This window comes from Photobacterium sagamiensis (assembly GCF_050337085.1).
Classification (GTDB): domain Bacteria; phylum Pseudomonadota; class Gammaproteobacteria; order Enterobacterales; family Vibrionaceae; genus Photobacterium; species Photobacterium sagamiensis.
On record NZ_JAKJSP010000016.1, the window covers coordinates 115,344 to 167,973 of the forward strand.

Consider the following 52,630-nt stretch of genomic DNA (forward strand, 5'->3'; position numbering starts at 1 on the left):
GACGCTTTTTGAAGCGGTCGCATTAGCGGTTCTGGGCTCTGACGATTACAACAGGGCATTTGTTGATCTGAATATGGATGTGCTATCTGGCGAGAAGATGGTTGAAGCCTTCACGAAATTCAGAAAAATGCGAGATTATATCGATACTAAAGCCCGTGGACGCCATTGGAACAAAGCAACCTCAATGGTCATTGATGGTGAAGCGGCAATGCAGATCATGGGTGACTGGGCCAAAGGTGAGTTTGCTGAGGCAGGAAAAGTGCCGGGTATCGATTATATCTGTGCCCCCGCACCGGGTACGCTTGATCAGTTCACCTTTAATATCGATAGCTTTGCCTTCTTTAAGCTAAGCGGTGCAACAGAAAATAAGCAAGCTCAGAAAGATCTCGCAAAAACCATTATGACTAAGGAATTCCAGGAGATCTTCAACCTTAATAAAGGGTCGATTCCGGTTCGCTTAGATATGAATATGAATAAATTCGACCAGTGTGCACTGGACTCGATGGCATCATTTAAAGCCACAGCGAAAAGCGGTGATCTGGTGCCGAGCATGTCACAAGGCCTGTCGACAACCAGCTATGTTCAGCGTGCTATCTTCGACGTTGTCAGTAACTTTTTTAATAGAAAATCAGCTGATCCTAAGAGGGCTGTTAAGAAACTGTCTCGTGCGGTGAAAGCGGCGATGTAATGGTGCTGAATGAATACCTCAGCGGTTAGGTAACCAAAATGCAAGGCAAGGGCATGACTGATATTCAGTCATGCCCTTGCCTTGCATTTCGTTCTGGACACGAAACGTGACAATTCGTGTCGTGAAAAGCCATTGATATTCCAATCCTCTCTATCTCTCTCTGGCCATATATCACCTAGGAACAACGACTTTAATTTTTAGTAATGGCATCGCTAAATTCAGCCTTTTTCATCACGGATTTGCCTCATTCTGTGTTAGTGCAAAAGCTCACTTGCAGATTGCGTCCGTAACATTGTCCAAATCTAGCTAATGGATGTTCCTCACTAACATGCTATTTCGGATGTCTTTGACCAACTTAATGGTGTTAGTCTTAGTTACTTTCTTTAACTATGCCTGTCCAAGATACATGTCCAAAGGATGCGTGTTCGGATAACTGTCAGATACAAGAAAGATCGCCATTGGCGACATTTCTGCGATTAGGTTTACGGGCTATGAACGGTTCCTATTAAGTTTTTTGAAAAAAGGCCGCTTGAATCACAATATAGACTTTAACTTTTAGTTTTTATCCATGATCAGAAAATACGCTCTCTTTTCTCAGAAAAACAAAAAAACACATACAAGCATTGTTGTATTTGCGATGTTAATCACCATAGCAAATATGTTCTTGTTGCTATCAGAAGAGAGAATAATATTCTCTCTTGGTTTAGTCATACCAATATTTCCATTAATCATCTTTGCAAAATCTTCTGACTACAAGAAAAAATACCTTCATGACTAGCCTCAAAATTATACTTCCACATCTCTATTTTCTCGGTGTGTTAAGTGCCTGTTACGTTAAATCGGTATCAAACTGACGTAATCGTGTAACGGTTAGCTACAACAAAGATCGCCAATCAATCCAAATTTAGGCAAGAGCATTGGAATACATCTATCTTGTTCGCACAGCTTCAATGTTCTTGCCCCCTCAAAAAAGTGTCCATCCCGTTTTAAGTGTCCTGCTTAACCTCAGTGGAAATTTGTCACAGATCACTACAGTCAATTATGAGCATCTAAGGCTCATAAGTGTGTGTTTGAGTCGATAGTGGCCACATAACTAGTCCATTTTTGCTAGCTTTTTCTCGTCATAAAGTGTTGGTCTGTCTCAAATTTGCCCCAAAATGTCCCAGTAGTCTCCTTTCTATCATCAAAAATTGAACGCTGTACTTTGATGGTGTTGTATGGCGCACTTTATGATCCGTCATAATTCATGAAAAGGGGGCGTAATATAACCCGTCCGTTACGACGGTAAATATACCTATATCGTTACAATCTGTGCTTAAAATGTACGAACATGGGCAAGTTGGTGTTTAAATAAAGTAAAAGCATCAGGGGTAAATAAAGCGTCTATACTTATGGTTTGTCATGGAATGGACGCAAAATAATGATGTCACAGTTAACAGGAAAAACGGTTTTTATTACCGGTTCAAGTCGCGGCATTGGTCGCGAAATTGCGCTGATTTGTGCAGAGCAGGGGGCCAATGTCGTTATTGCGGCCAAGTCTGATCAGCCGCACCCTAAGCTACCGGGTACTATTCATAGTGTTGCTCAAGAAGTTGAAGATGTCGGCGGTAAGGCGTTGGCGATCAAATTGGATATTCGTGACGAAGATGCCGTACAGCTTGCAATGCAACATGCCGCTGAAACGTTTGGCGGTATTGATGTGTTGGTCAATAATGCCAGTGCGATTTCGTTGAGCCGGTTGCAAGATATGGATGTAAAGCGCTTTGATCTGATTCATTCGATTAATGTTCGCGGTACATTGGTGTGTTCAAAGGCGGCTATTCCTTATCTTAAAAATAGCCTGAACGCCCATATTATTACCTTGTCTCCTCCTATTAATCTCTCCTCCCATTGGTTAAAGCCTTATATCCCTTATACGTTGACAAAATACGGTATGACTTTATTAACCCTGGGGTTGGCCGAGGAGCTAAGGGGCGACGGTGTTTCGGCAACCACATTGTGGCCGCAAACTACCATTGCCACCGCTGCGATTGAGTTTGCACTTGATAAAGAGCTACTGAAGCGTTCGAGAACGCCACGCATAATGGCGCTAGCTGCTTTAGAGATTATCAACTCTGAAAATTTACAACTGAGTGGCCAGACACTGATCGATGAATCCTTGCTTAGAGAACGGGGTATCTCTGATTTTGAGCAATTTAAATTTGATCCCCATGCGCAAGATTTGATGCGGGATTTATTTCTCGATGCATGATTAGCCTCATTGGTAAAGAAACCTGCACTTGCAATGCGGTTTCTTTACGAGTCATGTTCTATCTGCCTACATCGGGGAAATTGACTGTCTGCAACCCGTTATTCTGGGGTAGGATGTAGCCATTATTGTCCCTCCGTTTTATTGAAGATCTGTGAATATGAATAAATCCTTGTTGCTCAAGCAAATATTAGCAGCACTTGAGGCTATCCATCAGGGAGCTGTTGATGCTGCCATGCGGGCCTATAATACCGCTACCGATAATGAGAATGTGGCTGAAAACAAATATGATACTTTGGCTCTGGAAGCCGCTTATCTGGCACAGGGACAGGCTCAGCGAGTTGCCGAATGCGAGGCTGATTTAACCGCCTTTGAAAAGCTGGACCTGGCTAATGGTTCCCATCAAGAAGCCGTTGGGTTAGGAAGCCTGGTCTACCTTATCGATGAAGCAGGTTCTGAGAAATATCTGTTTTTAGGCCCGGCAGCCGGTGGGCTTAAGCTGACATTCTGCGACAAAGAAATCATCATTATTACCCCATCGGCCCCGCTTGGGCAGGCCTTGTTAGGGCGTTTTGTTGATGATGACATCGACATAAACATTGGCGGTCAAATTAAGAACTATGAGATTGCGGCTATCTATTAGTTGGGACTATACCCAAACCACCTCAAAATGCGAGGTTCAGAGCTTCCTCTGGGAATTCAATTCGAACGAAATGTATGTAGAAATGGCGATCCCTTTCAATTACATTTTGTGAAGAAGTGATTTTCCAGAGGAGCTCCCAAAGGGCGAGTTTCATTGGCTTTTATTCTGTGTTAGCCATTCTCTAAATAGAACCACTATTGACTCAAATGGCTGCCTTGACTAAAAGCCAATGAATTCTCGCTGAACTCTGTATCTTGAGGTGGTTTGGGTATATAGCAATTTATCTTTGTTTCGGTGTATGGTGAGGGTATCTCAGGCTATCAGAAAAGCAGATCATGACTTATCTCTCTTGCGTTGAAGTAGAACCCAATGTTGAAGCTACTGCGACGGTTATCTGGTTGCATGGCTTAGGCGCCAATGGTCACGATTTCGAAGCAATTCTTCCAGATCTAAAGCTACCAACGAGCGCCCCGGTACGGTTTATATTCCCTCATTCGCCATCGATGCCGGTGACCATCAATGGGGGGATCGTAATGCCTGCATGGTACGACATTCTAGAAATGGGCGCGGGCCGAAAACTCAATACTGATCAGCTGCTACATTCTGCCAATCAAGTTGCGGCACTGATTGAGCGAGAGCTTGAGCGTGGTATTTCCAGTGAGCGTATCGTTATCGTCGGCTTTTCGCAGGGTGGCGCTGTCGCTTACCAGGCAGCTTTAAGCTTTCCGCAAAAATTAGCCGGACTATTAGCGCTTTCGACCTATTTCCCGACATCAGACAGCATTGAATTTGCTGAATGTAATCGTGCATTACCGATTGAAATCATGCATGGCCGTTTTGATCCTGTTGTTCTGTCAACGATGGGGCAGGAGGCTTTAAAAGCGTTGGAGAGCGACGGATTTAAGCCTAACTGGCGTACCTACCCGATGGAACACAACGTCTGTCTGGAGCAGATCCAGGATATTTCAGCCTGGCTAAAGTGTTTACTTGACATGAAGTGAGTAATTATTAAAAAACAGAGGGCGTAACCAGACGTTATGCCATTGTTGCCTATTAATGGCGGAATTATTGGCTTCATTGTCGTTTAAATATACGTTCAAGACTTTAAGGTTATATCATAGCTGTTTTTCATCTAAATAGAGTGTGAGTAAAGGCATACTAAATCCAAGGCTTTTTAAATACAATTCTTCCACCTACTTAATATATCCATCAGGTTAATCATGAGTGTTAACGAATTAAATTTAAATGTTAACAAGAGTTCTCAATTAAATAGTGCGATAGCTTGTACTGTTATTGTTTCAGCGGTTATCTTTGTATCCCAGTTCATTATTGGCAAACAAGAAATCAACATTGGCGTAATAACGCTCCCTATTCTTCCTATGTTATTTGCTGTAATGATAGGAATGGCCCTATCCATAAATCTCACGAAAGAAAAAATAAAGATTTGGGGCAAGGTATTTACAGAAAAAGAAGAATCATTCTGTTCTAAAATGGTCGGATTCAGTCTTCTTATATTAGGTACTCAGTACGCTGGAATGATTATTCCAAACTTGGAAAATATTTATGCTGCTGGTATCCCGTTACTATTCCAAGAGATAGGTAACTTATTGCCTATTTTGATTGCTATTCCGCTGGCCGTTAAGTTTGGCTTTGGCCGAAAAGCGATTGGTGCCTGTTCGTCGATTAGCCGCGAGCCATCAATAGCCGTGATTCAAAGCAAATACGGGACAGGCACACCTGAATATATTGGTGTATTAGCCATTTACCTGTGTGGTTCTGTGATTGGTACGCTGTGGTTTAGTATTTTAGGCAGTATCAGCCCTCTGACCGGCCTTCATCCTTTGGCCCTGGCTGCCGGTTCAGGCGTAGGCAGCGGTTCGATGCTTAGCGCGGCCTCTGGTGCGTTAATCAATGGATTAGATCCAGAAATGGCTAAACAGGTGTTAAGTATTGCTGCAGCATCCAATTTACTATCGTCAGTAGTAGGTGCGTTATCGCTGACATTTTTGGGTATTCCTTTAGCAGAATTTACCTACAAAATTTGTAACAAGGACAAATAAGATGAAAACAATTTTTATTGATATGAAGCTGGTGTTTCTAGCTATTGTATTGGCGATGTTCACCCAGACTTTAACTACAGGAATATCACCAATAGAAATGGTGGATAGTTTTGTAGCCATGTCAATTGTGATATTTCTTGCACTTGTTACTAAACACTTTTTACCATCATCGTTGCCAGCATTCGCCTATGCGACGATTGTTGGTATTGCAATCTGTTTACCAGATACAGTTGTCCGTACATTCTTTCTTGATTCGGTAGGTAAAATCTCTTTCCTTTCATGCTGTGTGCCGCTATTGGCATTTGCCGGTCTTTCGGTTGGCGGACAAATGGAAGAGCTGAAGAAAATGTCATGGAAAGTCATTGTGATATTTTTAATCGTCTCTACATGTTGTTTCTTTGGTGCATCTATGATCGCTCAAATCGGTTTCACAATGAAAGGAATTATTTAATGATGAATGATTTTAAGCTAAATAATAACTTGCTTGAATTGAAAGAGTTTAGTATTTCTGTTCGTCGTGAACTGCATCAAATTCCAGAATTGTCTGGGGAAGAATATAAGACCTCGGCATACTGTAAAAAAATATTGGAGGATGCTGGCTATACACTGAAAACGCATGAAGGTTATACCGGTTTTATTGCCGATTTAGTGGTTAGCGATGCGTTCAGCACGGTTGGCTTCCGTGCGGATATGGACGCGCTGGAAATGCACGATCTTACGGATAATGAATTCAGCTCTAAGCATGAGGGGTGCGCCCATAACTGCGGTCACGACACGCATATGGCAATTGCTCTGACGACTGCCAAATATCTTTCTCTGCATAAACAAGAGCTAAAACACAATGTGCGCTTCTTATTCCAGATGGCGGAAGAAGATATGCGCGTACATGGTGCTGATAAAATGGTCGAGTTAGGCTGCATGGATGGTGTCCATGAGGTTTATGCGCTGCATAACGACGGAGCGACGGAATGTGGCACCGTGCAGATTAACGACGGCATTATGTCTTCATACGGTTCAGCATGGACCTTGAACGTCAAAGGTATCTCTGCGCATGGCTCAACACCACAAAAGGGGTTAGATGCCATACGCGAAGGTGCACGCATTGTGATGGATCTTGATTACATCGTCGCTAAGAAAACCAGCCCCCACAGCCCCGCGGTTTTCGTCTGCGGTATGTTTAACGGTGGAACAGTTCCGAATGCCGTTGCTGACAACGTGCAGGCAAGAGGGACTATTCGGTCGATGGATGATGAAACAGATCAAATCCTTAAAGATAGCTTTAAGTCTATTGTTGAAGAAAGCACGGTCAGGGGTTACAAAACAGATATTGATTACTGCGGCTATCCAGCTGTTGTTAATCACCCTGAAGCCTACCAGCGTGTTATCAGCGCCGCACAAGGTGTCATTTCTAATGAAATTTTGAATGCGAATTGTAAGCCAATGACGGGTAGCGAAGATTTCAGCCTGATGATCAATGCGACAGCAGATAAACGTGGTGCGATGTTCTTCCTGGGCAGTGGGAACAGCAAAAAGGGAATTAATAATTACCTACATTCAAACCCTTACTTTGTTGATGATGATTTTATGTTAGTAGGCGCACAGATTTTTATTAACATCGCAACGATGTAACTAAAATCATAACCAGTAATAAAAAAGCCACAGCTCATTTAAGATGCAGTGGCTTTTTGTTTATTTGCAATATCTTATATTAAACCGCTTAATAGACAGGCAAGGTAAAGTCGGTAAACATTTCTTCAATTTTCGAACGAGTCGTTTGACTCAGCACTTTTTCCATGACTTGCTTGGTTAAGTGCGGGGAGAAAGAAGAAATAAAATCGTACATGTAATTTTGCAAGAGAATGTCTTTGCTAAAGCAAATCCATGCTTTGCTCGGTTCAAAAATATGATCAAGGCCAATGCAGGTTAACTCTGTATTTTCTACATCTTGTGCCGCCAGAGAGGAAATGATGCCAATGCCAAACCCTAATTCGACATAACGCTTAATCACATCAGCGTCCATTACCGTCATAAAATAATTTGGGTTCAGATCTTTTTTCGAGAAGGCATCCTCTTGTGTCGCTCTGCCCGTTGCACCCATTTCATAACTGAGTATAGGGTACTGACAAAGCTGTTCTAAAGTCGGTTTTTCGCCATTGTCCAACGGGTGTCCTTTGGGAACCACTAAAGAGAGTGTCCACAGATAGGCTGGGAGGATGATTAAGTCATTATCATGACTAACATCGTGCGCCACAATAGAAAAATCGGAATATCCTTTACTAATCTTTCCTTTGGTCTGAGGCGGCAGAGTAGGGTGCAAATGAAAAGATATTTTTGGATATTTATTGATAAAATAGGAAACAGTTTTAGGCAGTAAATATCGTGCGATAGTATGTGTTGTGTAAATATTTAAAGATCCTATGCTCGGGTCTAAATACTCGCGGGAAATAGCTTTTATTTTCTCTTCTAAAGACAGCATTTTATCAAGTTCTGTAAATATCTTTTCGCCGACAGGAGTTATACCATGCAAATTCTTACCGCGCCGTTCAAAAATGCGCACGCCTAACTCATTCTCTAATAAGGCGATTTGCTTACTTATGCCAGGCTGAGTTGTGAAGAGCATTTTAGAGGCGGCAGATATATTAAGATTATTATCCTTAACTGACTTTAAATATCTTAGTTGCTGTAATTTCAAAGTATCGCTCCTGCATGTATATTTTGAATATCTGCGATCAATTATATTGATAATAACATTAAATCTTAGTTATCAATATGCTATTAATCCTAACATATTACAAGTCTCTGGTCGGTTTTGATGCGAAATTGACTTATTTCAATCGGTTGAATTTCAACCACTTAACACTATCAAGATAAGGTTCTCATCTCTTGATGGCTCACTATTGGGCGAAGCCATCGCCTACTGATGTGATTTTATTTGGGGTGCTTATTTGGAAGGGGAAAAGCGTCGAGGATGAGTTTTGAGGTTTAGAATTGACGGGGAGCTGATGAAATGAAAATAGAGCGGCGAAGAAAGAGGGCCGAAGCCCTCTTGGAGACAAGGCTTATTTAGCCTAATACAACACCTAAACTCAGCAGAGCCATTACCATTACGGTAAGAATGCCAATTAATGGGCCGATAAACTTGAGCCATGATGAATATGCGACACGACCAATGGCTAACCCGCCCATGACAACACCCGACGTTGGGGTCACAAGGTTTGGCAGGCCAGACGCTGACTGGAATGCGGTGACCACTAGTTCGCGACCGACACCGGCAAAGTCTGCTAATGGCGCAAGTACTGGCATAGAAAGTACGGCCAGACCAGAAGATGAAGGCACCACTAAGCAAAGCACAGCTTCAATCCAATAGATGGCATTGATGAAGGCGACTTCATGTAGTCCGCCTAAAAGACCTTCTGCATAGTTCAGAATCGTGTGGGTAATATTGCCATTATCCATGACAACCACTAAGCCGCGGGCAATGGCGATGATTAATGCTACGCCTAATAAATCTCGCGCGCCGTCAACAAAGCTATCGGTGATTTCGACCTCAGATAATCGACCGACAAAACCAACAATGATACTGGAACCGATGAACAGTGCAGATAGCTCTGCCATCCACCAACCGGCAACAGAAACGCCCCACATCATCACGGCAAAGGTCAGACCGAAAATCGCTAACACGGCTTTTCGGGTGCCGGTAAGCTCTGGCGCTTGTTGTTCTTTGCTGTGAAGGAAGTGATGTTCATTGTCATCTTTCTGGTGGGCCACAATCGATGCTGACGGATCGTGCTTCACCTTATCGGCATAACGCATTACATAGACAACACAGACAATCCAGCCTAACGCGAGAATAATAGCGCGTAAGATGATGCCTTCCATGAAGTTGATTTCAGCTGCGTTAGACGCAATAACTGTTGCAAACGGGTTAATGGTCGACCCTAAACAGCCAATCCCCGCACCAACCATGATGATGGCGACACCCACAATACTGTCATAGCCAGCTGCAATCATGACTGGAATTAACAGGGCATAGAAAGGAATGGTCTCTTCCGCCATGCCATAGACGGTGCCGCCCATCGCAAATAATCCCATTAGAATTGGGATCATCCATTTTTCGCGACCGCCTAAACGTTTCATCGTGCCAGCAATGCCGGCATCAATGGCACCTGTGCGGGTGACTACCGCAAGAAAGCCACCAATGACCAGAACGAACAAGGCGACATCAACGGCGCGAGCTGCGTAGCTTGATGGATCGTAGAAACCTTGAATCGGCGCCATTAACACTTCCACTATCCCTTGTGGGTTAGCTTCGACGGTTTGATACGATCCCACCTGAGGCACCATACGTCCCAGGGTTTCGTTTTTCTCCATTTGGTATTGACCCGCGGGTATCACCCACGTCATTGCTGCCATTAAAACGGTCAATATCATTAAAATTGTGTAGGCAGAGGGAAATTTAATTTTCGTCATTAGGATATCCTCATTAAGCGGGGCAAATTGCCCCACAATTTGGGTGGTATTCCACCTTCTTTTTTATGCTACGAAGTCCATGATTGCTTTAACGGACATACCAGCAAGCCCCATCTTTTCCAGTGTTCGGCCTTCTTTGAAGTAATCAATATCGTTATACGCGTTATCAATGTGCAGGCAGGATGTGACTAATGGTGTTTCTATCCCGGCGAGTTTGCCCAGCTCATAACAGGGCACCAGCAGGTACGCGGCATCTTCTGTGATGTAGCGGTTACTGGCGGAGTTCGGGGCACTGTTTAACTTACCGTGAGTTTCTGAGGTGCGGTTAACGTCATAAACGGTCTCGCATTGCATCGCATAGAGCGCATTCATGGCTTCAAGCTCAGGGATCAGTTCCAGCCCCAGCGCTTTACCGACTGACTGGCGTTCATGTTCCATCACCGCTGCTGCTTTGGCGGTTGATATAGAACAGCAGTCTTTGTAGTAATTAAACTGGCCGTCAAAGTTCTCAAGCAATCCCATGTTGAGGGTGGTTAATAACGGATGGCCACCAAAGTTAATATTCTCCATTCCTGCACTGATCACGTTCGCCAGGCCGCGAAGCGGTAAAGGCATCACGTCCTGAAGCCGTGCAATGGCCCCGCTGGTTTTACTGGCAGGCAAGGCTGAAACGGGCAGGAACTCTTTCATGCCTAAAATGGCAATTTCTGCCGGGCCGACGATACGGGTTGCCCATGGGATCGAGATGGCATCGACAAACGTAATATCGAGATCAGCATAACCTTGCTCTGCTTTAATGCGATTGAGTACCAGTGAGCCGTAGTTACCCGGCATCAGCATGATAACTTGCCCGTCGCGCAGGTGGGGCAGCATCTCGATAAATAAAGGCTCTTGGGCAAAGGAAGGGACGGGTAAAATCAGCAGATCAGAATAGGCTACCGTTTCTGCCAGATCCCGGCTTAGTTTATCAATGGCCTGAAAACCTGAGTAGGTCAGGGGCACGCTGTTAAATTCGGCTAAAGCCGCTATGCCGCCGCGTTGCTCGATATCGGTAAGTGGTTGGTCAAAGCCTTTGGCACCAAACAAGCATACTTGTGCGCCATGAAGCGAAAAATGGTACGCCGCGGTTAACCCCGCATTGCCGGAACCTATGATGGATACTCTAGCGTTCATCGCTCTTCCTTTTGTTATGTTTCCTGGTGAAATCAGACTAAGGAAGAGAGGGCGGTTTTGCCCAATGCAGAACGGCTAAGGTAGTATGCAAAAAAGTTATGGTTGGCGGTGGGCTTCATTTTAATTCATTGTTATTAATCGTTTTTATTTGATTTTTTATAGAGGCCTACTTACCGGTTATCTGTGACTTGGGCCCATATCGTCTTCATCGAGATCGCGCATCGGACCAATTTTAAGATGAATATCCATCTCATCGGCGAGCAACAGAAACTGCTCGATGAACTGTTTGGCATGGCGGTGAACAGGCTTAAGGGCGGGATATAAAATGTCGAACTCAAACGGTAATGAGAATATCAGAGGGCGCATTACAACATCTTTGTGTTCGCTGGCCATGTGGGCGGTAAACGGATCGGTGATCGCAATGCCCACACCTTCCCGAACCAATGCGGCAGCAGTACTGGCAAATGAGACTTCAATGTGTTCAATGGTGGTCAGATCATAACGCCGCAGTAAGGCATCAATGCGCCGCTGGGTGACGTCTTTTTCATGCCGAATCAATAACTGGCCGGCAATATCATAGATATCAATCACGCTTCTTCTTGCCAGCGGTGACTGTGCCGGTAACAAACAGACGCATTCACACTCAACTTTCTGTGCTTTGACTCCGGCAAGATATTCATCCACAAAAGCAAAGCCGATATCGGTGGTCTGGCTCTGAACCCGGCGAATGACATCTTCTGAGCGGTAGGTCTTAAACCCTACCTTCATCCGGGATGAGTCTTTTAAAAATGTTGCCAGGATCCGGGGAAGAAAGGCATTTGACAGTAATGGCATCGCCGCAATATTCAGGCTGCCAAATCGATGTGATCGAATGGAATCTGCGGCATGATCCAATCCGGTGACGGCTTCGAACACTTTGGCCACTTCAAGGTAAAAAGCTTGCCCTTCATCACTTAATACAAGGCGATTTCCTTTTCGAAGAAACAGATCGAATCCCAGTCTCTGTTCCAGACCTGACAACAAGCGGCTGACGGCCGGCTGGCTTAAATTTAATCGTTCTGCTGCTGCTGTAACGGTTTGACATTCAATGACGGCTTTAAAGGCATTGAGTTGTGAGAGCTTCATGTGAGTCGGTTCTTGATTTCAGATAGCTAACGCTAACAGAACTGGATGGTTAATACATTGAGATTGAAGAAGTGCTGTGGGTCAATTCTCACAATATTGCTGTGGTGGCTATTATCTAGACTTTCGGAGAGTTGCGTTTGGAGCAAACTCTTTGGCTGTTATTATGTTGACCTGATGTACTGGCTTGGCGTTTCTCCGGTTTGCTTTCTGAAAAAACTGATAAAGGCACTGTCGCTGGAAAAATCCAGGACAAACGCCACATGCGAAACACTGCGTCCTTCTGCCAGTAACTCAATCGCTTTCATCAAACGCCATTGCTGTCGCCATGCCTGGTACGGCATGCCCGTCTCTTTGCTGAAAATACGGCTGATGGTTTTTTCACTGGCACCGATATTCGCTGCCGTCATATTTAATGGCAGAGGAATAACGCCGCCTTGTTCCAGCTGTTTCAGCCAGCTTTGCAACCGGTAGTCTTGCGGCTTTGGTAAGACCAGTGTCTCTTCCGGGGCTAGGTTGAGTTCTTGCCAGAATAATGCCAGCAACGTTTTCTGGTTTTCGTACGCCATATCCCACGGCCAGAAGGCCATTCTCTCAATTAATTCTCTTAGCAGGTTATTAACGCCGACGACCATCAGTTTTTGGGGCTGGTCGGGAAACAGGATCGGATCAAAATAGACCGAACGGTAAGCCACCACATTGCGCATGGTGGCACAGTGCTCAACGTTGGCAGGGATCCATGCCGCCCGGGTGGGAGGCAACACACATTGCATGTTGTCTAGAGTGATGCTCATGCATCCCGTTGGCGCATAGAGCAACTGACCTTTCTGGTGGTGATGCATGCCAGAATCGTGGCGGCCGACATCGGCGGCAATACCAATGGCGGCGGGGCCTAATTTATCGGGATCAAAGCGAACTTGTTCGGTAATAACGGCCATCTGTCCGTATCTTGATGTTTTGTGTTCTTATTATTGTAACCGGACATCTCACATCCTTCTATATTATCCACCACGTTTGTATAGAGATGAAAATATGAAGAAAAAGCCAAATGCCGGGCTGATTGTCGCGTTAATGATGTTCCCGCAGATCGTTGAAACCATTTACAGTCCGGTACTGCCTCATATTGCCGACGTGTTTGCGGTCACTTTCGAGACAGCCGCACAGACAATGTCGGTGTATTTTATCGCCTTTGCGTTTGGTGTGGTGTTCTGGGGAAGAATGTCTGATGTGCTCGGCAGAAGAAAGGCAATGCTGGCGGGATTGGTCACTTACGGCGTTGGGGCGGCATTAGCAATGATGGCACCCGATTTTGAAGTATTGATGTTAGCGCGAATATTGTCGGCTTTCGGTGCCGCTGTCGGCTCGGTGGTGACACAAACTATGCTGCGTGACAGTTATGATGGTCCGGAGCTGGGCAAAGTCTTTTCCCTGATGGGAATGGGTATTTCGATTAGTCCGGTGATTGGCCTGCTGAGTGGTGGGGCGTTAGCAAGTACTTACGGTCATCTGGGGGTGTTCTGTAGCTTACTGGGGCTGGCAATGATGTTGTGGCTGGTTTCTGCTGTAGGGTTACCTGAAACGCGCCCTGAGTGTACCAGCGCTGTAAATTTACGGAGGGTTGCTGCAACAATGGTCCGCGATGTCCGCCTGTGGCGCAGTGCTTGTTGGGTTGCGTTATTTAACCTGATGATATTTGGCTACTATTCGCAGGCACCGTTTATCTTTAGCTCCTTGGGTATGTCATCGGTTGAGTTTGGTTACAGTGGTATTGCCCTGGCTGTGGGCTCGATGTCAGGCAGCATGATTAACAAAAAATTGCTGTCAAAAGGCTGGCCAGCCGATCATCTAGTGTTACTGGCTTGTGTGCTGGCTCTGGCTGGAAGTATCGGAGTGTGGCTGACACAGAGCAGTGTGTTGTTTCTGCTACCAATGATGCTGGTGGTGGTTAGTTTTGGTATAGCGATCCCGAATATTCTTAGTCAGGCGCTAGTGAACTATAAGCATGTGGCCGGAACCGCAGGCGCTTTATTTGGTTTGTGTTATTACCTGTTACTCGGTGTTGCATTGGGTTTGTCAGCCATGATCCAGGATCTGGGAATTGTCTTGGTGGCAGCTGCTGCATTAAGTGGCTTGTTGTGTCTGAGCCATAAAGCGCTGCAAAATGGTGTGGAATATGATGGCTAAATCGTTGAAGGCGGCGCAATACCAAATCTATTAATTATCTGAATGGTTAGATAATTAATGGAATTGGTATAACCAACTACACTGTAGTCTAATCTTTGAGATGAGTACTTGTTGAATAGGGTGAGTACCCGAGAAGCCAGAGGCATTACTTAAGGAGGCTATATGGCTGTTTCACATGGTTTAACTATGGTGGTTGAGCGCGATGAAGACAATTTCCTTATGGAGCTTAAAGCGATCGGGAAGTTAACACATGCTGATTTAGAAAAGATCACACCAGAGATGGATGAGGCGCTTGAAGGGATCAGCGAGCCGACGGTTAATATTTATTTTGATGGTTCTGAGTTTGAAGGCTGGGAGCTACAGGCTGCCTGGGATGATTTAAAGCTGACCCTGAAGCATGGTAAGAAGTTCAGCAAAATTGCTGTCTACGGTAATAAAAGATGGCAGGATGTGATGTCTCATGTCGGCAGTTGGTTTATTTCCGGTGAGGTGAAGTATTTTGAAGAGCCGCTGAAAGCATTAGCCTGGTTGAGGGAATAAAGTGGTTTAATGTTTGGACTTTTTGGTTACCCGAATGCTTCCATAAGACACTGATAGTGGATGATCCGTCTGGCTCCGGTTTACTACGCATTTCAGGTGGGTATAATGCCCGGCTTAGTTAAACGACAACCATTATCAGAAAGGACTTCAGTTTGAAGCTATTTGTCAGAGATCTTACCGTTATCGACGCCTCATACCTGTGCGAGGAGCGCGGCATGGTTGGTGAAAGTTGGATTCTCGATGTGGTGATGTCGGGCGAGCTGAATGAAATGAGCATGGTGCTCGATTTTAGCCGAGTCAAAAAGCAAATCAAACAGCTGGTGGATCAGTATGTTGATCATCGCCTAATTGTGCCGACGAAAAATGTTAATGTGAAAATGAGTCAGACCAAGGACGGCTATGCGGCAGTAGACTTGCTGCGTGGTGATAAAAGTATTCACTTACATTGCCCGGAACAGGCTTATTGCCTGATCGATGACGAGAAAGTGACGATTGAATCGGTTACCAGCCATCTTCATCAGGTATTAACCGGTTGGCTACCTGCCAATGTGCAAGGGCTGGAGTTAACCCTGCGCCATGAAAAAATTGATGGTGCGTTTTATCATTACACTCATGGCCTGAAAAAGCATGATGGAAACTGTCAGCGAATTGCTCACGGTCACCGTTCTCCGGTTGAACTCCTTGTTAACGGCGTACGAAGTGATGCGCTGGAACAACAGTGGGCACAGCGCTGGCAAGATATTTACCTGGGTACCGCAGAAGATCAGGTTGCTGTCTCTGAGTTGAACCTGAGCGACTACGCAGCAGGTTTATCAGACGATAAGCATTTCGGTTTCCGCTATACCACTCCGCAAGGCGAGTTCGAATTGGCCATTGCCAAATCAGAAACGGAAATCATTGATACCGACACCACGGTTGAGCTTCTGGCTCATTACATCGCAGAAGAAGTGAATAAGTCATTACAAGGCGAGTCACTGGAAGTCGTCGCCTATGAAGGTGTAGGTAAAGGTGCCATGGCGTCAGCCTGATTAGTATTACAGCTTTATAATCCTGCCGAATAATGCTTCTCGACCTCTGTTATTTATCTACTTTACGTAATAAATAACAGTATGGCGGGAAGCATTTTTATTTGGGCAGACAACCCCTGTCTGAACCGAGAAACTATCTATACTTAGTCTGCTGTAAGCTTTTAAACTCCAAAAAGATGAGGAATTGATGATGAAATTCTTAGTCACCTGGCAATTTCATGAAGGACAGCTTCACGATACATTGTCCTTTTTTTCTCAAATGACGGCAGAGCAAGATAGATTGCTAATGGGCGAGAAGCTCAAACTTATTGGCCGGTGGCATGATGTCGTTTCCGGCAGAGGTGTGGCAATTTTTGAATCGGAAAGTGCAGATGCATTATCGGCTTACGCGCTTCATTGGAATAAGTATATGGATCTGGACATCGCGGTTGTACTGGATGATGAGGAGGCAAAAGCAATTGGAAGCCAATTGGAAACGCATGCCGGATCATAACGACAAGTTCGCTGATGAGTATGTTGTCGCCTATGCCTGCGGGTGTTGTCATTAATGTATTGGTAGCCGAAATGACTGGTTAAAAGAGTCCGGAGCTTGCTCGGTCAGCAATTGGCTGTGATGTAGCATCAATATCGACTGGATGATTTTTGTGCCAAGCCCTAAGCTACCTGATGGTGCAGTGTGATCGATGTGATTAGTGATATTTATATTGATATCATCGGTATGCTGCACCACTTTCAAATAGATACAAGCGTTGCCCGGAGAATGACGGATGGCATTTTCCAGCAGATTAGCAAACAGGCGCAGTAACAACTGTTTGTCACCATAAATAGTTTCAATCGTAGGGATGGAAATATTGAATGTAATATTCTTTCTCTGGGCATCAATGGCCAGGCTTTCTGCCGTTTCATCAATGATATTCGCCAGATCAACTTGCTCAAAACAAGGTTTTGGATCTGGTTGCTTGCTATGTGCTAACTGCAGTTGCTGATGTAGTTGGTCGCCAAGTTTTTGAGCGTTACGGTGAGCGGTTTCAATCAGTGGATCGGGGTGTTCAGCCTGAAGCTGCCAGGTTTCTAAATAACCTAAGATACTTGATAGTGGCGTTTTTAGATCATGGCTGAGCTGCATCAACATCTCTCGTCGTGTTGTTTCCTGATATTGCAGTTGCAAAAATTGCTGCTGAATTCGTTGAGCCATCTGATAAAAATGGCTGGCAATGGGCATCAGCTCCGGAACCTGATGAACAAAGTCAGGCTGTAATCTGAAATCATTACCGGCTTGTGCCTGTAGTCTTTGAGCGACTTGTTCAATGGGTTTAAGTAAAGTACGTTTGACCAGCAAGTAGGTCACCAAACTGAATCCAATCAGTAATATCAACGCAGTGAACAGCGTTATCAATAACGGCTGATAACTTTCCTGAGCTTCCAGCAGGCTATGTTGTTCGCTGCCAATTACTACGTACAGATAGCCAATTACCGAACCAAATTGAGAAATTGGCGCAACGGAGAAAACCTTTTGCTGCTGCGGATGACGGGGATCATCGCCGAGAATAGGAAAGGATGCCTGATCCATAAAATGTTTGATTGGGCTCAGGTTTACTTTGTCCATTTTCACTTTACCATCAGGTGCGGCATGGCTGCGAATATTGCCCTGCTGATCGAGAAAGTAGATCTCAAAATCGGGACCCAATAACATCAAGGTATGGAAAATGGTTTTTAACGCATCAGGGTTATAATCGGTACCGTGCATCAGCGGATTATCATCTCGCATATGGGCGGCGAGTTCGCGGTGCAAGTTTTGTTGGGTACGTTGCTCGGTTGTTTGTTGCTGGTTGAAAAATAGCGTGCCAAGCAATAACGCTGACAATGAAAACCAGACACAAGTCAGAAGCAATAAACGCAGTTTAAAATTCATGCTGGTCACCTGTTTTAACGGGGGGGCACCTGACATCGATTTGAAAACCTCTAAATCGATGTGAAGGGGTTTTAGGCTGCTTGAAATTTGTAGCCAACCCCCCAGACCGTATGGATGTATTTATGGTCAGAGTGCGTCGCTTCTAATTTACTGCGCAGTCTGTTTATCGTGCTACAAACAGTGTGGTGGTATCCTGAAAATTGGGTATGCCAAACCTGTTCGAGTAATTCATCTTTGCTATATACCCGTCCCGGTTTTTGCGCCAGAAAATGCAGTAAGGTAAATTCAGTTGCCGTTAGTTTCACCGGGTGATCATCGACTTCGACCTGATGGGATAGCGGCCTTATCGCCAGCCCTTCAAATAGCAATACCGGCTCGGTTGGCTCTGATTCTGGTTTCGTTGTCTCTTGCCCCGTATTATGGGATTCCCGACGCAGAATAGCTCTGATCCTGGCTTGAAATTCCAACACGCTGAAAGGCTTCGTTAAGTAATCATCGGCGCCAGATTCTAATCCTTCCACTTTGTCTTTTTCACTGTCTCTTGCGGTAAGCATCAACACCGGGACCCAGTTGTCCTTTTGACGTAATTCATGGCATAGCGTTAAGCCATCACCGTCATTAAGACCGCGATCTAAAATGATCAGTGCAAAGTCACCTAGCGCTAGCTGATCTCTGGCATCACAGAGGTTGGTGGTTCTAACAACCTGGTGCCCTTGCAGAGTCAGATGCATGCCGATTAGATCGGCCAGATCATTATCGTCTTCAACGATTAGTATTTGCGAGGGTTCAATGGTGTTCTGCGAAGCTACCGTTAGCATGATCCTTCCCCGATCGGTTTTATACTGACTATCTGACCGGATGAGGGAAGGATTGCTTTCATTGTATTATACCGATGGGTATTAATCGGTTCGGGTAATGATTAAGTGAGCGCCGGGATTGAGAAAACGATGGGTCCCATTAAGTACTGATGAGGCTAACCCGTCATCCTTACTGATAACACCTGGATGGAATGATACCTGGTCATTATCATTTCTGATGCTGTTAAACCCTTTGCCACCTGCGGCAGGGCCGGGCACCGTTTCTGAGGCTTCATCATTGGCTTCAGTACCTGCATCCCATACATTCATATTTATGTTCAAGCTGTCGCCAACCTCTAGCGTATCGATATTTATGCGGGTTTCGCCGATAAAGCCGTCGTTGGTATTTACCAGCATACTAGCCAGCGACATTTGATTGCCGATAGCGGGATCAATGGTGAAGCTGATGGTATCGCTGCTACCCGGTAAAATTACGCCAGTACCGGAGAAACTGTAATTGATGTGTTCGTTGGTCTCTTTTTCGGCTAATACTGCGGAGTTATCACCAGCTTCTGCGAGCCTTTCTAAGGCATTGCTTGATGCTTCTCCGATAGAAAATAAGCGATATTGTGCGTCATGCACCAGCAGTGCCACAGGCGATAAAGGTTGGTTGGATGTTAAGTTCTTAACCGTAACGGTGTAGCTGCGTTGCTCAAGCGGGCACCCAGCTAGCAAACCGACACTGGCTACAATTGCTATCAGACGGAATTTCATCTCAGCCTCCTTACTTAACCGTTACTGTGAGTACCGCAACCGGATTCAGCCAACGGTGTGCGCTGCTGTTGATGTCGCTGATGCCACCATTTGGATCATTGTCACCTAAGTTGCCTGGGTGAATATGAATTTTTTCATTCGTCACTGTGGTTTCAACGCCAGTACCATTGTCACCAAAAGTAATGAAAGGAGGGTTTGGCATACTGGCCTTCAGCTCATCATTGGCTTCAGTACCCGCATCGTAGCTATTGAGAGTCACTTTATAGCTACCGGGCTGAGAGGGGATCTCCCAGCTGTCGAGTCCGACAAATCCATCATTGGTAGGCAATAGCATTGCAGTAACAGACAGGTAATTCAGCTCACCGGTATTCATAGTTGTGGTAGCGGTTACGCCGGGGTCGAGAATACCACCAGCCGGATTTTCAACCACAATAGCCCCGGCATTACTAGCCAGAGAAGACAGACCTGAGATGTCACCGCCTTCTGCCATCGCTTCGATCTCAGGCGAAGCACTTTCACCAGCCTGGAATAAAGTATGATCAACGTTGTGAGCGGCGATTAATAATGGGGTGAAGTAAATCCCTTTGGTGGCATTGGTGATAGATATGTCTAGCTCTGCTGCTTGCGCACCGGTTACGTTTAATAGCAAGGCACCAAGAACAGAGGCACTTAGAGCAGGAGTGCTAAACATAGAAGGTCTAAATGTAGCGTGTTTCGCTATTTTCTTTTTCATCGCGGCATCCATCATGTGATTGGGCATACTGAAAGCATGACGGATAAATATGGCAATCTCCTCGCGAAATTCTCATAAAATTATCACAAGTTTTCATCACGATTATTTCTCAATTAATACAATGGCCTATCGAGACGAAAGGCTGCTCAGTTTATGAAGTTAGAGCAATTTAACTTGGGTATATAGGCGCTTGCAGTTACTGGTAGTTAAATGTGGTTTTGACTTGAGCTTTGAAAGTGAAGATTATAAGGCCCGAACATCGGGCCTTATTGGTAATACTATCATTTCATGGTTCAATTTTCGTTAACCAAGCAGTATCGGAGAATGAGACTTAGCTATCACAAACATCGTCAGGAAAAGACCGCAGGCGATTGACGCAAAAATATAACGACTTTTAGCTGAAATTTGTGGGCGAAATGCCATCATGGCAAAAGCGACATAGGCAACTAATAATCCTAATTTTTCAGTTAGCCAGCTATCAACAAATGGGTACTGGCTGATCATAAAGCATAATACCAGCGCACTGATGAGCATCAGCAATGTAATCACTTTATGGGCTTTTAATGCTAGCTCATTGTGTAGTAACGCAGATCCTTTTATGCCCCACCATGTCCTGAGAACAAAACTTAGAAAACTTAATATGATCAGGACTAAATGTGCTTTTAAAATTAATGAATACATCGTCTTCCTTAACCTCAATAAAAATTTTCAAACAAGTGTTTAAGTTAATTTATTGTTAACCGCAGTGCTTTGATCTAAATCAACATTTAACATCGAGTCAACATGTGTGGTGTTGTTGATAATGAATTATCAGCTGTAACATACAGGCAGATGTCAGCCGACAATTACGGGTCGGTACGCTCGATGCATATTTTTGTTTGGCAGAGGAGGTATATTCTTTCAATAGGGATATGTTTCTGTCGTGATAATGCCATATTAGCGGCGTTTATCAGGAGAGATGTTCTTTTTAGTCAAATTTAAATATCATTACACCTATGTTACGAATTAATACTATCTAAGTTTCAGTGAGTTAGATATCATAACGACTGTATGGGGCGTGTTAACAACTATCAACCTGAGAATTGAACTTAGGGGTGATGATGTAATCAGGGGATTTGATGTACCTCAATCAAAAAGTGAAGGAAATTTATAAGTATGCTGAACCCAATCTGATCCTTGTAGGGCTATTTGGTGTATTAGGTTTTCCTGCTTACTACATCCTTTGGCAATATGTTTTTCCGCAAGCTTATGAAAATTTACCACTGCGACTTTTTTGTAGTCTGCTTTTCATTCCCTTTATTATAAAAGATTATATGCCTTCGCGGTTTAAGAAGTATCAGCATGTGTATTTCTTAATTGCCGTGAGTATATGCCTTCCTTATTTTTTTTGTTTCATGATGCTCAAAAATGACTGGTCAGTGGTGTGGATGATGTCGTTTCTGGCGAGTATTTTCCTGTCGATACTGCTGGTATATGACTGGCTTGTCATTTTAATCGCTTCCGTTTTGAGTTTTGTCTGCGCTTTTCTTTCAGTTTTTTTACTCGATGGTTATGCTTCGCATATTCATTTCGAGTGGTCATATATAGTTGTTTTTGTTTTCGCCTATCTCGCTGGAATTGTATTTAATTATCGTAATCAACTCGAGCATGAAGGACGTATACTGTTTGCAAGAACGTTTAGTGCTGCTATTGCCCATGAAATGAGAAACCCACTTGGATCCGTATACAGCTCTATTGAGGTGGTTAAAGAACTGCTTCCTAAAAAGGATCTGCATAATGCGAATGCTGAGTATGTGATCTCGGATGAAAACCTGACAAAAATAGGCGAAATAATTAAGGATAGTTTGGCTGTAATCGACGGTGGTAATGAAACCATTAACCTGTTGCTTAGCTCAATTCACAATCAAGAAATCTCAAATAAAACGTTTAAAAGATATTCCGTCGGACATGTTATTGATCTGGCTCTTAAGAGTTATGCATATAAAAATCCTGCGGATAAGAAATTGGTTCGATTTGATTACGATAAAGACAGTGACTTTTTTGGAAGTGATGTACTGCTTCGCTATGTAATCTTTAATTTGTTGAAAAATGCATTTTACTACAAAAGCAAAAAAGGGTTTAGTCTTAGTATTAGCCTGCTTGTTGAAGATAACTGCAATATTATCCGAGTCAGAGATACGGGCGCTGGTATCGCTAAAAAAGATCAAGAACACATCTTTGATGAGTTTTATACCTCTGGAAAAAAAGGAAGTTCCGGCCTTGGCCTTCCTTTCTGTAAAAAAGTGATTACGGCATTCGGTGGTGAGATAACTTGCCGTTCTAAATTAGCCCAATGGACCGAGTTCAGCATCATTTTGCCTAAATATAATTCCGATACGACAGCGCGATTAAAGTCCGATCTTTTGGCGACCAAAAAGATGCTGTATGTCGGGAGTAAAAACGATATATATGCAACTCTGCAAAGCCATGCTTTTTATCGCGGTTACCATTTTGCGTCTGCAAAAGCTGACGCGTTTGTTGACATGGAGGAGAGTAGGTTGACTGTTGATGTCATCGTGGTTGATTTAGAGTGCCTTGCCACAAATGCAGAGCGTTTTGAATTAATCGAAAACAAATTACTGATACTAAAAGCGCGTATTGTTTATTTGCACAGCCGTGTCATACCCGATGTGGCTCGATTTAACCGTATGATCCCGTTTGAGTTGCTCGATAAGCAAGCCAACAGATATTACTTTGTGAATAAGCTGGATCAGCTATTCTTCGAACCAGTTGAAGAATACAAAACTGAAATGATGTCAGTGGTTAATAATAAGCAAAAAATCATGATTGTGGATGACAATGTTTCTCTGAGAACCTATTCAGGTGTTCTACTCGAAAAGCAAGGTTACCAGGTTGTACATGCAGAAAATGGTAGCGTGGCACTCGACTACCTGGAAAATGATCGTTTTGATATGATTTTGATGGACTTGGAAATGCCATATATGGGGGGAATAGAAACCGCTAAACAGATCCGTAGTGATGAACGGTTTAAAGAGCAGAATCAAGTGCCGATCATCTGTTTCACGGGGAATATGAGTGAAGAGGTAATAAAAAATATCACAGACTCTGGTATGAATGATTATTTACTAAAACCTACATCGAAAGAGCACTTGCTTTCAAAAGTTGCGTCTTGGACTTAACTCATTATGCGATTAGACCCTTGAAAACAAAACTCTGCCTTCAAGGACCAATATTAGTTACTTATTAAGCACTCCCCTAACTTTGTCACAGGCTAAGAGTATTTTGCCGATATCATCATCGCTTAGGCTGCTATTTACAGAAAACCGGATCAAATTACGATTTTTTGGTGTGGCTGGCTGACAGAATACAGAGCCAAAAATGTTATCTGCTTCAAGAAGATCACGTATTACTTCCGTTCTTGCTTCAGAGCCTGTTTCCAAGGCAATGATTTGAGACTGACTTTGAATACGATAGCCTAGCTCTTCTAAGCCATTTTTTAATTTGCTCGTCTGAGAAAATAACTGTTTCCTTCGTTGATCGCTCTTTTTGATTAGATCTAGCGTGGCTTTTAATACCTCAACTTCGTGAGGGAGCAATGCGGAACTGAAAATAGCCGGATGGGCTACAAATGGGAAACATTGCCCGACTTTATCGCTACATAAAATAGCGCCCGCACGGTAAGCAAAACTCTTCGCTAAACTAACGGTGATAAAATCAACATCGTTGGTAAGACCTAATTCTGCAACCAAACCTGAACCATTGAGGCCGTGAGTACCCAGAGAGTGAGATTCGTCTACTAAGGTGGCACAACCATATTTCTTTGCGATTGCTACAATCTCTGTAATTGGAGCGATAGTACCAAGCGTGCTGTATACAGAATCGACCAGAATAAGTCCCGGGCCATGCTTTTTAATCATTTTTTCAAGATGCTTTACATTATTATGAAGAAATGTATGAATGGCTGCATTGGCCGTTCTTGCTCCTTCCCAAAGTGACATATGAGCAAAAAAATCAATATAAACCGGTGTGTTGGCAGGAATGATAGTTTGAATTAAGCCAATGTTGGCCGCCCAGCCTGATTGAGAAAGAATGCAATGCTCATAGCCCGTAAAACTTGCAAGTTGTTGCTCAAAGCTATCATTTTCGCCATCTTTGTGGAGGAAAATAGCTGACATCACGACTTCCTTATCGGTTTTTATAAGTGCATCGATCTGAGCATTACGTATTGCGTCATGGTTAGAGATTGCCAGGTAATCGTTGCTTTGTAGTAAAACGGCTCCTTCTGTTGGCTTTTTTCCCAGCACTAAATGTTTTTTATTTTTTCTCGGATTGATCAATTCATTAAGATGATGGTCTACTTTTTTTTTATGAATCCTGGCAGCGCTCTATTTTCATTTACGTTGTTAATCATACTAAACCTCACAAAATAAAGTGTGTAGCCATAGTCAATTTGACGTTTGGCCATGTTGCAGTGACACACTGCTTTTCTTGATCTGTTAGAGATGCAAGAAAAGCTATCTTGCTGTTTTTTTAGTTAGAACAATGTGATTTGAAGAAGGATGTTGTTGATATGACTAATATTAATTAGTTCATATAAAGAACAAGGATAGTTAGGGAAGGGGGATGTTTTGTATGAATGTTAGCGAAGAAAAGATACTTATTGGTTTAAGAAATAAATGCGTATATCAATATACGGGGGGCATCCCAATGCGCCTCATTATTGCCTGCGACTATTTTGGAACCTTCAAACCGGGTCGAAGTCTGTATCGTTACAAGGTTTAGAAAATAACTGCTCGTGAATGGCTTTGAAGATGAACAGAGAACGAGGCGGGAAATGCTTATTGGGACAAGATGCTGCCCCAATAAGCGATTTATCATGAAGAAGTGTGCGGGTCCGGGAGTTAGACTTTCAGATCTTTCATTAAGCTTTCCAGTACATCGGCTTGCTGATTGAGGCGCTGGATCTCACTGGCAGACTGAGTCACCATGTCAGCAACTTTACGTGATTGCATGCGTACCTGCTCAACGTCCGAAGCAATAGTATCAGCAACCGCACCTTGTTCTTCTGCCGCCGCGGCGATTTCGATACTGCGATCGGCAATATACTGGTTCTTTTCTGAAATCTGACCAATATCCTTGCTGACGGAGGTCATCATCTTCTCACTGGATTCAGCATTATTCACCGTCTGGTGCATCACTTTCATCAGACCCTGACTGTTGCTTTGCAGCGCTTCAATCATTTTCTGAATTTCAACCGTGGCATTCTGTGTACGGCCAGCCAAGGTGCGAACCTCATCGGCAACAACCGCAAAACCACGGCCCTGCTCGCCAGCACGTGCCGCTTCGATTGCCGCGTTGAGTGCCAGCAGGTTGGTTTGTTCTGAAATAGCGTTAATGGTGGTGACTACGTCATCAATCTGAGCGGCGTTGCTATCGAGTTCTGCCACCGCTTCCGCGGCTGAATTGATCTCAGTACCCAGTTGGTTAATTGCGGTGAGGGTTTGGGTAACTTGTGCTATGCCCTGTGCCGTTACTTGTGTTGCTTCGCTGGTCTGGGTTGATGTGTCCTGCGCATGGCTGGCAACTTCACGAACAGAGCTTGCCATTTGTTCTGTGGCACTGGCCAAAGAATCAATGCGTTCTTGCTGCTGGTTGGTTAAGCCTTCATTTTCACTGCTGCGCTGGCGAAGCTCCGAGCTGATCTGCTGAATTAACGCGATAGCTTCCTGAGTCGCTTTGACTAACTGATGCTCACGTTCGGAAACACGATCTACAGTTTGTGCGATCAGGTTAAATTCATTCCGGGCTGGGGCATAGTTGATGCGCGCTGCCAGATCACCATCGGCCAGTCGTCTGACGGCTTCGTAAATGTTATACAGAGCGCCACCCATAAACGACATGATGTAGTATAAGCACAGAATAATAAACAGACAGGCGGCAACAATAATGGCGCTATGGGTAACTGTCAGTTCAGAAAGCAGGCTTGGTTGCTCTTTCGTTGTCAGGCTGTATCCAGCGTTTGTAACATGGGTGGTATCAACGCCGTTGGTACCAACCTGAATATTACTGTTTGCCAGAATACGGCTAACATCGCCCTGGTTAAGATCGGATTGTGCGATCAGAGTGGCAACGGTTTCCATCTCTTGCTGCAGCAACCGGCTTTGCTGATTCTGTGAAGCATCCATCAATGTCATACTGACAACGATGATGGCAAAAAGCGGGGCAAAAAATAGGATTAAAAAGTTTTCCTGCATTTTTACATCTACAAGATATTTATCGATCCAACGGAATGCAACTTCTTTCATTATTAGTATCCTGACAGTTGGTGTAAGTAGCGCGACCTATAAAGTTGTTCGTATTATGAATGTAAATGGAAATTAAATACGTTGAAGTTGGTGATCCAAGTCACGTTGGGGTGAAAAATATTTCGAAGGTTGCGGTAAGAAATGAGAGTAAATGCACTATATTGAGGTGCATCTGCTTGAAATCGGCCTGAAAAAAGACTGCCTGAGCGACAGTCTTCAGATTTAGAAGCTGAGCATGGCGGGCATCATTTTAAGTACTGCACATGCGCCTCCATCTCTTCACCAATTTCTTTACGCATATTCATTAACTTAATTGCGGAATCTCGCAATTTTTTATCTTCATCCGTTTGCGGAATCCACTCAGGAATTGGTGTTGGTTTCCCATCTTCATCAACGGCAACCATAATGACAATGCAATGTGTGGTTAGGCGTCTTTCCAGTTGTTTCGGATCACTTGCCTGTACATCAATGGCAATGTGCATTGAAGATCTGCCGGTATAAATGACCTTGGCACTTACTTCAACTAAATTCCCCACATGGATTGGTGCGACAAAACGGATCCCCCCGGCATAGGCGGTAATGCAATATTTGGCACTCCAACCCGCCGAGCAAGCATAGGCCGCTAAATCGATCCATTTCATTACTGCGCCACCATGAACCTTGCCGCCAAAGTTGACATCACCGGGCTCGGCTAAAAATCTGAGTGTTATGTCGCGTTGTCCACCGTCCATATAGTAACCCTTCAAATGTTATGTGAATGATGCAATTCTGCAATCGGTCACTTCAAAGTTGTAATTCCATTTACTGTTGAATCGTTATTAATACCAATCGGGATCATTATCCCGATTGGTACAACAGTAACTTGTTTCTTTCTTCAGTTCCGTAATCTGCATGAGTTTGACGTGAACTGATACAGGCTAAACAAAAGGTGGCTACTCGTCGCCACTATCGTCATCGGAAGGAGCACCTTTAGCGTGTTTCTCATTACGCTCATCAAGTGTACTGTGATCCTCTTTTTGCTGTTCGATGATGGTCTCTGACTCGTCTTTTTTGGATGAGAAAAAATCTTTTAACCCTTTCGTCCACTCAAACATGATGTTGGCCCTTTATTGCTTCTAAATGGCTATTTTGTAGTGCCTAGCCATCTATAGCTTAGTATTTATTGCAGGGGAATGATGATCAATATGGCCGCTACCACACCTCTATGTCTGAAAAGCACCCCGTCGGTTCATCTTGAGTAACAATGCAGGGTGCATGTGTATCTCTTACTCCTACTTAAGTAAGGTCATGACCTTGTCATAGTCAGGCACGGAACCTGAATGGCATAGCTGCCCATCAATCGCTACTGCTGGTGTGCTCATTACGCCAGCTTTCATGATTAATTCCAGATTTGTTACTTTTTCAAGTTGGATCTCTACCCCCAGTGATGCTGCAGCTTGTATGAAAAGATCTGCCGTTATTGAACAATTTTTACAACCAGAACCATAGACCTGTACTTGTTTCATTGATGACTCCTAATTAATGGATTTGGTATTACAACACTACGTAGTTGAACAGCCATCCCACCAGTGTGAAAGCGAGGAAGAGATAACTGAAAATAATCATGAGAAGGCGATAAGTCATAACCTGTTTCAGCATCATGAATTCCGGCAGGCTCGCTGCAACAGCACTCATGCAAAACGCCAAGGTGGTTCCGAGTGGCACGCCCTTGGTTAATAACGTTTCCATTATGGGAACTATTGCAGTGGCATTGGTGTACATAGGAATAGCGAGCAGCGATGCCACAGGTACAGACCACCATTGACCCGCACCCAAATTTTCGCTGATCCAAACTTGCGGAATAAAGCCGTGTATAAAGGCACCAATACCAACACCAATAATTACCCACTTCCATATCCTGGTAAGAATCGTCATGGTTTCTTGTTTCGCAAATTGATGGCGATCTTGCAGCGTTAATGTTTTGTGCTCAGCGGATAGTTGAGAAACGGCCTCGGCACCACCGGAATATTGCTTTGCAAGAAATGGCTGCAGCCAGCGTTCGGCTCTCAGGGCGTCGATGAAGATCCCACCGGTAATGCCAAGCAGCAGGCCAATAGTGATGTAAGCGAGCATGAACTTGAACCCAAGCAGGCTACCCAACAAGACGATAGCGACTTCATTGATGAGCGGAGAGGTCAGTAAGAAGGCCATTGTTACCCCTAACGGGATACGAGCAGACACAAATCCCATAAACAAGGGAATAGAGCTGCACGAACAAAAAGGGGTGACGGAGCCAAAAATTGCGCCAAGAATATAACCCAGAAAGCGGTTTTTACCTTGCAGGTAATCGCGAACACGCTCAACGTTGAGAGCTGCACGGGCTAGGGCTATGAGGTAGATTAGCCCGAGCAATAATGCATAAATTTTAGTCGTGTCTTCAATGAAGAAATGAACGCCTTCTGCCAGTCGGGAGCCAGGTTCAAGCTGTAAAACTGAGTAACTGAGCCAGGAGGCGAATTGTGTAAATATCGATAACATGGATCTTTTCTCACTAAGTAGTAGGGCCTAGTACTTTTTCACATAAATTATGAATAGTTGAAGCTCCTAAGTACGTCATCCCGGAATTGAGGAACGAAATATCCGGGATCCAGTTCTAGCCATGTGCTTTAGATTCCGTATAAGTTCGTTCCTCACTTTACGGAATGACGATGTTTGGTAACTAAATCGTCAAACGTCAGTGATGAAGTACTTGTAACCTCTCTGGTAACTAACACGAAGCAAGGTTGAAAAGGATGCAATTATTTTCAGGTACATTTCATGATTTGTGGCGTGGAACATAACTACATACTTTTTGTCCCGCGAGTTTTACCTGGCAGGCACAGGTCAGATGTTGTTTGAGTTTTTGTCGTGCTCGCTGAATACGTGATTTTGCACCTGCAGTAGAGATGTCTTTTAACTGGGCATAATCAGCTTGAGTCATTCCGTATAAATCACAGCATTCAATTACATCCCTGTCGTCATCATCTAGCTCTGAGAGTACCCGAGGTAAACACGATAAAAGACCAATGATTGGGGCCTTTTCTTGTTCGTTAATGTCAGAGTTAGCGGTGAGCTTATCAGCCGTGTGGTGAGTTCTTATATGGTCTATCAGTGTGTTACGAACCATTTTAAATAACCAGGATCGAGCATTGTCTAAGGTGCAGAATTTTTCCTGATGCTTCATGGCTTTAAGGAAGGTCTCTTGCATAAGATCTTCTGCTTGCTCTACATCGTGGGTTTTGCTTATCAGCCAGGCTTTAATATCGCTTTCATTATGCTGCCAGGCTTGCATCAGACATTTCACCGGTGATCTCCCATAATAGATAACTAATTAGAGGTGCTCTACTGTAAATAATACAGCGTCTTAGTGCTTTTAATGTGACAACGAAGAACATTTTATGAAGAGTTTGTCTTGTATTGCCATGGCTATTCAGTCGTCACGAACCAGTGGGATAGTGATGACTGACAGAGGGTATTAGCGTCGGTGGGGGGAATCGTATAGGAAAGCAGCAGTCTGATGGTAAAGCCCACTATCGCTCAAAAACCTGGAAATAATCATACACAAATCACCAACACATGATACTATTCGTGTCGGCTGTAATTCAGACCTATTTATATGCAAAATTATGTTTTAGAAAACCTTCGCTGCACCGCTTTACCGAGTATGTTGTTATGAAGATTTCCACTCATAAGTTTCGTTCACATAAGTAATTCTTGTTCTGGCTATAACCGCATTATTGCGAATTATTTTATTGAAAAATTTTGGAGACATCATGTCTAAGACAACTGGTATCGTTAAGTGGTTTAACGAAGAGAAAGGTTTCGGTTTCATCACTCAAGACAACGGCGGCGCAGACGTATTCGTACACTTCCGTGCAATCGCTTCTGAAGGCTTCAAAACTCTTGCTGAAGGTCAAAAAGTTTCTTTTGACGTAGAACAAGGTCAGAAAGGTCCTCAAGCTGCAAACGTAGTTGCTCTATAATTTAGAGTCTATGTAAACAGTATAAAAATGTCGGCGCTGCCGGCATTTTTTTTGCCCGTCATTTGAGTATGGTGTTGGGTATATATCACGATGCTTACGTATTCGATGAATACTCTTTGTTTGCTATCAATGTGAACTTTGACCAGGTCACATATCCTCAGAAAACGACAAATAAAGCTACACAACRCATTYYWGTGTGGTAMTATTCGTYTCGGCCTGTAAGTCAGACCTATTTATATGCAACATTATGTTTTAGAAAACCTTCGCTGTACCGATTTACCRAGTAAGTTGTTATGAAGATTTCCACTCATAAGTTTCGTTCACATAAATAATTCTTTTCTGGCTATAACGCATTATTGCGAATTATTTTATTGAAAATTTTGGAGACATCATGTCTAACACAACTGGTATCGTTAAGTGGTTTAACGAAGAGAAAGGTTTCGGTTTCATCACTCAAGACAACGGCGGCGCAGACGTATTCGTACACTTCCGTGCAATCGCTTCTGAAGGCTTCAAAACTCTTGCTGAAGGTCAAAAAGTTTCTTTTGACGTAGAACAAGGCCAGAAAGGTCCTCAAGCTGCAAACGTAGTTGCTCTATAATTTAGAGTCTATGTAAMCAGTATAAAAATGTCGGCGCTGCCGGCATTTTTTTTGCCTGTTATTTGGGTAATACTCAATACGTCCTGGAATCTCAGCGTCTGCTTTGCCTTATCACTACCTCCTTATACCCAAACCACTTCAAGATGCATGATTCAGAGCTTCCTCTGGGAATTCAATTCAAGCGAAATGTGTGTAGGAATGGCATCCCCATTCAAGCACATTTTGTATATGCTCGCACAACCTACGTATAACGCTAATTAAAACAGGTTTTACATCCCCACTTTCGATAATGTGTAAAATAAAACTACATATTTTATCTTCGTGTGTTAGTATTCGTTTCGGCCTGTAAGTCAGACCTATTTATATGCAACATTATGTTTTAGAAAACCTTCGCTGTACCGATTTACCGAGTAAGTTGTTATGAAGATTTCCACTCATAAGTTTCGTTCACATAAATAATTCTTTTCTGGCTATAACGCATTATTGCGAATTATTTTTTGAAAATTTTGGAGACATCATGTCTAAGACAACTGGTATCGTTAAGTGGTTTAACGAAGAGAAAGGTTTCGGTTTTATCACTCAAGACAACGGCGGCGCAGACGTATTCGTACACTTCCGTGCAATCGCTTCTGAAGGCTTTAAAACTCTTGCTGAAGGTCAAAAAGTTTCTTTTGACGTAGAACAAGGCCAGAAAGGTCCTCAAGCTTCAAACGTAGTTGCTCTATAATTTAGAGTCTATGTGAAAAGTATTAAATGTCGGCGCTGCCGGCATTTTTTTTGCCTGTCATTTGTCACTATGCTCGATGAGCACTAGCTCAACCCCGTGAGGAGGCAGCATGCTGCTAATCGCGAGTTCTTCACTGTTGTGCAACACCTGGTAGACGGTACGTTTTGGGTAGGCGCAACGCTTCAATTCAATAATGTCTTCCTCTGCGAGTGGATTGGGTGCTCCCATTTTCTTCCAGTCGTCATACGCTGATCCATGTTCCCTGCTAAGCTGATAACGGCTGATTTTGTATTCGCCCTCATCGAGATCCAGCAGAAATTCAAATTGTTTGTCACTGGCATCATTAAAGGCAGAATAAGGGTCAACAAGGTCAACGGCTGATACATCGCCACTGGCATACAGGGGATCAAAATGCACATAGTTAACCATCAGTATTTGAATACCTTGTTTTGACCGGGTGACAATATAGTGCTTATCTCGCTGGAGTAATTCTGTACCCAGGCGATTAAGCATGGCCAATACGTGGTAATTCGGTTTTTTTATTCCTTCACGGGTCATCATGCCAAAACCGCCGTGAAACGTCGAAGGTGACGGGCCCCGCTCTTCAAACAGATCGCTGAAGGTCCAGATACCCAGCGAGTCGACTTTGTCATAAAGTGCTATCACATTGTAAGCCACAAAACTGCCGAGGTAGGCGGTATCAAGTACTTTATTGCCCCAGCAAGCGGTGAGGTTCCACTCTGTTACATGCTGCTCTTTTATATTCAGCCTGTCCATGAATGGGGTTATCTGGTTGATAAGCTCAAGACAACCGTCCGGGCCTAGAGTTTTCCTGCTGGCCAGGTGGCTCATTTCCAGACTTTCTATATGTTCATAGAATTCCGGATAGACATGGTACGAAAAAAAATCGGGCTGCAGCCTGTTCATCTGGCAATAATCAACAAAGTTAGTCAGCCAATCAGATTGATCTAATGTCATATGACTTACTGACGGTCCGCCAACTTGAATCTCGGGGGCTATGCCACGCACGGTTTCCAGCGTCGCTTTATACAGTTGAAGGTAATCCTCTTGGGTGCCAGCCCAAAAAAGACCTTCAAGATCCGGTTCATTCCAGACTTCAAAATACCATTTTGTGACGTTGTTAATGCCATAGCGATCAATAATGTGGGTGAAGAAGGCGGCGACTAACTGAGTCCAGTCAGTCATCTTCAGCGGTGGAGTGATATTCCCTCGCCAGTGGGCAACTGTTTCGGTACCGCTGGCTAATATTTCCGGCATGTAGCCCAGGCAGAAGAAAGGTTTAAGGTTCAGCGAAAGCAGAAAGTCGATCAGCTCATCAACATTCGCCCAATTATATTGACCCGGAGCGAAGACAATTTGCATCTGCTCGGCAAAAATCCCCTGAAAGCGGACATATTCAAAACCGAGGTCCTGTTGCATTGTGGTAAGTTGAGCGCGGTGTGCAGCCTTTAATCCTTCATAAGAGCAGCCAAAGGTAGTGAGCTTGCGCCAGGTCTGCTTGATAGTCCCGGTTATTTCGTCGGGATTGATTTTGACTGCCGCGCCTGAAACGACGGGAGAGGAAATGACGGCCGGGCCGGGATCTTCGGCCAGATATTTAAAGAGTGGTTTGTAGATATCGGTGTGACTGACCGACATATAGCTGGCTTTTTCGTTATTTTGGATCTTGCCGGGCGTTGAACGTCGCTTTCTTAGTTCAACCGGTGTCTGGTTATATTTGAGCTTGAATTTTTTGTAGAAGAGTTTGGGATCATTAAAACCACATTCAAAAGCAATATCTGAAATCTTGTCGTCACTGTTTATGATCCGTTTGGCTGCCTGGTAGATACGGTAATCAAACAGGTACTCCTGAAACGAAATCCCCATCCGCTCTTTGAAAAAACGTGACAGGTGATAAACGGTGACACACTCCTTCTCTGCAATATCCTGCAATTGGATCCGACTTGAATAATTGGCACCGATGAAGTTAACAATTCGGGTCAGGCGCTCTAGTTCACGCTCGCGAATATGATGTCGGTTATCTTCTAAAATTTGATAGGGAAAGGCTTTCAGCAAGGTAGAAATGAGTGCGTATAGCTCGGTTTCTACGGTGAATTTAAACCACGGTTGTTTTTTGCTGAATGCCCATATGATGTTAGCAAGATGCCTTCGGAGCAGGTTAAAATTGACCTGGTCCGATTTTGGATATCCGATTGAAGAACATTCAAAAGAAATAGTCTTGAGTTCAGGATAGCTTACTGCCATTAAGTCGGGTGAAAATTGAATGGCCAGTAGAATATTGTCGTCTTCAGTGGCTTTAATACTGTGGAGTTCGTTACGGTTAACCAAGAACACATCGTCTTGTTTCAGGACCGAAACCTGGTTTTCACGCCGAATTTCAACGCTGCCTTGCAGCACCATCAGAAGCTCGATCTCATGATGCCAGTGTGCAGTAACATCGAGAACGGAGTGCACAAAAATCTTGGCATTGAGTCCTTCATCAAATCGAACTAATTCATGGCGATACTGCATAAGAAAAACCTATTAATGTCAAATATCTACTATTAAATCAGTATAATGGTTATACCAATTATTATGTATATATGATCATTGAGCGGAGATAACAGTCACTAACAAAACAAGTCTAGTGGTCTATAACGAAAAAATTGCTCCACCCAGAGTGGAGCAATCAAAGTAATAATAACGATGAAGTAAATGACTAAGAGACGGGGCTTGGTTATGCCGTCTCTGCGCGCAACACTTGCAGTTCCAGCTCCATCTGCTCACCGGTCTTTTTATCAATCGGGAACATAACCAGAATAGCCGCATTAAGCATATAGCCAAAAGCAGGTAACAGGCTCATCATCACTAATATGCCGTGCAGAGTTTCAGGTGATTGAACTTCGCCAGCCTGATAACCCAAACTGCCTAATATTGCTCCGGTAACGACGCCACTGATCCCCATGCCAAATTTATGTGAGAAGGTCACTGAGCTGGTAGTCAAGGCAACAACACGCTTGCCTTGTTGCCACTCACAGTAATCAGCCGCATCAGCAACCATTGCCCACATAATCGGTACGCTGGCACCAGCTGCAATCATTACCAGGAAGAACACGCCGCAAACAATATATATATTGCTCGGATCGACCCAGTATAAGTTGATAACTAATAAAGCCGCAATCAGCTGGCAGTAAATCATCATCTTCTTTTTACATACTTTCTTAGCAAGTGCCGCTGTGATGACAACACCGACTAACATGCCGATATTGCCTGAGACAAAGAAACCCGTCGCTAAACTGGTATCACCGACGTTATAACTGAAGTAATACATACCAACACCGAACGGCATCATGGTGAAGCTGAATAGCAGCACACCAACGGCCAGTAATACCCACCAAGCTTTGTTTTGGGATACAACTTTTAAATCTTCTTTTATAGAAGATTTACTGGTAATTGGTTTTACTCGTTCTTTAGTTAAGGAAAAAGTCGCAAAGAAGAAAAGTACGGCCAACGTAGCAAAAAGCATCATTGTATACTGGAAACCTTGTTGTTCGTTACCGTTACCCAGTAACTCCACTAAAGGCAGGGTCGTTCCTGAAACAACCAACATCGCAAAAAAGGCACAAAACATTCTAAAGCTGGTCAGTTGAGTGCGTATCTTACCGTCTACGCTCATCACTGTCGGCATTGATGAGTAAGGAATATTAACAACGGTGTAGCATACCATCAGTAAAACATAAGTAACGTAAGCGTAAGCTAACTTACCGTTTTCAGAAAAATCGGGGGTAGTGAAAGCCAGAACAGCAAGAATACAGAGAGGAATAGCACCAAAGAGTAGATAAGGGCGGAATTTGCCCCAGCGACTATTGGTACGATCAGCAATCGCTCCCATTAACGGGTCACTTACCGCATCAATCATTCTGGCTAAAAAGAAAACCCCGCCAACGGCGGTCGCTGACAGACCAAACACATCCGTGTAAAAGTACATAAGGAAGGTGGTGACCATAAAAAATATCAGAGTACTTCCAAGATCGCCAAAGCCATAGCCTAGCTTTTCTTTGAACTTTATCGTTTCCATAACGTTTTCCTGTGTGGAATTTGCCCTTATTGTTCGCTTTATGGTACTCCCCGAAAAGGACCTTTTTTGCTGGTTGTTATGGGGGATGTTTGTTGTCATTGTTAAATTGTGAAGCCGATCAAGCAACAGGTTTGGTATGGGGTATTATTGTTTAATTAAATTCAAGTTATTGGTTATGCAGTATTTTTTGCATTATTTGAAATTTAACATTTAACTTTCAGGTCAAAATAAGTATAGGTCCTTTATGCCGTGCCTGGATCACACTTTTGCATTAACAGCAAAAAGCCCCCATATGATTGGGTAAATCTCTACGAAGTTTGTAATGACTCTCACCTCTAGACTAGGTCTTAAGTTGATTCGCATGTGTTGCTTTAGCGAATAAGAATTTGAGATAAACCTGAGGTGTAGTAATGATTGACTTAAAATCCAACCCCTTTTATTTGAACGATAAAGATATCGCATGGGTTGAGCAGACGCTCAATGCGATGTCTTTGAAAGAGAAAGTCGGACACCTGTTCTGCCCGATCGGCCTGAGTGCAGAGCCTTCAGATTTGAAAGCAATGCTTGATGAGTTCAAACCGGCAGGGATTATGTTTCGCCCGAGCGATGCAAAAGAAACTCAGCAGGTACATAAGTTTTTACAGCAAAACAGCCAGGTACCAATGCTGATTGCAGCCAACCTTGAAAGCGGCGGCAATGGTGCCGTTGCGGAAGGAACCGAATTTGGATCGCAAATGCAGGTAGGCGCTACCGCAGACCCGGAAATGGCGGCAAAACTGGGTGCTGTTGTTGCTGAAGAAGGACGTGCAGCGGGCTGTAACTGGGCTTTTGCGCCAGTGATTGATATTGATTACAACTTCCATAACCCAATCACAAATACGCGTACCTACGGCAGCGATCCTGAACTGGTTGGCGCAATGGGCAAAGCATATGTTGAAGCCGTTCAGGCGCGTGGCATGGCAACTTCAATCAAACACTTCCCAGGTGATGGTGTCGACTACCGCGATCAGCACCTGGTGCTTTCTGTTAACACTATGCAACCGCAGCAGTGGGATGAAACCTTTGGCCAGGTGTATCAGCAATCAATTGATGCTGGTGCTCTGACCGTGATGGCGGGGCATATTGCATTGCCAGAATACTCGAAAGTACTGAACCCTGAGTTGAGAGATCACCAGATCATGCCAGCATCCATGGCACCGGAGCTGCTCAATGATCTGCTGCGGGACAAGTTAGGCTTCAACGGTATGATTGTCAGTGACGCCACTTCTATGGTTGGTTTCACCGTTATGATGAAACGTGAACAGGCCGTGCCATTAACGATTGCTGCAGGCTGCGATCTGTTCTTGTTTAACAAAGATCTGAAAGAAGACTTTGGTTTCATGATGAAGGGTATTGAAAATGGTCTTCTTAGCATGGCGCGCGTTGATGAAGCGATCATCCGTACGCTTGCGACTAAAGCGGCACTGGGCCTGCACACACGTGATCTGACTGCTGAGCTGGATCTGTCACTGATTGGTTGTGATGAGCATAAGCAGTTGGCGGTTGAGTGTGCAGACAAAGCGGTGACACTGGTTAAAAATAATCAGGGAATTTTACCGCTTTCCCTTGAGCAACATAGCCGTGTGCTTTTGATTGGTCTTGGTGATGAAGCTGATATGTTTGGTAAGAAATCCGGGACAATCGAGAAGTTTCAGAGCCAGCTTGAAGCGGAAGGTTTCAGTGTATCCTTGTACGACACATCGCAATTTACCATGCGGGATATGATGTTGCCGGTTGCAGATTTTGTTGCTGACTACGATGTGGTGGTATATGCCGCACAATTTAAAACTGCCAGTAATAAAACGACCCTGCGGATCAACTGGGCACGCCCAATGGGGGTTGATGCACCTTGGTTCAGCGAGGAAATCCCGACCGTATTCGTCTCGTTTGGTAACCCGTACCACTTAATGGATGTACCTCGCGTGCCGACATACATTAATGCTTATACCGGCAATGATATTACCATTGAAGCGGTAGTGAATAAGTTGACTGGTCGCTCTGAATTTAAAGGCGTTAGCCCTGTGGATGCTTTTGTTGGTCAGTGGGATACCCGCCTTTAATTATTAATGAAGTAAAAGATGGCAGCAGGCTATCTGCTGCCAGGAGTTATTATGAAAAATGTGAATGTTGATATTAAAGGTGTAATTTTTGACCTTGATGGTGTTTTGGTTGATACGGCAAAGTTTCATTATATTGCCTGGAAGAAAATCGCGGACGATTTACAACTTGATTTTAATATTGAAGATAATGAAAAATTGAAAGGCGTGAGTCGTAAAAAATCTTTGGAAATCATTCTTGATTTGAACCATAAAGTTATTTCTGAAGAAGATAAGGGGAAGTTGTTAGAAAGTAAAAACAACTACTACCTAGAGTTAATTAAAACACTTGATGAAAGTGATGTATTACCTGGTGTGAAAAACTTAATAAGCCAGATACAGGCGCAGGGAATAAGGATTGCTTTAGGTTCAGCAAGTAAAAATGCAAAAGTTATTTTAACGTCAACTGGTATTATCCATCATTTTGATCAGCTTGTTGATGGAAATATGGTTTCAAAAGCGAAACCTGATCCTGAAGTATTTATAACGGCAGCAAAATTACTGAATTTGGAACCACAGAATTGTGTGGTATTCGAAGATGCAGAAGCGGGTGTTGAAGCCGCACTGGCTGCGGAAATGCGGGTTATTGGTGTTGGTGACAAAGTCGTACTGTGCAAAGCGACACGGGTTGCTGCTGATCTTTGTGATTTCAACATCAATAGCCTGTAAGGATATAAATGCCTTTGGATATATTAATGCTCGATAATGTGTTGATATTAAATAAAGGCATTCATGCTCGATTGATTTGTGTGATTGTTTTATTTTAGTGATAATCATAGTTGACGATTTAAATTGCATTGTTTTTAACGGAATATAAAAACAATATTATTAATTGTTACTTGTTGTTGGATTCACACTTTTAGAACGAGCACAAAAATCACCCTACATACATGATAAAAAAGCCCTGAGTCTAACCTGTCTTATGGCAGTAATATTATCCCATGGCTTTGGTCTGACCCCTGACCGTCATCAATTATTATAATGAGGATTAAACATGAAACGTACAACATTACTCTCCATGATGATTCCCCCAGCATTTCTGCTGACCGCTTGTGGCGCCATCGCTGCGCCTCAACAGATTGTTCTGCCTCAGCAGAATGATGCGGCATATGTCCAAGCTAAAGCCCTATTGGCACAAGCTAATAAGTATAAAATCAATAATAACAAGGCCAAAAATGTCATTATCTTTATTGGTGATGGTATGGGTGTCAGTACAATCACGCCAGCACGTATCCTTGCCGGGCAACGGCAGGGGCTAGGTGGTGAAGAATATCGTTTAGCGTTCGAGCAGCTACCTCACGTGGCTTTGTCGAAAACCTACAATGCCGATATGCAAGTATCAGATTCGGCCTCAACCGCTACAGCGATTATGTCTGGCACAAGAACCAATTTTTTCACATTGGGACATAACGACAAAGTTAAGAAAGGTGACTGTTCTACCAGCGCTGGTAATAAAGTGATGAATATCATGGAATTAGCTGAGTCCAAAGGCTTGGCAACTGGGGTCGTTACTAATACCCGAGTGACACATGCGACTCCTGCCAATGGTTATGCCCATTCGGTCGATCGAGGATGGGAGGTGGATGCCAAAATGCCCGCCAAGGCCATTGCCGAGGGGTGTAAAGATATTGCGAGCCAGCTGATTGACTTCAACTATGGCGATGGACTGGATGTTGCTATGGGCGGTGGCCGAGCATACTTTATGCCTAAGGGGCAGCAAGATCCTGTTTATAAGAATAAATCAGGTATCCGTCAAGATGGACGAAACTTGATCCAGGAATGGACTGAGCAAGGCGGGCAGGCTGCCTATGTCTACGATCGCCAGGGACTCGCTGGGCTGGATACAAAAAATACCAGTAAACTACTGGGCTTATTTCAACCTTCCCACATGAAGTTTAATGCAGATGTCAAACCTGAAGATTCCCAACCGACATTGAGTGAAATGACCTCGACCGCGATCGATGTTCTGTCAAACCGTGATCAGGGTTACATGTTAATGATCGAGGGAGGTCTGATTGACAAAGGTCATCATGCCGGCAATGCTGCCCGTGCATTAGATGAAACCATCGAGTTTGATAAGGCTATTCAGATGGCACTGGGAAAAGTCGATCTGGAAGAAACCTTGATCATTGTTACAGCTGATCACTCTCACTCTTTCACGATGAATGGTTATTCAGAGCGTGGCAATCCTATTCTCGGTCTTGTACAAATTGGCGGTAAACCTATGTTGGATCTACAAGATGGTAAGCCATTTACCTCTTTGGGGTATCTGAACGGTCCTGGTGCGATTAAGGGCGAGCGTAAGCACCTTACACAAGAAGAGGCTACCGACATCAACTTTAAACAACAGGCAGCTATTTCGGGAGCTAAGATTTTCGGTGGTGAAACTCATTCTGGTGAAGATGTCGCTATTTTTGCACAAGGGCCAAAATCTCATCTGTTCCAGGGTACTGTTGAGCAAAACTATATTTTCCATGTGATGAATGAAGCCTTGGGCCTCACTCAATAACGTCAAAATAGGGGCCCATAGTGGGCCCCTACTGCTTTTCCCTTCTCCGGGTTTTGTCCCCCATTTCGTTAGATATGACTGGTTCTGTCGGCCAGTGATATATTCCCCTTTCTTTCTGCTTAGCCAGTATGGCCGTAGGTTAACTGCCGTCGTCAGTTATGCTATGAAATATTAGTAATATATTAAAGTTATAGTTTATAACTTGATGGCGTATTAGTTTATACGATTAAGTTTCATTGTATTGCCTGGGCGTAAATTGAGAATGAATGGCTGTTTGAATTTACTGTTGAAGGGGGGAAGTTACTAGGTAGATAAAGTGGAAAATTATTTTAGTATAAATGGTTATCATCCATTATTTTTAATGAATTGTTGGTATGTGGTTATATTTCAAAAGTTAATGTCTACCACTAAGTATTTATTACGACTGCAGAATTATTTTATCTATTCCTGCAACATTGTGTAGTGTTCGAAGATGTTGAAGCAAGTGTGTGTGCCAATCTGGCTGCGGAAGTACAGGTTGTTGGCGGTGGTGGCGAAGCCGTAGATGACAAGGTTGAAAGGGCTACTGTTGATCACTGTGATTTCAATGTTAATACCCCTTAAATATATTAATGTCACTTGGGTATATTGATTCCATGTAATATATTAAAACGCTGTAATAATATCTTCATCCCTACTGATATGTGTGCTCATTTTATTTTCAGGATTGATTTAAGTTTACGGTTAGAAATTACCTGGTATTTTTTTGAATGGCGTTTTAAATAATTAATAACAGTTACTGTTGCATATTGCCTGGTTCACACTTTTAGTTTGAGCACAAAAATCACCCTATGAACATGATAAAAAAGCCCAACGTACAAGTGAAATAATGCAAGTAATATGAATCTATCATCTCGACATTAAAACGTTTTAAAATCCAATTTAAGTAAGTGTCGATTTTGATTTAGAGAAATTAATAGCAGCGTATACCTGTATATAATAAGGAATGAAAATGGAACTTACTACTACCTCTAGATGTGTAAAAATAGCTTGCTTAGCAGGTTTATTGTTATCACCAATTGCTCAGGCCGAAGGTTTGTTGGAAGACAGCAAACTAAATCTGAAGACCCGAAATATTGCAATGTACCTTTACGACGATGATCAAGATATTGATGACGTTAAAGAGCATTTCGCGTGGGCTCAAGGTCTTACTATTGATTACCAGTCTGGCTATCTCGCTGACATCATTGGTTTTGATGCAACCTATGCTGGTGTAATCAAGCTAGGTGCTAACGACCACTTCCAGAACCGAGACTTGCTTCGCGATAACGATGGTAAAGCCGAAGGTTTTAATAAAATCAGCCAGATCTACGCGAAAGCCAAACTGGGTGACGAGGACTTATACGCCAACCTTTACGGTGGCTGGAAGGAGCTGTACAAAACAGGTGCGCTCACTGTTTCTCGCAGCCGTGCTATTACTAGCTCTTACCAGGGTATCAGCGGTGAAGTAGGTTATAAGGGCTTGCGCTTGCGTGGTGTTTATACTAACCGTTTCTCTGACCGTAACACTCCAGAGAAAAAACGTTTTAAAACGTTTAGCGGCAAAAAAATTGACAACATAATTACCGGCGATCTCAGTTACAGCTGGGGTAAAACGAACGTCGTCAATCTGTTTAGTGGTGTGAGTAAGGATTACCTGCGCCGAGACGGTCTGGAATTTAAATGGCTTACTCCTCTTTCTGAAAAGTCGAAGATAGGCATGACCGGTTATTTCTATCAGAACGATGGATTGGACAACTGGGAAGGGATCCCGTTCGATGATAAAGCTACCCACTACAACCTGAATCTGGATTACATGGTAGGTGCATGGGCCTTGACAGGAAGCTATGCCTATACAGAGGCGGAGCGCAGCAATGGCCTTGGTATGTTTTACTGGAACATGGGGGGTAAAAATACCGATGGTAACTTTAACAGTAAGGCCGATGGTGCCGGCCTCGATTACCATAAAGACGGTGAGACTATGGTTGGGGGCCAGGCCATGTATAACATGGCTTCGGCAGGCTATCCTGGCCTGATGCTGGGGGCTCGGGCTAACTACGGTTTCGGTATGGAATTTAAGGGCGCAGATATTGACGAAGCAACACTTGATTTTCTGGCGATGTACAAATTCCAGGATAAATCGCTGAAAGGCCTAAGCATGATGGTAGGTGTTGGCCCTGGATACTCCTATGCGATGGATAAGGCCATGAACCCGGTGATTGAAAATGGCGACTGGAAAAAACGCCACTTTGTAGCTGCCACTTTCGTGCTTGATTATAAATTTAACCTGCTTTAAGCCTGTTCTGACGTGAGGAAATGAAGATGAAAACAACATTGAAAAAGGTTGCTGCACTAGTTGCGGGTGCAATGTTAACTTTGCCAACACTGGTTCAGGCTGAAACGGCTAACGCTGAAGATAAGTTACGCATTCTGCTTGTCAGTGATGACGGTTGCCGCAGTGAGGGCTCTCAGGAACTATTCAAAGCCCTGACCAAAGAAGGCTATGACGTTTGGCTTTCCGGCCCTTTAGATAATCAGAGCGGGAAAGGGACGGCGGTCACTTTCAAGCCAGGTAAAGAGCTGAAGTATGAGAAAATTGGCGAAAAAGCGTATTGCATTGACGGTACTCCTGTTGATTCAGTCTTGTTTGGTTTAACGGGCCTTATGGCCGATCAGAAACCGGATCTGGTTATTTCTGGTGTGAATGACGGCCCGAATGTTGGCGTCAATCAGTTTAATTCAGGGACTGTGGGGGCTGCGGCACGCGCAATTCGTCATGGCATTCCGGCACTCGCGGTTAGCATGGGGTTCCGTATTGAAGAAGCTAAAGAGGGTTTCCCAAGCTCGATGAAGTTTATTCCTGCGGGTGTTGAACATACGCTTGAAGTGGTCGACAAGCTTAATGCCAAGAAAGCGGAAGGTCAGGATCTGCTGCCTAAAGGTACAGGGCTGAGCATTAACTATCCGCCATACCCTAAGAGTGAAATTAAAGGTGTTGAGTACATCGAAAATGAAGTGTACCCAGAGTACAACTACATATTTAATATCACGGATGAGAATACCACGGTACAGAAATTAAACTTCAAGCCTTTTACTGATGCCAAGGATCCGTCTGTGACGACAGATACCACACAGTTAATGCGTAAGTACATTACTTATACAGTGTTTCAAGCACACTGGAATGCACCTGAATCGGTAGCTGCATACCAAGAGCTCCTTAAGTAAGACTTAAAGGCGCATGTAACATCATGTGCCTGTTATAAACGCCCAGCCTTGCTGGGCGTTATCGTTTTTACGTTATCATTTTGTTTATTGATATCTTTAATGTGGCTGATGATTTCAATCAATTTGAGTCATGTCTTGCTCTCCAATACACTGTAATATCTACCCACTTAATACCACTTCTCATAATAGCAGGCTGAGCTGCGGGAATGAAAAGGCATTGGTTTAAGTACTCTGGAGGCAAATATGGCAGGATCAACGGACATTCTACTGACAATTACTGAGCTGAGCTCCGGGCTGGAAGCGTCGGGTTTCGGGCTGTTAACCGGGACTTTGCGATCCGGTGAGCATCTGGCGATATCGGGAGGTTCTGGTTGCGGTAAAAGCAGTTTGTTGTTGGTACTGGCCGGGTTGCGTCCACCGGTTCATGGTGTTTTTAGCTGGCAGGGTCGGGATGTTTCAGCTGATGATCTTGCCTGGTGGCGACAGCAGTTCTGCTATCTGCCCCAAGAGCCTGTTATGGGGGCCGACACCATTGGTCAGGTCCTTCGACTACCGTGGACGCTGAAAGCGATCTCGGCGTCTGTTGACTCGCCTGCTACACAGACTCCTCTCCCTGAGCCAGATGATACATTGTGCCGTGAAGCGCTGGACCGGGTCGGTTTGACGCAGCCACTTGAGTATGCGGTTTCCCAGCTTTCTGGTGGTGAAAAGCAACGGCTGGCGATAGCCCGGGCACTGCTGATGCAGCGTCCGTTGTGGTTATTGGATGAACCCACCTCGGCACTGGACTCTGCCAGTCGTGACAAGATCATAACGCTACTGGATACGGTGGCTCCGGCAAGGGTGTCGGTGTCTCATGATCCGGTCTGGCTAGCTGCCAGTGACTATCAACATCGCATGGAGCTGAGCAATGAATAATGCAATTGAGATCAGCAATGTGGCACTGGCTGGATTTTATCTGTTATTACTCATTCCGCTGTTTCTTTTTCATCGCTGGCAACTGGGCTTAACCCGAACGCTGATTGAAGCCGTATTGCGTATGACTTTACAGTTGGCGGTTGTGGGTATTTACCTGCAAACGTTGTTTGACTGGCAGAATCCAGGCTTGAATGTGTTATGGCTGACTGTGATGGTTTTGATTGCCGGTTTCAGTATTTGCCGCAGAGCTGAGATGAATGTTCGCAAAGTGCTGCCTGCGGTGTTGTTGGGGCATGTCGTTGCGCTTGTTGTTGTCTTACCTGCAATGCTGGCAGGGGCAATTCAGGCAGAGCCCTGGTGGCAGGCACAGTATATGATCCCGGTCGCGGGTATGTTGTTGGGTAATTGCCTGACGGCGAACGTGCTGGCGCTCGAACGTTGGTACAGCAGCCTGCGTGAAAAGCAGAATGAATATCAGTTTTATCTGGCGTTAGGCGCGCCCAATCCGGGTCAACCTTTTATTAAAACGGCGGTGAAAGCGGCATTGGCCCCTCAGCTGGCTACAATGGCGACCTTAGGTATTGTCAGCTTGCCGGGTATGATGACAGGACAGATCCTCGGCGGTACCGAGCCGATCCTGGCGGTGAAATATCAGCTGGTGATCATGGTGGCCATTTTCATTGCGGGCATACTTTCTGTTACTACATGTCTGGCGTTTGTCAGCCGCTTTGCGTTTAATCGCTATGGGCAGCTGACACTTTGAGTCGAGATTATTACTGAGCCTGTCGCACTAACCACTCTTTAAAACAGTTCACTGCGTTGGAATGGTGATGCTGAATTAAGTAGTAGCCAGCGTTGGCATTGATTGGTTCAAAGGGCGAGACCAGAGTTCCATTTGCAAAATCATCTTCTACCAGGGCACAACGTGCCATCGCGACACCTAATCCGGCTGCTGCGGCAGCCATTGCCATGTCAGTTCGGTTGAAGAAGTGGCCTTGGTGGCTGTCGGTGTCGATTTTCATGGTGTTAAACCAATAACGCCATTCATGATCTTTGGCCACATCACGCCAGGGCATTGCATCGTGCAGCAAAGTGACAGAGCGCCAGGTATTGCTGCTCTGCCAGTCAAATTTCGCCATATAGTCGAGGCTCATTACCGGTAGTAATTGTTCATGTATCAGCAGTTGGGCATTGGGGTTGGGATAGGGTGTCTGGCCGTAATCGATAGCCAGATCAAAATTGTTATCGCTGTGATCAACCAGCGCACCTTCAGCAAAGGTCTGTACTTTGATATCTGGATACTGGTTATAGAAATCCTGAAGCCTTGGTACCAGCCATTTGAATGCAAAAGAGGGTGTTATTTTCAGATGTACTTCACCTTCAGCAATATTGCTACTCTGTAGCTGGTTGATAACCGTGCCGATGTCTTTCAGGCTTTTATTGACGACTTTATAGAGCTGGTGGCCTTCCTCGGTAAGCCTGATCCCTCTTGAATGGCGTTCAAATAGCGGAAAATTCAGCTGTTGTTCTAACTGTCGGATCTGCTGGCTGATCGCCCCTGTCGTAATATGCAGGTGAGTCGCGGCCTGAGTAAAGCTGCCGTAATTGGCTGCGGCTTCGAATGTGGCTAAACCTGTCAGTAAGCTTCCTCTGATCCGCACTATCTTCCCTTCCCGCACTCAGTCTTCAGTAATACTAAACACAGATAGTAATAAATATCGATTGTTAAGCAAATGTAAATCTCGCATTCTGCGATCATTCTTTTGCTATTGATAGGTAAGACACCAAATGGAAGTTATCGTATTAGGCTGCGGGGTTATTGGATTAACGTCGGCATGGTATCTGACACAGGCCGGTCATGATGTGACTGTGATTGATCGTCAGCCAAAGAGTGCAGAAGAAACCAGTTTTGCTAATGCCGGGCAGATTTCTTATGGCTACTCCTCCCCTTGGGCGGCCCCTGGTATTCCGACTAAAGCGTTAAAGTGGCTGGTACAAAAACATGCCCCGTTGAAGATCAAACCCAGTGTGTCACCGGAGTTGTATGTTTGGGCATCTAAGATGCTGGTCAATTGCAGCCAGGCGCGTTATCAGATCAATAAATCCCGTATGTTACGGGTGGCGAATTACAGCCGTGATTGCCTGATTGAACTGAGAAAGCAACAATCGATCAACTATGAAGGCCGTCAGCAGGGTACGTTGCAACTGTTTCGTAATGAGGCCCAGATCGAGGCGGTAGCGAAAGACATTAAACTGCTGGCAGAGAGCGGCACCCGTTATGAGGAGCTGAATGTGGAAGGTTGTATCGCGGCAGAGCCGGGACTGGCGAAAGTTCGGGAAAAGATTGTCGGCGGGTTGCGTTTGCCTGACGATGAAACCGGAGATTGTTATCAATTCTGCCAGCAATTAACGGAACTGGCGGAGCAAGCCGGAGTGAAGTTTCGCTTTGATGTTGACGTTCATCGGTTGAAGCAGGGTAACGGTAAGATTGAGTCGGTATTGACCAGTGCGGGCGAGCTGAAAGCGGATGCTTATGTGGTGGCGATGGGCAGTTACTCTGCAGCAATACTGGCCCCGTTAGGCTTGTCAGTTCCGGTTTATCCGGTTAAGGGGTACTCACTGACAATACCGGTTAAAGACGGCAGCCTGGCACCAGTTTCAACCGTGATGGATGAAACCTATAAAGTGGCAATGACCCGTTTTGACCAGCGAATTCGAGTGGCAGGTACTGCTGAGCTGGCAGGGTATGATGTGAGTTTAACGGAGAAGCGCAAAGCGACTATCGCGATGGTTATTCAGGACTTGTTTCCTGAAGGCGGTGATATGAGTCAGGCTGAGTTCTGGACGGGCTTGCGACCAATGACACCTGATGGCACCCCGATCATTGGGAAAACGGCACTTGCCAATTTGTTCACTAACACCGGCCATGGCACCCTGGGCTGGACGATGGCCTGTGGTTCAGGTCGGTTCCTGGCTGATGTGGTGAGCGGGGTGACACCGGATATTGATCCTGCTGGCCTGGGGCTCTCTCGTTATTAAACTGAACTAAAGAGCGCGTGACCAAAGATCGCTTAGCAGTTGCCTTTTTTGGCCTGGCCCGGAGGACAAAAGCTGCCATTGCTACTATTTTTGTGGTTACTATCATTGGTCGAGGCTCTAATATTTACACCATCAACCTCGCCTTCAACATGAGTCAGCTGGCAACCGCTTAAAAGCAATATCGAGGTTAATGCTATAAATACAGTTAACTTTTTCATTGTGACCTTAGGTGGAATTAAAGAGAAACAGACTCGGTCACTGTAGTGTATTTCTCTTTGACGATTGTTAGGCCCGTGTCAAATGAGGCTGTTATCCTGACAAAGCAGATAAAAAAATAGCCACATTACGTGGCTATGAAATCTTATTATTCTTCTTGAGGTTACTTGGGTATATAGGTGTTACCTAGCCAGATAACGTTGTTTTATTATTTGTATATCAACATGTTACATGTTGTTCTTCTAACGTCGTTGATAATAATATAAACAACAGAGAATGATAGTCCCCATTTGGGGACAATGTCCTGTTTTATACCAATCGGGATAAAACAGGACATTGGTATTACTTGTGGCGTTTAAAATGCTAAGTTGATTATCGAGTTGTTTGATGATCAACGGTCGAAGACGCAGGATAAAAAGCAGGGCTGGCCATCAGTTTGGCAACCAGTTCATTTTGACGGGTCGTGTCGGTTTTTTTCATCACGCGCTTAATATACGTTCGTACCGTCTCATACGATAAGAAGTGTAAATCGGCGATTTCTGCCGGGGAGCGGCCACAGACCAGTTCGCAGCACACTTTTCCTTCGTTTTGGGAGAGATCGAATAAATCACGGAGGATCTGTAAATCCAAAGTGGGTTGTTGATCGCTGTTATAAATAAAAATGGCGAGGCCTTTGTCTGCTCCGTTGGTATCTTGAACCAATGGGGTCAGGGTTAAAGCCAATGCCGGATAGCTGTCTGAAATCAGATGAAGTGTTTGCACGCTGCTCTCGTCTAAGCAACGTTGAATCGCTTGCTGTACTTTGCCGTTTTTACTTGCGGCGGTCCATTGAATACGTCGGTTGACGATTTTCAACGGTGAAGATTTAGTCAGAAAGTTATCAGCTTTTTGATTGCAGTGACACACGTTGCCAACATCATCTAGCAGTATTACAGGCAGTTGGATTTGATTGAAAAGAAGCTGGGTTAACAAGCGTTGTTTGTCTTGGGCAATTTTAATATGGAAGAGCTGCGTTGCATGCTGCATATGGGGGATTAATTTTTCGAGCAAAGCCTTTTCGTCCGGGGTAAATGCACCTTGCTCTTTGCTGCGATGGAAAAACATCTGACTAACCCATTCCTCGTCGGTGGCCAGTACTGCGCCGATCACATAACGAATGTTTAACGCACCGCTTAAGCCCTGAAAAAAGTCCGGGTGGGTTATTTTGACTGCTTCAGCTTTGGCGTCATCAGCTGTGATCAATGTTCCGGGTGGAGAGTTTGTCAGTTCTTGGATAAGAGGATCTTGCTTTTCAAAATTTTCAAAAAACAGAGAAACATCTGAAATATCAAGGCCATCCATCCAGATAACTTTCACCTCATCGGTGTTGTTATTTACCATAATAATGGCACCGGAAAGCAAATTACACTTTTGTATTAGTTCGCTCAGAAAAGGTTTGAAACCTTGCGGATCCACCAGAGAACTATAGAGTGATTTAACGAGTTCGTCATAGTTCAAGTTCTTCATACACGTCCCAGTTTTCTTCTTATTATGCTTTTTAATTATAATATATTGCTTTAAATTATAAATGTATCAGATTTCTGTGAGGCAACATTGTAGCTAGCGCACAACTTCTCAATATTATATTGCTTGGTATAAACTCAAATGCAGTTATTAATTCCAGATGTAGCGCTATAGGTGGCTTGGTATTTTTGGTAATTAAAAATAATAGCGGTCAAATGCTGCGACCAAGAAGTAAGTTGAAGTTTTAATTTTATTTTCCAAATGCTTATTTTAATTGTTTTACAGCGTGGTGAAAGAGTTCGTAGCCGATGGGTTGCTGCGGCTCATCATCTTCATCCGGCAAAATTTGTGATGCGTAATTAACTGTAATAACAGTAATGGCGAAGGAGGTGAATAACTATATAAAAGAAGGCTAATAATGATTAGCCTCTGGGTATAGGTTAATCATTAAAACGTTCGTCTGTCTGGCTAGTGAGCCGTTGCAGAGGGAGCGAAATTTTCGGCTCAAAGCCAGCCTGCTGTGACAGATTAGCCAATGCCGGAGTCAGCATTAACAACTGCTGTTTAACCCGCTTACGTAATGTATCGAATGATTCTGGCGCTACCAGCCGTTTACCGTTTAGCATTACCGGCTGCAATAATGGTTGTCCGTTTTCAGGCTTTTCTGTTTCAAGGCAAAGCTGATCGAAGGCCAGTTGGCCATCGCCTTTCACATGGCGATAAACCTGCTTGCAGCCAGGCCAAGTCGCTTTACCGTGAGATCGTTTACGACGCGCTATTCCCGCGTATTCCTGTAGCTTATAAGCACAATTGAGAAAAGGAGCATCTTCCGAGGTCGTCAGGCTGGTTCCAATACCGTAACCATCAATAGGTGCCTGTTGTTGTCCTAAGTGTTCGAGCAAATATTCATCGACACTGCTACTGGCAAAGATACCAATTTCAGAATGACCGGAACGATCGAGAAGCTCCCTTACCTTGACGGCCTCGTTCCCCAGCTCACCGCTATCGATCCGCACGGCCTTGACCGATTTACCTCCGGCTTTTAACTGCTCAGCCAATTTAATGACCCGTTCAGCACCACGACAAGTATCGTAGGTATCGATCAGCAATACTAGGTTATCCGGCTGGCTGTCTGCAAAATGACGGAACGCTTCAGTTTCCGAGTCATGGGCCTGAATATAAGCATGTGCCATCGTGCCAAAAATCGGAATATCATATTGCTGACCAGCAAGAACATTCGACGTACCATCAAAGCCCGCAATATAGCTGGCACGGGATGCCTGCATCCCTGCTTCTGCGCCGTGGGCGCGACGCAGGCCAAAATCGACCAACAGCTTATCGGCAGCAGCAAGCCGGCAACGTGCGGCTTTGGTCGCGACCAGCGTTGGTAACTGCAGCAAATTAATCAACCGTGTCTCGATCAACTGCGCTTCCGGCAGAGAGGCAGTTATGCGCACAACCGGCTCATTGGCAAAAAAGATCGTCCCTTCCGGCATCGCATCTACTTGCCCGGAAAACCGGAATTTACTCAGGTAATCAATCAGATTACTGCGGAAAAAACCGCTGTTGGCCAGATACTCCAGTTCTTCATCGCTGAACCGAACCTGTGTAAGAAAATCCAGTAACGGCTCCAATCCGGCTGCCACCATAAAGTTACGCCGTGACGGAAGTTTTCGCACAAAAAATTCGAAAACCGCCTTATCATTCATGCCATGATCAAGGTAGCTCTGCACCATCGTAAGCTGGTAAAGATCGGTTAGCTGCGGGCTCTCATTTAATGTCATTCTCCAGTGCCTCCACCCGAATACCGGTGGCTCCGGCCCTTTTCATCCGGGCTATCGCATTATCATCATCACCGGGATTCAGGTTTACACCCCGTATAGCATCCTCCAGCAGAACCACATCAAAACCTTCCCTGATCCCATCAAGTACCGTATTCAAAACACAGTAATCGGTTGCCAAACCACCAATAAACAAGCGTTCACAACCTTTGGTACGCAACTGCTTACTTAGATCTGTGCACGTAAAACCCGAGTAGCTATTTAATGTTGGCGTGTCGTCCTTAGAGATAATCTCTACATCTTCAGGCAGCCGTAGTTCCCCGGCAAACTCGGCACCATGACTATGCTGCACACAATGAGTTGGCCAGATACCGCCATAATCTTTAAAGGAGCAGTGATTCAACGGGTGCCAATCACGGGTAGCAATAACCGGTAATTGCCGTTTCTGAAAGACTTTGATATAGCAGTTAAGCACAGGTACCACCTGATCTCCATCTGGTACAGCCAGACTTCCACCAGGGAGGAAGTCATTTTGCACATCTACCAGAATCAATGCATCCTGCGCTGTCAGTTTAAGTGAGCTGTGGCTATTCATGGTGTAATTTCCACGTGTTATTTTTGCGCTTTTACCTCAAGGTTAGTTCATTTTGATGTACCCACTCTATTAACTCGAACCTGATTTTTTTTGATTAAAAAATGTTCACGATCTAACCCTGAGTTTTGCCATCTATCTAACTGGCATATGAAAAACTGCAACCTACTTCAAGTATTTCAGAGTTGCGCTAATCCTTTGTGCAAATAAGCTCATAATCAGTATATGCTAACCGCGTATATGTGTGCTATTGCTTATTTGAGGGGTATAAGATGTCTGGTGTATTAGCGATGATACTGGCTGGTGGAGAGGGTTCAAGATTACGCCCCTTAACGGAGTGCCGCAGTAAACCCGCAGTACCATTTGGTGGGAGCTACCGGCTTATCGATTTCGCATTAAACAACTTTGTTAATGCGGATTTTCTACAGATCTATGTGCTAACTCAATTTAAGTCACAGTCACTCAACCAGCACATGAAAAAGGGTTGGAGCCTGTCTGGCATCACAGACCGGTTTATTGACCCGATCCCGGCGCAGATGCGTAGGTCAAAGAGCTGGTATTCCGGTACTGCCGATGCGATTTATCAGAATATTGGCTTTATAGAAATTGC

49 protein-coding genes (1 of these 49 running past the window's edge) are annotated in these 52,630 nt (G+C 44.3%); 25 read left to right on the top strand and 24 right to left on the bottom strand.

The features are described from left to right. The 7 genes from L4D76_RS07150 to L4D76_RS07180 form a co-directional block, all read left to right on the top strand. Positions 1-688 carry the 3' portion of an ABC transporter substrate-binding protein gene (locus L4D76_RS07150; RefSeq protein WP_428440273.1) on the top strand. Its footprint begins 575 nt before the window's first position, so only the last 688 of its 1,263 coding nucleotides appear in the window; its start codon lies off the left edge, out of view; the stop codon is at positions 686-688. Between the two features lie 1,420 nt (positions 689-2,108). After that, positions 2,109-2,939, top strand: a complete 831-nt coding sequence (locus L4D76_RS07155; RefSeq protein ID WP_428440229.1) for an SDR family oxidoreductase — start codon at positions 2,109-2,111, stop codon at positions 2,937-2,939. A 157-nt stretch (positions 2,940-3,096) separates the two neighbouring features. Next, the gene (locus L4D76_RS07160; RefSeq protein ID WP_428440230.1) at positions 3,097-3,579 is read left to right on the top strand and encodes a GreA/GreB family elongation factor; all 483 of its coding nucleotides are present in this window, start codon (positions 3,097-3,099) and stop codon (positions 3,577-3,579) included. Positions 3,580-3,914: 335 nt separating this feature from the next. After that, a complete protein-coding gene (locus tag L4D76_RS07165) occupies positions 3,915-4,580 on the top strand; it encodes an alpha/beta hydrolase (protein ID WP_428440231.1) in 666 nt (221 codons plus the stop codon). 219 nt (positions 4,581-4,799) lie between these two features. Beyond that, positions 4,800-5,639 carry a DUF3100 domain-containing protein gene (locus L4D76_RS07170; RefSeq protein WP_428440232.1) on the top strand — a complete coding sequence of 280 codons (840 nt, stop codon included), beginning with the start codon at positions 4,800-4,802 and terminating at the stop codon, positions 5,637-5,639. 1 nt (position 5,640) lies between these two features. Continuing rightward, positions 5,641-6,090, top strand: a complete 450-nt coding sequence (locus tag L4D76_RS07175; RefSeq protein ID WP_428440233.1) for a hypothetical protein — start codon at positions 5,641-5,643, stop codon at positions 6,088-6,090. Beyond that, on the top strand, positions 6,090-7,268 hold the full coding sequence (locus L4D76_RS07180) for a M20 metallopeptidase family protein (RefSeq protein WP_428440234.1): 1,179 nt from the start codon (positions 6,090-6,092) through the stop codon (positions 7,266-7,268). The genes L4D76_RS07175 and L4D76_RS07180 overlap by 1 nt, the downstream gene beginning before the upstream one ends. 88 nt (positions 7,269-7,356) lie before the next feature. Here the strand turns inward: L4D76_RS07180 and L4D76_RS07185 are convergent, their stop codons facing one another. The 5 genes from L4D76_RS07185 to L4D76_RS07205 all read right to left on the bottom strand — a co-directional run bounded on the left by L4D76_RS07185 (position 7,357) and on the right by L4D76_RS07205 (position 13,342). Continuing rightward, the gene (locus L4D76_RS07185) at positions 7,357-8,331 is read right to left on the bottom strand and encodes a LysR substrate-binding domain-containing protein (protein ID WP_428440235.1); all 975 of its coding nucleotides are present in this window, start codon (positions 8,329-8,331) and stop codon (positions 7,357-7,359) included. Positions 8,332-8,702: 371 nt separating this feature from the next. Then, positions 8,703-10,109, bottom strand: coding sequence for a YfcC family protein (locus tag L4D76_RS07190; RefSeq protein ID WP_428440236.1), 1,407 nt, complete (start codon positions 10,107-10,109; stop codon positions 8,703-8,705). Positions 10,110-10,172: 63 nt separating this feature from the next. Then, on the bottom strand, positions 10,173-11,282 hold the full coding sequence (locus tag L4D76_RS07195; protein ID WP_428440237.1) for an NAD/NADP octopine/nopaline dehydrogenase family protein: 1,110 nt from the start codon (positions 11,280-11,282) through the stop codon (positions 10,173-10,175). Positions 11,283-11,459: 177 nt separating this feature from the next. Continuing rightward, the gene (locus tag L4D76_RS07200; protein ID WP_428440238.1) at positions 11,460-12,407 is read right to left on the bottom strand and encodes a LysR family transcriptional regulator; all 948 of its coding nucleotides are present in this window, start codon (positions 12,405-12,407) and stop codon (positions 11,460-11,462) included. A gap of 161 nt (positions 12,408-12,568) precedes the next feature. Continuing rightward, positions 12,569-13,342 (bottom strand): AraC family transcriptional regulator, encoded by a 774-nt coding sequence (locus tag L4D76_RS07205; RefSeq protein WP_428440239.1) that lies wholly within the window; start codon positions 13,340-13,342, stop codon positions 12,569-12,571. A 94-nt stretch (positions 13,343-13,436) separates the two neighbouring features. Between L4D76_RS07205 and L4D76_RS07210 the strand changes: the two genes are divergently transcribed. The 4 genes from L4D76_RS07210 (at position 13,437) to L4D76_RS07225 (ending at position 16,649) form a co-directional block, all read left to right on the top strand. Continuing rightward, positions 13,437-14,588 (top strand): multidrug effflux MFS transporter, encoded by a 1,152-nt coding sequence (locus tag L4D76_RS07210; RefSeq protein WP_428440240.1) that lies wholly within the window; start codon positions 13,437-13,439, stop codon positions 14,586-14,588. A gap of 162 nt (positions 14,589-14,750) precedes the next feature. Further along, positions 14,751-15,128, top strand: coding sequence for a SpoIIAA family protein (locus L4D76_RS07215; protein WP_428440241.1), 378 nt, complete (start codon positions 14,751-14,753; stop codon positions 15,126-15,128). A 152-nt stretch (positions 15,129-15,280) separates the two neighbouring features. Then, complete coding sequence (locus tag L4D76_RS07220) at positions 15,281-16,156, top strand: 6-carboxytetrahydropterin synthase (protein ID WP_428440242.1); 876 nt, start codon at positions 15,281-15,283, stop codon at positions 16,154-16,156. A 190-nt stretch (positions 16,157-16,346) separates the two neighbouring features. Next, a complete protein-coding gene (locus L4D76_RS07225) occupies positions 16,347-16,649 on the top strand; it encodes a DUF3303 domain-containing protein (protein WP_428440243.1) in 303 nt (100 codons plus the stop codon). A 51-nt stretch (positions 16,650-16,700) separates the two neighbouring features. Here the strand turns inward: L4D76_RS07225 and L4D76_RS07230 are convergent, their stop codons facing one another. The 5 genes from L4D76_RS07230 to L4D76_RS07250 all read right to left on the bottom strand — a co-directional run bounded on the left by L4D76_RS07230 (position 16,701) and on the right by L4D76_RS07250 (position 21,053). Then, the gene (locus L4D76_RS07230) at positions 16,701-18,068 is read right to left on the bottom strand and encodes a sensor histidine kinase (RefSeq protein ID WP_428440244.1); all 1,368 of its coding nucleotides are present in this window, start codon (positions 18,066-18,068) and stop codon (positions 16,701-16,703) included. 71 nt (positions 18,069-18,139) lie between these two features. Beyond that, a complete protein-coding gene (locus tag L4D76_RS07235; protein WP_428440245.1) occupies positions 18,140-18,886 on the bottom strand; it encodes a response regulator transcription factor in 747 nt (248 codons plus the stop codon). Positions 18,887-18,967: 81 nt separating this feature from the next. Further along, the gene (locus L4D76_RS07240) at positions 18,968-19,639 is read right to left on the bottom strand and encodes a spondin domain-containing protein (protein WP_428440246.1); all 672 of its coding nucleotides are present in this window, start codon (positions 19,637-19,639) and stop codon (positions 18,968-18,970) included. Positions 19,640-19,649: 10 nt separating this feature from the next. Then, positions 19,650-20,330: a spondin domain-containing protein gene (locus tag L4D76_RS07245; protein ID WP_428440274.1), complete on the bottom strand. Its 681-nt coding sequence runs from the start codon at positions 20,328-20,330 to the stop codon at positions 19,650-19,652. A 345-nt stretch (positions 20,331-20,675) separates the two neighbouring features. Continuing rightward, a complete protein-coding gene (locus L4D76_RS07250) occupies positions 20,676-21,053 on the bottom strand; it encodes a SirB2 family protein (RefSeq protein ID WP_428440247.1) in 378 nt (125 codons plus the stop codon). A gap of 437 nt (positions 21,054-21,490) precedes the next feature. Between L4D76_RS07250 and L4D76_RS07255 the strand changes: the two genes are divergently transcribed. Then, positions 21,491-23,551, top strand: coding sequence for an ATP-binding response regulator (locus tag L4D76_RS07255; RefSeq protein ID WP_428440248.1), 2,061 nt, complete (start codon positions 21,491-21,493; stop codon positions 23,549-23,551). Positions 23,552-23,608: 57 nt separating this feature from the next. Here the strand turns inward: L4D76_RS07255 and cqsA are convergent, their stop codons facing one another. The 7 genes from cqsA to L4D76_RS07290 all read right to left on the bottom strand — a co-directional run bounded on the left by cqsA (position 23,609) and on the right by L4D76_RS07290 (position 29,999). Continuing rightward, positions 23,609-24,745 (bottom strand): alpha-hydroxyketone-type quorum-sensing autoinducer synthase, encoded by a 1,137-nt coding sequence (gene cqsA / locus L4D76_RS07260; RefSeq protein ID WP_428440275.1) that lies wholly within the window; start codon positions 24,743-24,745, stop codon positions 23,609-23,611. Positions 24,746-25,273: 528 nt separating this feature from the next. Then, entirely contained in the window at positions 25,274-26,677 is a 1,404-nt protein-coding gene (locus L4D76_RS07265; protein WP_428440249.1) for a methyl-accepting chemotaxis protein, read from the bottom strand. A gap of 245 nt (positions 26,678-26,922) precedes the next feature. Further along, entirely contained in the window at positions 26,923-27,408 is a 486-nt protein-coding gene (locus tag L4D76_RS07270; protein ID WP_428440250.1) for an acyl-CoA thioesterase, read from the bottom strand. A gap of 201 nt (positions 27,409-27,609) precedes the next feature. Then, positions 27,610-27,771, bottom strand: a complete 162-nt coding sequence (locus L4D76_RS07275; protein WP_428440251.1) for a hypothetical protein — start codon at positions 27,769-27,771, stop codon at positions 27,610-27,612. Positions 27,772-27,948: 177 nt separating this feature from the next. Beyond that, positions 27,949-28,182 carry a thioredoxin family protein gene (locus tag L4D76_RS07280; RefSeq protein ID WP_428440252.1) on the bottom strand — a complete coding sequence of 78 codons (234 nt, stop codon included), beginning with the start codon at positions 28,180-28,182 and terminating at the stop codon, positions 27,949-27,951. A gap of 28 nt (positions 28,183-28,210) precedes the next feature. Beyond that, entirely contained in the window at positions 28,211-29,194 is a 984-nt protein-coding gene (locus tag L4D76_RS07285) for a permease (protein ID WP_428440253.1), read from the bottom strand. A 277-nt stretch (positions 29,195-29,471) separates the two neighbouring features. Then, positions 29,472-29,999: a sigma-70 family RNA polymerase sigma factor gene (locus L4D76_RS07290; RefSeq protein ID WP_428440254.1), complete on the bottom strand. Its 528-nt coding sequence runs from the start codon at positions 29,997-29,999 to the stop codon at positions 29,472-29,474. Between the two features lie 469 nt (positions 30,000-30,468). On the opposite strand from L4D76_RS07290, the gene cspE (L4D76_RS07295) reads away from it, so the two are divergent. From cspE (L4D76_RS07295) to cspE (L4D76_RS07305), 3 genes are all read left to right on the top strand, one after another. Next, complete coding sequence (gene cspE, locus L4D76_RS07295; RefSeq protein ID WP_107283838.1) at positions 30,469-30,678, top strand: transcription antiterminator/RNA stability regulator CspE; 210 nt, start codon at positions 30,469-30,471, stop codon at positions 30,676-30,678. Between the two features lie 391 nt (positions 30,679-31,069). Next, positions 31,070-31,279 (top strand): transcription antiterminator/RNA stability regulator CspE, encoded by a 210-nt coding sequence (gene cspE / locus L4D76_RS07300; protein WP_006228435.1) that lies wholly within the window; start codon positions 31,070-31,072, stop codon positions 31,277-31,279. 517 nt (positions 31,280-31,796) lie between these two features. After that, complete coding sequence (gene cspE / locus L4D76_RS07305; protein WP_428440255.1) at positions 31,797-32,006, top strand: transcription antiterminator/RNA stability regulator CspE; 210 nt, start codon at positions 31,797-31,799, stop codon at positions 32,004-32,006. A 57-nt stretch (positions 32,007-32,063) separates the two neighbouring features. Here cspE (L4D76_RS07305) and L4D76_RS07310 read toward each other — a convergent pair whose 3' ends face one another. Together L4D76_RS07310 and L4D76_RS07315 are read right to left on the bottom strand one after the other, a co-directional pair. Beyond that, on the bottom strand, positions 32,064-34,538 hold the full coding sequence (locus L4D76_RS07310) for a GH39 family glycosyl hydrolase (protein WP_428440256.1): 2,475 nt from the start codon (positions 34,536-34,538) through the stop codon (positions 32,064-32,066). A gap of 205 nt (positions 34,539-34,743) precedes the next feature. Then, a complete protein-coding gene (locus tag L4D76_RS07315) occupies positions 34,744-36,084 on the bottom strand; it encodes an MFS transporter (protein ID WP_428440257.1) in 1,341 nt (446 codons plus the stop codon). 410 nt (positions 36,085-36,494) lie between these two features. On the opposite strand from L4D76_RS07315, the gene L4D76_RS07320 reads away from it, so the two are divergent. The 8 genes from L4D76_RS07320 to L4D76_RS07355 all read left to right on the top strand — a co-directional run bounded on the left by L4D76_RS07320 (position 36,495) and on the right by L4D76_RS07355 (position 45,652). Continuing rightward, complete coding sequence (locus L4D76_RS07320; RefSeq protein ID WP_428440258.1) at positions 36,495-38,183, top strand: glycoside hydrolase family 3 protein; 1,689 nt, start codon at positions 36,495-36,497, stop codon at positions 38,181-38,183. Between the two features lie 18 nt (positions 38,184-38,201). Continuing rightward, positions 38,202-38,888, top strand: a complete 687-nt coding sequence (gene pgmB / locus L4D76_RS07325; protein WP_428440259.1) for a beta-phosphoglucomutase — start codon at positions 38,202-38,204, stop codon at positions 38,886-38,888. A 325-nt stretch (positions 38,889-39,213) separates the two neighbouring features. Next, positions 39,214-40,728, top strand: coding sequence for an alkaline phosphatase family protein (locus tag L4D76_RS07330; protein ID WP_428440260.1), 1,515 nt, complete (start codon positions 39,214-39,216; stop codon positions 40,726-40,728). A gap of 462 nt (positions 40,729-41,190) precedes the next feature. Beyond that, entirely contained in the window at positions 41,191-41,331 is a 141-nt protein-coding gene (locus L4D76_RS07335) for a hypothetical protein (protein ID WP_428440261.1), read from the top strand. 388 nt (positions 41,332-41,719) lie between these two features. After that, positions 41,720-43,042, top strand: a complete 1,323-nt coding sequence (locus L4D76_RS07340) for an OprD family outer membrane porin (RefSeq protein WP_428440262.1) — start codon at positions 41,720-41,722, stop codon at positions 43,040-43,042. A 26-nt stretch (positions 43,043-43,068) separates the two neighbouring features. Further along, entirely contained in the window at positions 43,069-43,971 is a 903-nt protein-coding gene (gene surE, locus L4D76_RS07345; RefSeq protein WP_428440263.1) for a 5'/3'-nucleotidase SurE, read from the top strand. Positions 43,972-44,214: 243 nt separating this feature from the next. Beyond that, positions 44,215-44,889: an ATP-binding cassette domain-containing protein gene (locus L4D76_RS07350; RefSeq protein ID WP_428440264.1), complete on the top strand. Its 675-nt coding sequence runs from the start codon at positions 44,215-44,217 to the stop codon at positions 44,887-44,889. Then, positions 44,882-45,652: an ABC transporter permease gene (locus L4D76_RS07355; protein WP_428440265.1), complete on the top strand. Its 771-nt coding sequence runs from the start codon at positions 44,882-44,884 to the stop codon at positions 45,650-45,652. The genes L4D76_RS07350 and L4D76_RS07355 overlap by 8 nt, the downstream gene beginning before the upstream one ends. Positions 45,653-45,662: 10 nt before the next feature. Here L4D76_RS07355 and L4D76_RS07360 read toward each other — a convergent pair whose 3' ends face one another. Further along, positions 45,663-46,553, bottom strand: a complete 891-nt coding sequence (locus L4D76_RS07360; RefSeq protein WP_428440276.1) for a LysR substrate-binding domain-containing protein — start codon at positions 46,551-46,553, stop codon at positions 45,663-45,665. 124 nt (positions 46,554-46,677) lie between these two features. Here L4D76_RS07360 and L4D76_RS07365 point away from each other — a divergent pair, with 124 nt between their 5' ends. Continuing rightward, positions 46,678-47,928, top strand: a complete 1,251-nt coding sequence (locus tag L4D76_RS07365; RefSeq protein WP_428440266.1) for a D-amino acid dehydrogenase — start codon at positions 46,678-46,680, stop codon at positions 47,926-47,928. A 32-nt stretch (positions 47,929-47,960) separates the two neighbouring features. Here the strand turns inward: L4D76_RS07365 and L4D76_RS07370 are convergent, their stop codons facing one another. The 4 genes from L4D76_RS07370 to L4D76_RS07385 form a co-directional block, all read right to left on the bottom strand. Continuing rightward, the gene (locus tag L4D76_RS07370; RefSeq protein ID WP_428440267.1) at positions 47,961-48,146 is read right to left on the bottom strand and encodes a hypothetical protein; all 186 of its coding nucleotides are present in this window, start codon (positions 48,144-48,146) and stop codon (positions 47,961-47,963) included. A 370-nt stretch (positions 48,147-48,516) separates the two neighbouring features. Further along, positions 48,517-49,650, bottom strand: a complete 1,134-nt coding sequence (locus L4D76_RS07375; RefSeq protein ID WP_428440268.1) for a helix-turn-helix transcriptional regulator — start codon at positions 49,648-49,650, stop codon at positions 48,517-48,519. Positions 49,651-50,087: 437 nt separating this feature from the next. After that, entirely contained in the window at positions 50,088-51,431 is a 1,344-nt protein-coding gene (locus tag L4D76_RS07380) for a nicotinate phosphoribosyltransferase (protein ID WP_428440269.1), read from the bottom strand. Continuing rightward, positions 51,418-52,023, bottom strand: a complete 606-nt coding sequence (locus L4D76_RS07385) for a nicotinamidase (RefSeq protein ID WP_428440270.1) — start codon at positions 52,021-52,023, stop codon at positions 51,418-51,420. The genes L4D76_RS07380 and L4D76_RS07385 overlap by 14 nt, the downstream gene beginning before the upstream one ends. Positions 52,024-52,292: 269 nt before the next feature. On the opposite strand from L4D76_RS07385, the gene L4D76_RS07390 reads away from it, so the two are divergent. Continuing rightward, a partial coding sequence (locus L4D76_RS07390) for a sugar phosphate nucleotidyltransferase (protein ID WP_428440271.1) occupies positions 52,293-52,630 on the top strand: 338 nt, incomplete at its 3' end.

Excerpts from the sequence above, each read along its gene's own strand:
- L4D76_RS07240 (WP_428440246.1), bottom strand. The coding sequence starts at position 19,639 with ATGAAATTCCGTCTGATAGCAATTGTAGCCAGTGTCGGTTTGCTAGCT.
- L4D76_RS07355 (WP_428440265.1), top strand. The coding sequence starts at position 44,882 with ATGAATAATGCAATTGAGATCAGCAATGTGGCACTGGCTGGATTTTAT.
- L4D76_RS07380 (WP_428440269.1), bottom strand. The coding sequence starts at position 51,431 with ATGACATTAAATGAGAGCCCGCAGCTAACCGATCTTTACCAGCTTACG.
- L4D76_RS07385 (WP_428440270.1), bottom strand. The coding sequence starts at position 52,023 with ATGAATAGCCACAGCTCACTTAAACTGACAGCGCAGGATGCATTGATT.
- L4D76_RS07155 (WP_428440229.1), top strand. The coding sequence starts at position 2,109 with ATGATGTCACAGTTAACAGGAAAAACGGTTTTTATTACCGGTTCAAGT.
- L4D76_RS07265 (WP_428440249.1), bottom strand. The coding sequence starts at position 26,677 with ATGAAAGAAGTTGCATTCCGTTGGATCGATAAATATCTTGTAGATGTA.
- L4D76_RS07225 (WP_428440243.1), top strand. The coding sequence starts at position 16,347 with ATGAAATTCTTAGTCACCTGGCAATTTCATGAAGGACAGCTTCACGAT.
- L4D76_RS07285 (WP_428440253.1), bottom strand. The coding sequence starts at position 29,194 with ATGTTATCGATATTTACACAATTCGCCTCCTGGCTCAGTTACTCAGTT.
- cspE (WP_107283838.1), top strand. The coding sequence starts at position 30,469 with ATGTCTAAGACAACTGGTATCGTTAAGTGGTTTAACGAAGAGAAAGGT.
- L4D76_RS07245 (WP_428440274.1), bottom strand. The coding sequence starts at position 20,330 with ATGTTTAGCACTCCTGCTCTAAGTGCCTCTGTTCTTGGTGCCTTGCTA.
- L4D76_RS07315 (WP_428440257.1), bottom strand. The coding sequence starts at position 36,084 with ATGGAAACGATAAAGTTCAAAGAAAAGCTAGGCTATGGCTTTGGCGAT.
- L4D76_RS07340 (WP_428440262.1), top strand. The coding sequence starts at position 41,720 with ATGGAACTTACTACTACCTCTAGATGTGTAAAAATAGCTTGCTTAGCA.
- L4D76_RS07215 (WP_428440241.1), top strand. The coding sequence starts at position 14,751 with ATGGCTGTTTCACATGGTTTAACTATGGTGGTTGAGCGCGATGAAGAC.
- L4D76_RS07175 (WP_428440233.1), top strand. The coding sequence starts at position 5,641 with ATGAAAACAATTTTTATTGATATGAAGCTGGTGTTTCTAGCTATTGTA.
- L4D76_RS07200 (WP_428440238.1), bottom strand. The coding sequence starts at position 12,407 with ATGAAGCTCTCACAACTCAATGCCTTTAAAGCCGTCATTGAATGTCAA.
- L4D76_RS07190 (WP_428440236.1), bottom strand. The coding sequence starts at position 10,109 with ATGACGAAAATTAAATTTCCCTCTGCCTACACAATTTTAATGATATTG.
- L4D76_RS07180 (WP_428440234.1), top strand. The coding sequence starts at position 6,090 with ATGATGAATGATTTTAAGCTAAATAATAACTTGCTTGAATTGAAAGAG.
- L4D76_RS07255 (WP_428440248.1), top strand. The coding sequence starts at position 21,491 with ATGTACCTCAATCAAAAAGTGAAGGAAATTTATAAGTATGCTGAACCC.
- L4D76_RS07310 (WP_428440256.1), bottom strand. The coding sequence starts at position 34,538 with ATGCAGTATCGCCATGAATTAGTTCGATTTGATGAAGGACTCAATGCC.
- L4D76_RS07275 (WP_428440251.1), bottom strand. The coding sequence starts at position 27,771 with ATGTTTGAGTGGACGAAAGGGTTAAAAGATTTTTTCTCATCCAAAAAA.
- L4D76_RS07250 (WP_428440247.1), bottom strand. The coding sequence starts at position 21,053 with ATGTATTCATTAATTTTAAAAGCACATTTAGTCCTGATCATATTAAGT.
- L4D76_RS07350 (WP_428440264.1), top strand. The coding sequence starts at position 44,215 with ATGGCAGGATCAACGGACATTCTACTGACAATTACTGAGCTGAGCTCC.
- L4D76_RS07230 (WP_428440244.1), bottom strand. The coding sequence starts at position 18,068 with ATGAATTTTAAACTGCGTTTATTGCTTCTGACTTGTGTCTGGTTTTCA.
- L4D76_RS07270 (WP_428440250.1), bottom strand. The coding sequence starts at position 27,408 with ATGGACGGTGGACAACGCGACATAACACTCAGATTTTTAGCCGAGCCC.
- L4D76_RS07235 (WP_428440245.1), bottom strand. The coding sequence starts at position 18,886 with ATGCTAACGGTAGCTTCGCAGAACACCATTGAACCCTCGCAAATACTA.
- L4D76_RS07330 (WP_428440260.1), top strand. The coding sequence starts at position 39,214 with ATGAAACGTACAACATTACTCTCCATGATGATTCCCCCAGCATTTCTG.
- L4D76_RS07365 (WP_428440266.1), top strand. The coding sequence starts at position 46,678 with ATGGAAGTTATCGTATTAGGCTGCGGGGTTATTGGATTAACGTCGGCA.
- cspE (WP_428440255.1), top strand. The coding sequence starts at position 31,797 with ATGTCTAAGACAACTGGTATCGTTAAGTGGTTTAACGAAGAGAAAGGT.
- L4D76_RS07195 (WP_428440237.1), bottom strand. The coding sequence starts at position 11,282 with ATGAACGCTAGAGTATCCATCATAGGTTCCGGCAATGCGGGGTTAACC.
- L4D76_RS07370 (WP_428440267.1), bottom strand. The coding sequence starts at position 48,146 with ATGAAAAAGTTAACTGTATTTATAGCATTAACCTCGATATTGCTTTTA.
- L4D76_RS07165 (WP_428440231.1), top strand. The coding sequence starts at position 3,915 with ATGACTTATCTCTCTTGCGTTGAAGTAGAACCCAATGTTGAAGCTACT.
- L4D76_RS07320 (WP_428440258.1), top strand. The coding sequence starts at position 36,495 with ATGATTGACTTAAAATCCAACCCCTTTTATTTGAACGATAAAGATATC.
- surE (WP_428440263.1), top strand. The coding sequence starts at position 43,069 with ATGAAAACAACATTGAAAAAGGTTGCTGCACTAGTTGCGGGTGCAATG.
- L4D76_RS07205 (WP_428440239.1), bottom strand. The coding sequence starts at position 13,342 with ATGGCCGTTATTACCGAACAAGTTCGCTTTGATCCCGATAAATTAGGC.
- L4D76_RS07170 (WP_428440232.1), top strand. The coding sequence starts at position 4,800 with ATGAGTGTTAACGAATTAAATTTAAATGTTAACAAGAGTTCTCAATTA.
- L4D76_RS07160 (WP_428440230.1), top strand. The coding sequence starts at position 3,097 with ATGAATAAATCCTTGTTGCTCAAGCAAATATTAGCAGCACTTGAGGCT.
- pgmB (WP_428440259.1), top strand. The coding sequence starts at position 38,202 with ATGGCAGCAGGCTATCTGCTGCCAGGAGTTATTATGAAAAATGTGAAT.
- cspE (WP_006228435.1), top strand. The coding sequence starts at position 31,070 with ATGTCTAACACAACTGGTATCGTTAAGTGGTTTAACGAAGAGAAAGGT.
- L4D76_RS07375 (WP_428440268.1), bottom strand. The coding sequence starts at position 49,650 with ATGAAGAACTTGAACTATGACGAACTCGTTAAATCACTCTATAGTTCT.
- L4D76_RS07280 (WP_428440252.1), bottom strand. The coding sequence starts at position 28,182 with ATGAAACAAGTACAGGTCTATGGTTCTGGTTGTAAAAATTGTTCAATA.
- L4D76_RS07210 (WP_428440240.1), top strand. The coding sequence starts at position 13,437 with ATGAAGAAAAAGCCAAATGCCGGGCTGATTGTCGCGTTAATGATGTTC.